55 protein-coding genes (2 of these 55 running past the window's edge) are annotated in these 56,821 nt (G+C 74.6%); 39 read left to right on the top strand and 16 right to left on the bottom strand.

The window, feature by feature from the left end:
• The 3 genes in view from CRP39_RS08685 to CRP39_RS08675 are tightly spaced (at most 2 nt apart) and all read left to right on the top strand, a layout consistent with a single transcriptional unit that may run on beyond the window.
• Positions 1 to 1,204, top strand: the 3' portion of a protein-coding gene (locus CRP39_RS08685) for a cysteine desulfurase (protein ID WP_097205981.1). It extends 137 nt beyond the left edge of the window; 1,204 of the gene's 1,341 nt are visible here — the last part of the coding sequence; its start codon lies beyond the left edge, outside the window; its stop codon occupies positions 1,202 to 1,204.
• Positions 1,205 to 1,206: 2 nt separating this feature from the next.
• Complete coding sequence (gene sufU / locus CRP39_RS08680) at positions 1,207 to 1,689, top strand: Fe-S cluster assembly sulfur transfer protein SufU (protein WP_097205980.1); 483 nt, start codon at positions 1,207 to 1,209, stop codon at positions 1,687 to 1,689.
• The gene (locus CRP39_RS08675; protein WP_097205979.1) at positions 1,686 to 2,090 is read left to right on the top strand and encodes a metal-sulfur cluster assembly factor; all 405 of its coding nucleotides are present in this window, start codon (positions 1,686 to 1,688) and stop codon (positions 2,088 to 2,090) included. The genes sufU and CRP39_RS08675 overlap by 4 nt, the downstream gene beginning before the upstream one ends.
• A 149-nt stretch (positions 2,091 to 2,239) precedes the next feature.
• Here the strand turns inward: CRP39_RS08675 and CRP39_RS08670 are convergent, their stop codons facing one another.
• Together CRP39_RS08670 and CRP39_RS08665 are read right to left on the bottom strand one after the other, a co-directional pair.
• A complete protein-coding gene (locus CRP39_RS08670; RefSeq protein WP_097205978.1) occupies positions 2,240 to 4,405 on the bottom strand; it encodes an SCO7613 C-terminal domain-containing membrane protein in 2,166 nt (721 codons plus the stop codon).
• Between the two features lie 69 nt (positions 4,406 to 4,474).
• Positions 4,475 to 6,646, bottom strand: a complete 2,172-nt coding sequence (locus CRP39_RS08665) for an SCO7613 C-terminal domain-containing membrane protein (RefSeq protein ID WP_097205977.1) — start codon at positions 6,644 to 6,646, stop codon at positions 4,475 to 4,477.
• A 125-nt stretch (positions 6,647 to 6,771) separates the two neighbouring features.
• On the opposite strand from CRP39_RS08665, the gene abc-f reads away from it, so the two are divergent.
• The 6 genes from abc-f to CRP39_RS08635 all read left to right on the top strand — a co-directional run bounded on the left by abc-f (position 6,772) and on the right by CRP39_RS08635 (position 13,284).
• A complete protein-coding gene (gene abc-f / locus CRP39_RS08660; protein WP_097205976.1) occupies positions 6,772 to 8,373 on the top strand; it encodes a ribosomal protection-like ABC-F family protein in 1,602 nt (533 codons plus the stop codon).
• A 528-nt stretch (positions 8,374 to 8,901) separates the two neighbouring features.
• Entirely contained in the window at positions 8,902 to 9,129 is a 228-nt protein-coding gene (locus tag CRP39_RS08655) for a helix-turn-helix domain-containing protein (protein ID WP_097205975.1), read from the top strand.
• Positions 9,126 to 9,902, top strand: a complete 777-nt coding sequence (locus CRP39_RS08650; RefSeq protein WP_245853708.1) for an enoyl-CoA hydratase/isomerase family protein — start codon at positions 9,126 to 9,128, stop codon at positions 9,900 to 9,902. The genes CRP39_RS08655 and CRP39_RS08650 overlap by 4 nt, the downstream gene beginning before the upstream one ends.
• A 69-nt stretch (positions 9,903 to 9,971) precedes the next feature.
• Positions 9,972 to 11,864 (top strand): ABC transporter ATP-binding protein, encoded by a 1,893-nt coding sequence (locus CRP39_RS08645; protein WP_245853707.1) that lies wholly within the window; start codon positions 9,972 to 9,974, stop codon positions 11,862 to 11,864.
• Positions 11,865 to 11,974: 110 nt separating this feature from the next.
• Positions 11,975 to 12,439: an SgcJ/EcaC family oxidoreductase gene (locus CRP39_RS08640; RefSeq protein ID WP_097205973.1), complete on the top strand. Its 465-nt coding sequence runs from the start codon at positions 11,975 to 11,977 to the stop codon at positions 12,437 to 12,439.
• Positions 12,436 to 13,284: a sulfurtransferase gene (locus CRP39_RS08635; RefSeq protein ID WP_097205972.1), complete on the top strand. Its 849-nt coding sequence runs from the start codon at positions 12,436 to 12,438 to the stop codon at positions 13,282 to 13,284. The genes CRP39_RS08640 and CRP39_RS08635 overlap by 4 nt, the downstream gene beginning before the upstream one ends.
• Positions 13,285 to 13,312: 28 nt before the next feature.
• On the opposite strand, the gene CRP39_RS26730 is transcribed toward CRP39_RS08635, so the two are convergent.
• Positions 13,313 to 13,468: a hypothetical protein gene (locus CRP39_RS26730; RefSeq protein ID WP_172442348.1), complete on the bottom strand. Its 156-nt coding sequence runs from the start codon at positions 13,466 to 13,468 to the stop codon at positions 13,313 to 13,315.
• A 36-nt stretch (positions 13,469 to 13,504) separates the two neighbouring features.
• Here CRP39_RS26730 and CRP39_RS08630 point away from each other — a divergent pair, with 36 nt between their 5' ends.
• Positions 13,505 to 13,747 carry a hypothetical protein gene (locus CRP39_RS08630; protein ID WP_097205971.1) on the top strand — a complete coding sequence of 81 codons (243 nt, stop codon included), beginning with the start codon at positions 13,505 to 13,507 and terminating at the stop codon, positions 13,745 to 13,747.
• On the opposite strand, the gene CRP39_RS08625 is transcribed toward CRP39_RS08630, so the two are convergent.
• From CRP39_RS08625 to CRP39_RS08615, 3 genes are read right to left on the bottom strand one after another with little or no spacing between them, the layout of a single operon-like run.
• Positions 13,720 to 14,433, bottom strand: coding sequence for a sirohydrochlorin chelatase (locus tag CRP39_RS08625; protein ID WP_245853706.1), 714 nt, complete (start codon positions 14,431 to 14,433; stop codon positions 13,720 to 13,722). The genes CRP39_RS08630 and CRP39_RS08625 overlap by 28 nt on opposite strands.
• Entirely contained in the window at positions 14,430 to 15,191 is a 762-nt protein-coding gene (locus tag CRP39_RS08620) for an SDR family oxidoreductase (protein ID WP_097205970.1), read from the bottom strand. The genes CRP39_RS08625 and CRP39_RS08620 overlap by 4 nt, the downstream gene beginning before the upstream one ends.
• A 13-nt stretch (positions 15,192 to 15,204) precedes the next feature.
• On the bottom strand, positions 15,205 to 18,042 hold the full coding sequence (locus CRP39_RS08615; protein ID WP_216359664.1) for an aconitate hydratase: 2,838 nt from the start codon (positions 18,040 to 18,042) through the stop codon (positions 15,205 to 15,207).
• Between the two features lie 329 nt (positions 18,043 to 18,371).
• Here CRP39_RS08615 and CRP39_RS08610 point away from each other — a divergent pair, with 329 nt between their 5' ends.
• The 6 genes from CRP39_RS08610 (at position 18,372) to CRP39_RS08585 (ending at position 25,914) form a co-directional block, all read left to right on the top strand.
• Positions 18,372 to 19,130, top strand: a complete 759-nt coding sequence (locus CRP39_RS08610) for an SIR2 family NAD-dependent protein deacylase (RefSeq protein ID WP_216359663.1) — start codon at positions 18,372 to 18,374, stop codon at positions 19,128 to 19,130.
• A 114-nt stretch (positions 19,131 to 19,244) separates the two neighbouring features.
• The gene (locus CRP39_RS08605) at positions 19,245 to 20,780 is read left to right on the top strand and encodes a long-chain-fatty-acid--CoA ligase (protein ID WP_097205968.1); all 1,536 of its coding nucleotides are present in this window, start codon (positions 19,245 to 19,247) and stop codon (positions 20,778 to 20,780) included.
• Positions 20,781 to 20,992: 212 nt separating this feature from the next.
• A complete protein-coding gene (locus CRP39_RS08600; RefSeq protein WP_245853705.1) occupies positions 20,993 to 22,243 on the top strand; it encodes a C40 family peptidase in 1,251 nt (416 codons plus the stop codon).
• Positions 22,244 to 22,527: 284 nt separating this feature from the next.
• A complete protein-coding gene (locus tag CRP39_RS27980) occupies positions 22,528 to 23,886 on the top strand; it encodes an AAA family ATPase (RefSeq protein ID WP_097205967.1) in 1,359 nt (452 codons plus the stop codon).
• Positions 23,883 to 24,911 (top strand): DUF58 domain-containing protein, encoded by a 1,029-nt coding sequence (locus CRP39_RS08590; protein WP_097205966.1) that lies wholly within the window; start codon positions 23,883 to 23,885, stop codon positions 24,909 to 24,911. The genes CRP39_RS27980 and CRP39_RS08590 overlap by 4 nt, the downstream gene beginning before the upstream one ends.
• Positions 24,912 to 24,957: 46 nt before the next feature.
• Entirely contained in the window at positions 24,958 to 25,914 is a 957-nt protein-coding gene (locus CRP39_RS08585; protein ID WP_097205965.1) for a VWA domain-containing protein, read from the top strand.
• A 64-nt stretch (positions 25,915 to 25,978) separates the two neighbouring features.
• On the opposite strand, the gene CRP39_RS08580 is transcribed toward CRP39_RS08585, so the two are convergent.
• On the bottom strand, positions 25,979 to 26,950 hold the full coding sequence (locus CRP39_RS08580; RefSeq protein WP_097205964.1) for a quinone oxidoreductase family protein: 972 nt from the start codon (positions 26,948 to 26,950) through the stop codon (positions 25,979 to 25,981).
• A 376-nt stretch (positions 26,951 to 27,326) separates the two neighbouring features.
• Between CRP39_RS08580 and CRP39_RS08575 the strand changes: the two genes are divergently transcribed.
• Entirely contained in the window at positions 27,327 to 27,725 is a 399-nt protein-coding gene (locus CRP39_RS08575; protein WP_097205963.1) for a cupredoxin domain-containing protein, read from the top strand.
• A 52-nt stretch (positions 27,726 to 27,777) separates the two neighbouring features.
• Here the strand turns inward: CRP39_RS08575 and CRP39_RS08570 are convergent, their stop codons facing one another.
• Entirely contained in the window at positions 27,778 to 28,386 is a 609-nt protein-coding gene (locus tag CRP39_RS08570) for a TetR/AcrR family transcriptional regulator (protein ID WP_097205962.1), read from the bottom strand.
• A 75-nt stretch (positions 28,387 to 28,461) separates the two neighbouring features.
• On the opposite strand from CRP39_RS08570, the gene CRP39_RS08565 reads away from it, so the two are divergent.
• The gene (locus tag CRP39_RS08565) at positions 28,462 to 29,586 is read left to right on the top strand and encodes an MFS transporter (RefSeq protein ID WP_245853703.1); all 1,125 of its coding nucleotides are present in this window, start codon (positions 28,462 to 28,464) and stop codon (positions 29,584 to 29,586) included.
• Between the two features lie 56 nt (positions 29,587 to 29,642).
• The gene (locus CRP39_RS08560; protein ID WP_245853702.1) at positions 29,643 to 30,935 is read left to right on the top strand and encodes a 3-deoxy-7-phosphoheptulonate synthase; all 1,293 of its coding nucleotides are present in this window, start codon (positions 29,643 to 29,645) and stop codon (positions 30,933 to 30,935) included.
• A 10-nt stretch (positions 30,936 to 30,945) separates the two neighbouring features.
• On the opposite strand, the gene CRP39_RS08555 is transcribed toward CRP39_RS08560, so the two are convergent.
• A complete protein-coding gene (locus CRP39_RS08555) occupies positions 30,946 to 31,851 on the bottom strand; it encodes a universal stress protein (RefSeq protein WP_097205960.1) in 906 nt (301 codons plus the stop codon).
• Between the two features lie 127 nt (positions 31,852 to 31,978).
• On the opposite strand from CRP39_RS08555, the gene fabG reads away from it, so the two are divergent.
• The 3 genes from fabG (at position 31,979) to CRP39_RS08540 (ending at position 34,652) form a co-directional block, all read left to right on the top strand.
• Complete coding sequence (fabG, locus tag CRP39_RS08550) at positions 31,979 to 32,683, top strand: beta-ketoacyl-ACP reductase (RefSeq protein ID WP_097205959.1); 705 nt, start codon at positions 31,979 to 31,981, stop codon at positions 32,681 to 32,683.
• Positions 32,683 to 33,453: an enoyl-ACP reductase FabI gene (gene fabI, locus CRP39_RS08545; protein WP_097205958.1), complete on the top strand. Its 771-nt coding sequence runs from the start codon at positions 32,683 to 32,685 to the stop codon at positions 33,451 to 33,453. Before fabG ends, fabI begins: the two co-directional genes overlap by 1 nt.
• 68 nt (positions 33,454 to 33,521) lie before the next feature.
• Positions 33,522 to 34,652, top strand: a complete 1,131-nt coding sequence (locus CRP39_RS08540) for a ferrochelatase (protein ID WP_097205957.1) — start codon at positions 33,522 to 33,524, stop codon at positions 34,650 to 34,652.
• Between the two features lie 72 nt (positions 34,653 to 34,724).
• Here CRP39_RS08540 and CRP39_RS08535 read toward each other — a convergent pair whose 3' ends face one another.
• Entirely contained in the window at positions 34,725 to 35,462 is a 738-nt protein-coding gene (locus tag CRP39_RS08535; protein ID WP_097205956.1) for a hypothetical protein, read from the bottom strand.
• A gap of 85 nt (positions 35,463 to 35,547) precedes the next feature.
• On the opposite strand from CRP39_RS08535, the gene CRP39_RS08530 reads away from it, so the two are divergent.
• Together CRP39_RS08530 and CRP39_RS08525 are read left to right on the top strand one after the other, a co-directional pair.
• Complete coding sequence (locus tag CRP39_RS08530) at positions 35,548 to 35,991, top strand: NfeD family protein (protein WP_097205955.1); 444 nt, start codon at positions 35,548 to 35,550, stop codon at positions 35,989 to 35,991.
• 45 nt (positions 35,992 to 36,036) lie between these two features.
• The gene (locus tag CRP39_RS08525; RefSeq protein WP_097205954.1) at positions 36,037 to 37,254 is read left to right on the top strand and encodes an SPFH domain-containing protein; all 1,218 of its coding nucleotides are present in this window, start codon (positions 36,037 to 36,039) and stop codon (positions 37,252 to 37,254) included.
• A 147-nt stretch (positions 37,255 to 37,401) separates the two neighbouring features.
• On the opposite strand, the gene CRP39_RS08520 is transcribed toward CRP39_RS08525, so the two are convergent.
• Together CRP39_RS08520 and CRP39_RS08515 are read right to left on the bottom strand one after the other, a co-directional pair.
• Positions 37,402 to 38,307, bottom strand: a complete 906-nt coding sequence (locus CRP39_RS08520; RefSeq protein ID WP_245853700.1) for an RNA polymerase sigma factor SigF — start codon at positions 38,305 to 38,307, stop codon at positions 37,402 to 37,404.
• Between the two features lie 119 nt (positions 38,308 to 38,426).
• The gene (locus tag CRP39_RS08515; RefSeq protein WP_097205952.1) at positions 38,427 to 38,924 is read right to left on the bottom strand and encodes an ATP-binding protein; all 498 of its coding nucleotides are present in this window, start codon (positions 38,922 to 38,924) and stop codon (positions 38,427 to 38,429) included.
• 225 nt (positions 38,925 to 39,149) lie between these two features.
• On the opposite strand from CRP39_RS08515, the gene CRP39_RS08510 reads away from it, so the two are divergent.
• Both CRP39_RS08510 and CRP39_RS08505 read left to right on the top strand, forming a co-directional pair.
• Positions 39,150 to 41,006, top strand: a complete 1,857-nt coding sequence (locus CRP39_RS08510; RefSeq protein ID WP_097205951.1) for a SpoIIE family protein phosphatase — start codon at positions 39,150 to 39,152, stop codon at positions 41,004 to 41,006.
• Between the two features lie 42 nt (positions 41,007 to 41,048).
• Positions 41,049 to 42,089 (top strand): DNA topoisomerase IB, encoded by a 1,041-nt coding sequence (locus tag CRP39_RS08505; RefSeq protein ID WP_245853698.1) that lies wholly within the window; start codon positions 41,049 to 41,051, stop codon positions 42,087 to 42,089.
• A 105-nt stretch (positions 42,090 to 42,194) separates the two neighbouring features.
• On the opposite strand, the gene CRP39_RS08500 is transcribed toward CRP39_RS08505, so the two are convergent.
• Both CRP39_RS08500 and CRP39_RS08495 read right to left on the bottom strand, forming a co-directional pair.
• Positions 42,195 to 42,593, bottom strand: coding sequence for an STAS domain-containing protein (locus CRP39_RS08500; protein ID WP_097205950.1), 399 nt, complete (start codon positions 42,591 to 42,593; stop codon positions 42,195 to 42,197).
• A gap of 308 nt (positions 42,594 to 42,901) precedes the next feature.
• Positions 42,902 to 43,312 carry a hypothetical protein gene (locus CRP39_RS08495; RefSeq protein ID WP_097205949.1) on the bottom strand — a complete coding sequence of 137 codons (411 nt, stop codon included), beginning with the start codon at positions 43,310 to 43,312 and terminating at the stop codon, positions 42,902 to 42,904.
• Positions 43,313 to 43,484: 172 nt separating this feature from the next.
• Between CRP39_RS08495 and CRP39_RS08490 the strand changes: the two genes are divergently transcribed.
• The 7 genes from CRP39_RS08490 (at position 43,485) to CRP39_RS08460 (ending at position 50,498) form a co-directional block, all read left to right on the top strand.
• A complete protein-coding gene (locus tag CRP39_RS08490; RefSeq protein ID WP_097205948.1) occupies positions 43,485 to 44,048 on the top strand; it encodes a DUF1360 domain-containing protein in 564 nt (187 codons plus the stop codon).
• 131 nt (positions 44,049 to 44,179) lie between these two features.
• Positions 44,180 to 45,286, top strand: coding sequence for a non-homologous end joining protein Ku (gene ku / locus CRP39_RS08485; RefSeq protein ID WP_097205947.1), 1,107 nt, complete (start codon positions 44,180 to 44,182; stop codon positions 45,284 to 45,286).
• Between the two features lies 1 nt (position 45,287).
• Positions 45,288 to 46,256 carry a non-homologous end-joining DNA ligase gene (gene ligD / locus CRP39_RS08480; RefSeq protein WP_245853696.1) on the top strand — a complete coding sequence of 323 codons (969 nt, stop codon included), beginning with the start codon at positions 45,288 to 45,290 and terminating at the stop codon, positions 46,254 to 46,256.
• Positions 46,257 to 46,293: 37 nt separating this feature from the next.
• A complete protein-coding gene (gene ligD, locus CRP39_RS08475; RefSeq protein WP_097205946.1) occupies positions 46,294 to 47,214 on the top strand; it encodes a non-homologous end-joining DNA ligase in 921 nt (306 codons plus the stop codon).
• Positions 47,215 to 47,316: 102 nt separating this feature from the next.
• The gene (purU, locus tag CRP39_RS08470; RefSeq protein ID WP_097205945.1) at positions 47,317 to 48,198 is read left to right on the top strand and encodes a formyltetrahydrofolate deformylase; all 882 of its coding nucleotides are present in this window, start codon (positions 47,317 to 47,319) and stop codon (positions 48,196 to 48,198) included.
• 162 nt (positions 48,199 to 48,360) lie between these two features.
• Positions 48,361 to 48,834, top strand: coding sequence for a Fur family transcriptional regulator (locus CRP39_RS08465; protein ID WP_097205944.1), 474 nt, complete (start codon positions 48,361 to 48,363; stop codon positions 48,832 to 48,834).
• On the top strand, positions 48,831 to 50,498 hold the full coding sequence (locus CRP39_RS08460) for a catalase (protein ID WP_097205943.1): 1,668 nt from the start codon (positions 48,831 to 48,833) through the stop codon (positions 50,496 to 50,498). The genes CRP39_RS08465 and CRP39_RS08460 overlap by 4 nt, the downstream gene beginning before the upstream one ends.
• Positions 50,499 to 50,650: 152 nt before the next feature.
• Here CRP39_RS08460 and CRP39_RS08455 read toward each other — a convergent pair whose 3' ends face one another.
• Positions 50,651 to 51,601: a proteasome assembly chaperone family protein gene (locus CRP39_RS08455; RefSeq protein WP_097205942.1), complete on the bottom strand. Its 951-nt coding sequence runs from the start codon at positions 51,599 to 51,601 to the stop codon at positions 50,651 to 50,653.
• Between the two features lie 71 nt (positions 51,602 to 51,672).
• Positions 51,673 to 52,977, bottom strand: a complete 1,305-nt coding sequence (locus tag CRP39_RS08450) for an AI-2E family transporter (RefSeq protein WP_097205941.1) — start codon at positions 52,975 to 52,977, stop codon at positions 51,673 to 51,675.
• Positions 52,978 to 53,052: 75 nt separating this feature from the next.
• Here CRP39_RS08450 and CRP39_RS08445 point away from each other — a divergent pair, with 75 nt between their 5' ends.
• The 6 genes from CRP39_RS08445 to CRP39_RS08420 all read left to right on the top strand — a co-directional run.
• A complete protein-coding gene (locus tag CRP39_RS08445) occupies positions 53,053 to 53,520 on the top strand; it encodes a PPOX class F420-dependent oxidoreductase (RefSeq protein ID WP_097205940.1) in 468 nt (155 codons plus the stop codon).
• Between the two features lie 39 nt (positions 53,521 to 53,559).
• The gene (locus tag CRP39_RS08440; RefSeq protein WP_097205939.1) at positions 53,560 to 54,126 is read left to right on the top strand and encodes a hypothetical protein; all 567 of its coding nucleotides are present in this window, start codon (positions 53,560 to 53,562) and stop codon (positions 54,124 to 54,126) included.
• A 93-nt stretch (positions 54,127 to 54,219) separates the two neighbouring features.
• Positions 54,220 to 54,765: a hypothetical protein gene (locus CRP39_RS08435; RefSeq protein ID WP_097206286.1), complete on the top strand. Its 546-nt coding sequence runs from the start codon at positions 54,220 to 54,222 to the stop codon at positions 54,763 to 54,765.
• Positions 54,766 to 54,813: 48 nt separating this feature from the next.
• Positions 54,814 to 55,560, top strand: a complete 747-nt coding sequence (locus tag CRP39_RS08430; protein ID WP_097205938.1) for a dienelactone hydrolase family protein — start codon at positions 54,814 to 54,816, stop codon at positions 55,558 to 55,560.
• A 90-nt stretch (positions 55,561 to 55,650) separates the two neighbouring features.
• Positions 55,651 to 56,061: an ankyrin repeat domain-containing protein gene (locus CRP39_RS08425; RefSeq protein ID WP_216359662.1), complete on the top strand. Its 411-nt coding sequence runs from the start codon at positions 55,651 to 55,653 to the stop codon at positions 56,059 to 56,061.
• Between the two features lie 149 nt (positions 56,062 to 56,210).
• Positions 56,211 to 56,821 carry the 5' end (the start) of an AI-2E family transporter gene (locus tag CRP39_RS08420; RefSeq protein WP_097205937.1) on the top strand. The gene runs 724 nt beyond the window's last position, so the window shows 611 of its 1,335 coding nt (coding positions 1–611); it begins with the start codon at positions 56,211 to 56,213; the stop codon falls past the right edge of the window.

Here is a 56,821-nt window from a genome sequence, read left to right as displayed (position 1 = left end):
CGGGGCCACCTCGCAGAAGCCCCGCAGCGTCCTGGACGCCGAGCGGGACTTCTACGAGACCTGCAACGCCGCCCCGCACCGGGGCGCGCACCAGCTGGCCGAGGAGGCCACCGGTCGCTACGAGGCGGCGCGCGCCACGATCGGGGCCTTCATCGGCGCCCCGGCCGAGGAGATCGTCTTCACCCGCAACAGCACCGAGGCGATCAACCTCGTGGCCTACGCGCTCTCCAACGCGGTCACCGCCAAGGAGGAGCAGTTCCGCCGGTACGCCGTCGGGCAGGGCGACGAGATCGTGGTCACCGAGATGGAGCACCACGCCAACCTGGTGCCCTGGCAGCAGCTGTGCGAGCGCACCGGGGCCACGCTGCGCTGGCTGGGACTCACCGACGACGGCCGGCTGGACCTCTCCGACCTCGCCACCGTGGTCACCGAGCGGACCAAGCTGGTCGCGGTCACCCAGCAGTCGAACATCCTCGGCACGATCAACCCGCTCGGGGACATCGTCGCCCGCGCCCACGAGGTCGGCGCGCTGGTCCTGGTCGACGGCGCCCAGTCGGTGCCGCACCAGCCGGTCGACGTCACCGAGCTCGGCGCGGACTTCCTCGTGTTCTCCGGGCACAAGATGCTCGGGCCCACCGGGGTCGGCGTCCTGTGGGGCCGCTACGAGGTCCTCGACGCGCTGCCGCCCTTCCTCACCGGCGGCTCGATGATCGAGGTCGTCCGCATGGAGGGCAGCACCTTCATGCCCCCGCCGCAGCGGTTCGAGGCCGGCGTCCCCATGACCGCGCAGGTCATCGGGCTGGCCGCGGCCGTCGAGTACCTGCTGGCGCTGGGCATGGACAGGGTGGAGCAGCACGAGAAGGCGCTCACCGCCTACGCCCTGGCGAAGCTGGCGGAGATCCCCGGCGTCACCGTCATCGGCCCGCCGGACACCGTGGCCCGGGGCGGCGCGATCTCCTTCACCGTCGACGGCGTCCACCCGCACGACGTCGGGCAGGTCCTCGACGACCTCGGCGTCGAGGTCCGCGTGGGCCACCACTGCGCCTGGCCGGTGGTGCGGCGATACGGCGTCCCCGCCACGACCCGGGCGACGTTCTACGTGCACACCGGGTACGACGACATCGACGCCCTGGCCGACGCCGTCCGGAAGGCGCAGGAGTTCTTCGGCGTTGCCACACCTGTGACGACGCGTGAGGCGGGCTGAGGATGCAGCTGGAGTCGATGTACCAGGAGATCATCCTGGACCACTACCGGAACCCGCACGGCCGCGGTCTGCGCGAGCCGTTCGAGGCCGAGGTGCACCACGTCAACCCCACCTGCGGCGACGAGGTGACCCTCCGGGTGCACCTGGACGGCGACCGGCTCGCCGACGTCTCCTACGAGGGGATGGGCTGCTCGATCAGCCAGGCGTCGGTCTCGGCGATGTACGACCTCGTCATCGGCAAGAGCGTCCCGGAGGCGCTGGAGGCCGGTGAGCACTTCATGACGCTGATGCAGAGCAAGGGCGACGCCTCGGTGGCCGAGAAGCTCGAGGACGAGCTGGAGGACGCCGTCGCGTTCGCCGGGGTGTCTAAGTACCCCGCACGCATCAAGTGCGCCCTGATGAGCTGGATGGCCCTCAAGGACGCCGGCGCCCGGGCCCTGTCGGTCGCCCACCCGACCACCTCGACTGGAGGGCAGAACGCATGAGCGAGACGACCGAGAACGCCGTGACCACCGAGACCGCCACCCCCGACGCGACTCAGGCGGAGCTGCCGCCGTACAAGTCGGCCCTCATCGAGGACGTCGAGGAGGCCATGCGTGACGTCGTCGACCCCGAGCTGGGGGTCAACGTCGTCGACCTGGGGCTGGTCTACGGCATCGACGTGGACGAGTCGAACGTGGCCGTCATCGACATGACGCTGACGTCGGCGGCCTGCCCGCTGACCGACGTCATCGAGGACCAGGCTCGCGAGGCGCTGACCGGCGGCCCCGGCCCCGGACTGGTCGACGACATCCGGATCAACTGGGTCTGGATGCCGCCGTGGGGTCCGGACAAGATCACCGACGACGGCCGCGAGCAGCTGCGGGCCCTGGGCTTCCGCGTGTAGTCCGGGCAGACGCCCACGACCGTGGCGCCGTGAGCCTGCCCTCCGGGTGGTGGCCGCGGCGCCACGGTCGTCTCCGGCCCTCGGCTCCCCGGTCATCCGGCCCCGCTGCGGGGTCCCGCGCCGAGCGCGCGGGGGGCAGGGGGCCTTCCTCAGCGCATCTCCGCCACGCGGCGGCGGAACCCGTCGGCGCGGTCGGCCGGTGTGAGCCCGCCGCCGGGCTCCAGCTCACTCCGGCGCCTGCGCAGCACCACCTCCCGCCACGCGCCGACGGCCAGCAGGCTGACGCCGACGACGAGCCCGCTGCCGACCGCCAGGGGGAGTTGCACGGCGAGCAGTCCGAGGGCCAGGGTCACGGCCGTGGCCGCGCCCGCGACCACCGGGGCGCGGACCGACCGCCACGCGCCCAGGGCCATGACGACGGCGGCCACGACGAACACCAGCAGCGGTCGGGTGCTGCCCGGTGCCGCCACCGCCCAGACGACCGACGGCGCTGCGGCGACCCACAGGCCCGGGCCCCAGGCCGGCGCGGACCGCCCCTCCGCCAGTCGTGGCCCGGCTGCCATCAGCAGGCCCAGTGCCGCCGGGAGCGTCCAGCTCTCGGGGACGACCCCCCCGGTGAGAGCCGCCACGATCCAGGCCGCCAGGACCAGCTGAGCCGCGCCGGCCCGCCAGGCAGGCGACGCCTCGGGGGCTGCCTCCTCGTCCGGGTCGTCCGGATCGTCCGGGTCCTCCGGGCGCCGCTGCGCGGCTGGTGTGCGGGCGGCCACCCGCGCGTCGGTGGAGCGGTGGCGGGTCGGCGACGGCGCGGGCGGCACCCCGATCGCGGCCTGCGCGGCCCGCCGGACGGCCCGCACGCCGTCGCGGACGGCTCGCAGCCCGGCACGGACGGCGCGCGCTCCCGCTCCGGCGGCGCGGACGCCGGGGCGCAGCGCAGCCCGCAGCCGGTCCGCCCAGCGCGGCCCCGCGTCCGCGTCCGGCCGCCCGGCGCGCCCCATCCGGGCCGGCACGCGGCCACTGCGTGTCCTCCGCCACAGCAGCCACGCCCACGCGTAGGTGCACGCCCCCTGGACGGCGAGGTGGGCGGCCAGCTGGTCACGGGTCCGGAGGGCCACCAGCAGCGCGGTGGCGGCCGCCGCGCAGGTCGCGCCGGCGGTCACGGTGGGCCGCCGGGTCCGCATCGCCATGAGCAGCCCTCCGGCGAGGGCGAGGACGTACAGGCCGGTGAGGGCCACCGCGGCGCCTCGCGGACCGCCCAGGCCGCCGGCCGGCACCGCGCACAGCGCCGCGAGCCCGCCGCACGCGACAGCCGCCGGGAACGCCCGCGGTCGCTCGTCCACCCGCAGCACGGCGGTGAGCAGGCCGGCCGCGGCGGTCACCGCCAGCAGCCACGACAGCGCCGTCCAGCGGGCGTCGGTGAGCAGCTGGACGAGACACAGGGCGACGAGCGTCGCGCCCGCCGCCACCGCCGCGGGCAGCAGGACCCGGCGCGCGGCACCGGGGAGCAGGGCCGCGGCGGCCGAGGTGAGGGCGACCCCCAGGTAGCCGGCCAGCGGGACGGCCACCGGCCCGGGGCTGTGCAGCGCGGCTCCGACGGCGGCTCCGACGGCGATCCCGGCCAGGGCGGCCACCGATGAGCGCGGCCGCAGCAGGGTGCGCAGCTCCCGCCGTTCGGTCGCGGCCAGCAGGCCCAGCGCGGCCACGACGGTGAGGAGCACCGGCAGCCACCGCGCCGGACCGGCCCCGCTCCAGGCGGTGGCCACGGCGCTGCCCACCCCGGCGACCCACCAGGGCAGCGCGGCCACCAGCGCGATCCGGGCGACGAGCGGCCGCGCCGCGCCGGCGGTTCCCAGGCCGGCGACCGCCGCGCCGATGGTTAGTGAGACGTCGGGCAGGCCCGACGCCGCACCGTCGACCGCGCGCAGCGCCGTCACCTGGACAGCGGCCCACACGGCCAGTGGCCAGGCGGCCGGTCGGGGGAGGAGGAACGCCAGGACGGCGAACACGGCACCGGTGGCGACCGGGGGGCCCAGCCCGCCGGACAGCAGCGAGCCCCCCGGGTCGGCGCCGAGGGCGGTGAGCACGACCGCCGCGGCGGCGAGCGCCTCCTCCGACCGGGGGAGCGTGGCCACCGCGCCGGCCCAGGACGCGATCGCCGCCGCGACGGCGAGGCCGAGGAGCAGGACGCGGGCCCAGTCGCCGCCGAACAGGGCGGTCATGCCGGCGCCGGCGGTGGCGATGAGCACCACCCCGACCGCGAGCAGCCACTCCAGCCCGCGCGCCCGGTAGGGGAGCGGAGGCGCCTGCGCAGGGTCCACGACCGCACTCCTCCCTGCCGCCGTCCGGTCCACGGTAGGGCCCGGGGCGCCGGAGCCACCCGCCGGCGGTCAGCGCATCTGCGCCACCCAGGCCACCGCCTCCCGGGCCTGCTGCCGCCGACGCTCGTAGGTGGCGCCGAGGACCAGGAGGATCAGGCCCGCGGCGGCCAGCACCAGCCAGCGGGGAGCCAGCGGGGCGTAGGGCGTCAACCGGCCGAGGACGACCGTGGCCAGCGCCGCCGCGCCGACGACGAAGGGCGCCTGCCGCCGGGTGAGGGTGCCGGCCACGGCGAACGCCGTCGCGCCCGCCACCACGAGCACCAGTCGCAGGGCGGACGGCTCCGCGACCGCCATCAGCGCCGACGGTGCCAGCGCGGTCACCACCGCCGGCCCCTCGGCCGCCCACGACCGGGCGCCGTCCCGCAGCTGCGGGACGGCGAGCAGCAGGAGGCCGCCGGCGGCCGGCAGCGTGTACGCCTCGGGGGTGGCCACGCCCGCACCGCCGACCGCCGTCCAGGCCGCCGCGACGAGGGCGGCGACCGCACCGACGGCGACGTCACGGCGGTGCGCGGCCAGCGCGTAGGCCCCGGCCGCGGCGCCGGTCACCGCGAGCACGAGGGCCGCCTGCCCCCACGCCTGCACCCCGGCGGTCGTCGCGAGCGCGCACAGCCCGGCCAGCAGACCGGTGCCGGCGGTGACCCGTTCCTCCGTCGACGGCGTCCACAGCGCGGCCAGGCCGAAGCCGGCCGCGCCGACGAGGGCGAGCAGCAGGCCGGTGGCCGCCAGGCCGAGCCACCCCGCCTCCTGCGCGAGGAGGGCGGCCGCAGCCGGGCACGCCAGGCTCGCGGCGAGCGCCCGCGGCCGCAGTGCCGGCAGCCGGGCGGCGGACAACGCGGCCGGGACGGTGGCCCCGAGGACGACCACGGCCAGCGCACCCGGACGCTCGGTGACCAGCAGCGTGGCCGAACCGGTCACCGCCAGGGCGGTCCCCGCCGCGGTCGACGCGGCCGCCACGGCATGCAGGTGTGCGGTCAGGACACCGGCGCCGAGCAACGCGACCCCCAGGGCCGCGGCGGCGACCGGCCCCGGCCCGCCGGCCCGCGCCATGGCCCCGGAGAGGGCCAGCGCGGCGACGCCCGCCCCTGCGCCGGCCAGCACCCAGGCGCGCGGCAGGGTGGCCGCCAGCCGGGGCTCCCGCAGTAGCAGCAGCGTCAGGGCGCCGGCCGCAGCGATCAGGACCGCCGCCGACCACGAGTCGACCGGCGGACGGCTCCAGGCCGCGGCGACGCCCAGGCCGGCCCCGGCGAACGTCCAGAGCAGCGCCAGCACGCGCGCGACCGGTTGCAGGGCGGGCCGCAGCGCCAGGGGGAGCAGGACGTCGAGCAGGGCGACGGCGAGCGCGACCGCAGCTCCCGCCGTCCCGCCGACCGCACCCGGCGGCAGCAGCAGGAGCGCCACCGGCTGTGCCGCCAGCACCGCCACCAGCGGCCACGTGACGGTGCTGCGGCGCAGCCGGGCCAGCCCGGCCGCCACGCCCACGACGACCGCGCAGGACAGCGCCGTCCAGATCCGGAGCGGGACAGCGTCGGCCCCGGCGAGCCCCAGCGCGTGGGCCGCACCCAGGTCGACCGCCAGCAACGCGGCCCCCGCGGCGGCGAGGGCCTCCTCGGTGGCGCGCAACCCCTTGCGCCCCGTCCAGGCGGACAGCCCGCAGGCGGACGCGGTGACCGCCAGCATCACGGTCGCCTGGAAGGCCAGGCCCAGCCGCGTCCACGCCACCGCGACGAACGCGATGGCCGCGGCGACGACCAGCAGGGCGCCCAGGCCGAGCAACACCTGTTGGGGGCTGACCCGGCGGCGGGCCGCCGGGTGCCCTGCGGCGCCCGCCCCGGGCGCCGGGGCCCCCGGCGGCAACCGCGGCGGCCGAGACCACGGGGGAGGCGGCACCGCGGCGGGCGGGAGGGGTGCCGCCGGGACCGGTGGCAGGTCGCCGGACCACGGCACCGAGCGCGGCCCGGCCGGTCCCGGCGGAGAGCCGGCCACCGATCGCAGGGTGGCGAGCAACCGGTCCCGGTCCCGCGCCAGCTGGTCGATCGTGGCGCCGATCCGGGCCACGACGAGCGCCGCCTCACCGACGGCGGGCAGCCCGCACGACGGACACGGCGCCGGTCCGGGCCCGGCACTCGGGCGGCCACAGACCGGGCAGGGCACACCCCAGGGCGTCCCGTTCGGCGAGGTCATGCCCGGATCCTGGCGTGACCGACGTCCCGCTGGGGCGACCGTTCCCCGTCTGTGGACGGCGATGCCGCCGACGTCACCCCGGAACTCGGCGGACCGGAGCCCGCCGAGCGCCTACCCTGGGATCAGTGATCACGACCACCGGCCTGGAGTTGCGCGCCGGCGCCCGCATCCTCATCAGCGAGGCGACCCTCCGCGTGCAGCCCGGTGACCGCATCGGGCTGGTCGGCCGCAACGGGGCCGGCAAGACCACCACCCTCACCACCCTCGCCGGCGAGCGGCTGCCGCACGCCGGCAAGGTCGAGGTGACGGGGGAGATCGGATACCTGCCGCAGGACCCGCGCAGCGGCGACCTCGACATCACCGCCAGCGACCGCGTCCTGTCCGGCCGCGGCCTCGACGTGCTGCGCGCGCAGATGACCAAGGCCCAGGTGGCGATGGCCGAGCCGGCCGACGACGCCGAGCGCGACCGCGCGGTGCGCCGTTACGGCCGCCTGGAGGACCAGTTCGCCGCACTCGGCGGGTACGCCGCGGAGAGCGAGGCCGCCCGCATCTGCACCGCGCTGGGCCTGCCCGACCGCGTGCTGGCCCAGCCCCTGCGCACCCTCTCCGGCGGGCAGCGTCGCCGCGTCGAGCTCGCCCGCATCCTCTTCTCCGATGCCGAGACACTGCTGCTCGACGAGCCGACCAACCACCTCGACGCCGACTCGATCACCTGGCTCAAGGGGTTCCTGGCCTCACACAAGGGCGGGCTCATCGTCATCAGCCACGACGTCGAGCTGCTCGACGCCGTCGTCAACAAGGTGTGGCACCTCGACGCCAACCGGGCCACCGTCGACGTCTACAACCTCGGCTGGAAGCCCTACCTCGCCCAGCGGGAGACCGACGAGCGCCGGCGCAAGCAGGAGCGGGCCAACACCGAGCGCAAGATCGACGCGCTGTCCGCGCAGGCGGACAAGATGCGCGCCAAGGCGACCAAGGCCAAGGCGGCACAGAGCATGGACAAGCGCGCCCAGCGGCTGGCCGCCGGGCTGGAGGCCGTGCGCGTCCAGGACCGCGTCGCCAAGCTGCGGTTCCCCACGCCCACGCCGTGCGGGAAGACCCCGCTCACCGCGGAGGGCCTGTCCAAGAGCTACGGCTCGCTGGAGGTCTTCACCGACGTCGACCTCGCCGTCGACCGCGGCACTCGGGTCGTCGTCCTCGGGCTCAACGGCGCCGGGAAGACGACGCTGTTGCGCATGCTCGCTGGCACCGAGATGCCCGACACCGGCGAGGTCAAGGCCGGCCACGGCCTGCGGGTCGGCTACTACGCGCAGGAGCACGAGACCATCGACCTCGACCGCTCGCTGCTCGAGGTGATGCGGTCGGCGGCCCCGGACAGCACCGACACCGAACTGCGGCGCATCCTCGGCGCCTTCCTCTTCTCCGGCGACACGGTCGACCAGCGGGCCGGCACGCTCTCCGGCGGCGAGAAGACCCGGCTGGCCATGGCCACGCTGGTCGTCTCGGGCGCCAACGTGCTACTGCTCGACGAGCCCACCAACAACCTCGATCCCGCCAGCCGCGAGCAGGTCCTCGAGGCGCTGCGCACGTACACCGGCGCCATCGTGCTCGTCACCCACGACGAGGGCGCCGTCCGGGCGCTGGACCCGGACAAGGTCATCCTGCTGCCCGACGGCACCGAGGACGCCTGGAGCGAGGACCTCGCCGATCTGGTCGAACTGGCGTAGCACTTCGTCGGCCTACCGGCCGACACCGCGGCCACGTGCCGTCCCGGCCGCCGTGGAGCCCCACCCGTGTCCCGCTCGGGAGGCCCTGCGGGCCTCCGCGACCGGTCCACCCTGTCGGGTGCCGTCCCCGGCTGCCGTCGACACTGCCGTCAGGTGCCGTCCCGGCCGCCGTGGAGCCCCACCCGTGTCCCGCTCGGGAGGCCCTGCGGGCCTCCGCGACCGGTCCACCCTGTCGGGTGCCGTCCCCGGCTGCCGTCGACACTGCCGTCAGGTGCCGTCCCGGCCGCCGTGGAGCCCCACCCGTGTCCCGCTCGGGAGGCCCTGCGGGCCTCCGCGACCGGTCCACCCTGTCGGGTGCCGTCCCCGGCCCCGCCCCCGTAGGCGGACGGTTCTCGCTCGCGTGGCCGAGTGCGCGGGGCTGGGTGATCATGGGTCGCGGGATGCCGAGGTCAGTGGGGCCCGGCGCCAAGGGGACGAGCTGCCGGAGCGGGCCAGGACGGCCCGCACGGTCGCTGACGGAGGGGAGTCATGGCCGACTCGAGCACTGCGGACCTCGGCAAGGGCAAGCGCATCACCGGAGGTGACCGGTCGTCGCTGGCCGACGAGCTGCGCCAGCGGTACGACGGTGGGGAGAGCATCCGGTCCCTGGCCACGTCGACCAACCGCTCGTACGGCTTCGTCCACCGTCTGCTGTCGGAGTCGGGTGCCACCCTCCGCAGCCGCGGAGGAGCCAACCGGAACAGCAAGAAGGCGTGACGCCGGACGACGACGCCGGGTGGGTGCGGACGGCGCGGGACGGCGCCGTCCTCACCGTCACGCTGGACCGCCCCGACCAGCTCAACGCGCAGACCCCCGCCACCTGGACCGCGCTGGCCGCCGTCGGGGAGTCGCTCGACGACGCCGTGCGCGTGGTGGTGCTGCGCGGCGCCGGCCGGTCCTTCTCCGCTGGACTGGACCGCAGTCTGTTCAGCCCCGACCCCGGCACCGCCGGTGGGCTCGGCGAGCTGGCGCGGCTGCCGACCGAGGAGACCCAGGAGCGGATCCGCCGCTACCAGTCCGGGTTCCGGTGGCTACGCGCGCCCGGCATCGTCTCCGTGGCCGCCGTCCAGGGGCATGCGATCGGCGCAGGTGCCCAGCTGGCCCTCGCCTGCGACCTGCGGGTCCTCACCGAGGACGCCGTGCTGCGGCTGCCCGAGGCCACGCTCGGCCTGGTCCCCGACCTCACCGGGACCAGCACCCTGGTCGAGCTCGTCGGCTACTCCCGGGCGCTGGAGATGTGCCTGACCGGCCGCGGGGTCGGGGCGGCCGAGGCGCACGCCGTCGGGCTGGCCAACGCCGTCGTCCCGGCCGACCGCCTCGACGCCGCCGTCACCGAACTGGTCACCGCGATCACCGCGGCGCCGGTCGGGGCCAGCCGGGAGACCGCCGCCCTGGTGCGCTCCGCCGTCCGCAACGACCCCGCGACCCAGGACGCCGCCGAGCGCGCGGCCCAGACCCGCCGGCTGGCCGAACTCGTCGGAGGGGCCTGACACCCTGCGGACGGAATCCGCCGTCGCGCGGTGGTGTTGGCCGGACGACGGGAAGGCGGTGGTGAGGACGTGAGCAGTCCCATGACCTCGATGGCGGCGATGCGGTCGTTCCGCCGCGACCCGTCCGTCGCCGCGCGGGAGCTGCCGAAGGGCACGGTCCGGCGGATCCTCGGCGTGGCCCGGCCCTACCGGCGGGACCTGACGTTCTTCGTGCTGCTGGTGGTCGGCTCCTCGGTCATCGGGGTGCTGACCCCGCTGCTGGCCGGTCGGATCATCAACCGGATCGCCGGCCTGGAGGGCACGGCCGCGGACATCGTGCGCATCGCGCTGCTGATCGCCGCGCTCGCGGTGGTCGACGCCGGCATCTCCCTGGTCACCCGCTGGTTCTCCGCGCGGATCGGCGAGGGCGTCATCTACGACCTGCGCAGCCGGGTGTTCGAGCACGTGCAGCGGATGCCGGTCGCGTTCTTCACCCGCACCCAGACCGGCGCACTGGTCAGCCGGCTGAACAACGACGTCATCGGCGCCCAGCAGGCGTTCACCTCGACGCTGTCGGGGGTGCTGTCCAACGCCATCGGTCTGGTGCTGACCGCCGGGGTGATGTTCAGCCTCTCCTGGCAGATCACCACGCTGTCGCTGGTGCTGGTGCCGGTGTTCGTCCTGCCCGCGCGGCGCATCGGCCGGCGGCTGCAGGAGATCACCCGGGAGTCCTACGGGCTCAACGCGTCGATGAACGCGACGATGACCGAGCGGTTCAACGTCGCCGGCGCGCTGCTGGTCAAGCTCTTCGGGCGCCCAGGGGTGGAGGCCGACGGGTTCCGCGGCCGGGCGGCCCGGGTGCGCGACATCGGCGTCCTGTCGGCCATGTACGGGCGCACCTTCTTCACCGCGCTGACGCTGGTCGCCGCGCTGGCCACCGCGCTGGTCTACGGCCTCGGTGGCTGGCTGGCGTTCACCGGCTCCCTCAGCCCCGGGGACGTCGTCGCCCTGGCGTTGCTGCTGTCGCGCCTGTACGGGCCGCTGACGGCGCTGTCCAACGTCCGCGTCGACGTCATGAGCGCGATGGTCAGCTTCGACCGGGTCTTCGAGGTGCTCGACCTGGAGCCGATGATCCGCGAGGAACCCGACGCCGTCCCGGTCCCGGCCGGCGACCGGTCCATCGAGTTCGAGCACGTCTCGTTCAGCTACCCGTCGGCCGCGGAGGTCTCGCTGCCGTCGCTGGAGGACGTGTCCCTCCCCGAGCACGGCGGGCCGACGGCCGTGCTGCACGACGTCTCCTTCCGCGTCGCCCCGGGTCGGTTGGTGGCCCTGGTCGGGCACTCCGGAGCCGGGAAGTCGACGATCGCCAACCTGGTGTCGCGGCTGTACGACGTGACCAGCGGCACGGTCCGCGTCGGCGGCGTCGACGTCCGGCACGTCACGCTGGACTCGCTCCGCGACGCGATCGGCGTGGTCAGCCAGGACGCCCACCTCTTCCACGACACCATCCGCGCCAACCTGGTCTACGCCCGGCCGGAGGCGACCGAGGAGCAGCTGTGGGCGGCGCTGGCCGGCGCCCGGATCGCCGGGCTGGTGCGCTCGCTGCCCGACGGTCTGGACACCGTCGTCGGCGACCGCGGGTACCGGCTCTCCGGGGGCGAGAAGCAGCGGCTGGCGATCGCCCGGGTCCTGCTGAAGGCGCCGGGCATCGTCATCCTCGACGAGGCGACCGCACACCTGGACAGCGAGTCCGAGGTCGCGGTGCAGCACGCCCTCGACACCGCGCTGACCGGCCGCACGTCGCTGGTCATCGCCCACCGGCTGTCGACGATCCGCAGCGCGGACCAGATCCTCGTCGTCGATGACGGTCGCATCGCGGAGTCGGGCACGCACGCTGAGTTGCTGGCGCTCGGAGGGCGGTACGCCGACCTGTACCGCACGCAGTTCGCTGTCGGCGAGGGGCGAACGGTGGGCGCGGCCTGACCACTACCGTCACTCCTGTCCCAGCACACACCCGGGACGACGTGACCGGGCTGGCGCGGTCACGCGGGAAGACTGCACCGCCGGTCGGCGGCGCCAGCGAGGAGGAGTCTGTGACCGCAGCGCACCCGTACGACGCCCAGATCCGTGCGCTCTACACGTCGTTCCTCGACGGCTGGAACCGGCGCAGCGGTGCGGCGGTCGCAGCCGGCTTCGCCGACGACGGCGACATCATCGGCTTCGACGGTTCCCACCACCGCGGCCGGCTGTCCATCGCCGCGGACCTCAGGCAGGTCTTCGGCAGTCACCAGACGCCGACCTACGTCGGGATCGTGCGGTCGGTCCGGCCGCTGGCACCCGGGGTAGCGCTGCTGCTCGCGCACGCCGGGATGATCCCGCCGGGCGGGGAGGACCTCGACCCCGCGCTGCACACGGTGCACACGGTCGTCGCCGTCGACGAGGGCGGCGGCCGCTGGCGGATCTCCCTGCTCCAGGCGACCCCGGCCGCGTGGCACGGCCGCGGTGACGCCCGGAACGCCCTCACGCAGGAGTTGCACGGCCTGCTCGCCGTCCGGTGAACTCACGCGGGGGCACCGCCGTGCTCGTGGCCGCCGAGGACCTGTGGGCCGGTCAGGAGCAACTGGTGCTGCTCGACGTCCGGTGGTCGCTGGCCGATCCCCGTGGGCGCGAGCTGTACCGCTCCGGTCACCTGCCGGGCGCGGTCTTCGTCGACCTCGACGGCGAGCTGAGCGAGCCGCCCTCCGCCGCGGAGGGACGGCACCCCCTGCCGTCGTTACAGCGACTGCAATCGGCCGCCCGGCGATGGGGCATCCACGAGGGTGACCGGGTGGCTGTCTACGACGACGCCGGGGGCCTGGCGGCCGCCCGGGCCTGGTGGCTGCTGCGCTGGGGTGGCCTCCCCGACGTCCGCCTGCTCGACGGCGGCCTCGCGGCGTGGAGCCGGGCGGGCGGCCCACTGGAGACCGGCGACGTCGTCCCGGAGCCGGGGGACGTGACCCTTCGAGGAGGCGGCATGCCGGTGCTCACCATCGACGACGCGGCCGGGCTCCCGGGTGCCGGCGGCGTCCTGCTCGACGCGCGCGCCGCCGAGCGCTACCGCGGCGACGTCGAGCCGATCGACCCCCGGGCGGGACACGTGCCCGGCGCCGTCAGCGCGCCGACGACGGAGAACCTGGGCGGCGACGGACGCTTCCTTCCAGCGGCTGTACTCACCGCGCGCTTCGCCGAACTGGGCATCGGCCCCGGCCGGCCGGTCGCCGCGTACTGCGGTTCGGGGGTCGCCGCCGCCCACGAGGTCGCCGCCCTGGCCGTGGCCGGCATCGAGGCCGCGCTGTGGCCGGGCTCCTGGTCACAGTGGTCGAACGACCCCGACCGCCCGGTGGCGACCGGCCCTCGGCCCTGACGCCCGGACGGGGCGTCCGCCGGCAGGGTCAGGCCGCGGCGCCGACGGCGCTGGCGGCTGCAGGCTCGTCCGGCCGCCGACGGCGGGCCGTCGCCCCGGCGGCCAGCAGCACCAGCCCGGCCACGGCCCACCCGGTGAGGACGAGGACGGGTGTCGCGGCACCGGCGCCGCCGAACCAGGACACCGACCGCAGCAGCGACCCTGTCGCCGCGACCAGATCGTGGACGCCGCGATCGTGCGGTTCGCCGCGAACGGCTGTCGGGCCCAGGCGGCCGGGCGGTTGCGGCGAGAAGCCGATCCGCAGCAGGTGGGGGCCACGATGTTCTCGCTGGTCCTCGGGTTCCTGCTCCAGCGGCTGCTGCTCGGCGACGTGCCCGCCGCCGCGTACGGCGACGCCGTCCGCGCGCTGGTGGCCGGGGGGACGCGCCCGGACGGTCAGGCCGGGGCCACCGCCGCGTCGTAGCGGTCGAGCAGCACCGCGGCGATCCGCTCGTCGGGCAGCAGGGGGGCGGTGACGGCGTCGGCGCCCGCGCCGGCGAGCTTGTCGTGGAAGTGTCCGGGCGCGAGCAGGTAGGCCGCCACGACGACCCGCTCGGCACCCGCCCGGCGGGCGGCGGCGACCGCCGTGGCCACGGGCGGCTGTGCGGCCGACCCGTAGCCCGTGGTCACCGGGCCGGCCCAGGTGCGCTGCAGGAGCCCGGCGGTGTCCTGCACGTCGGCGACCGAGCGCGGGTCGCTGGAGCCCGCCGCGGCCAGCACCACCGCGGTGTGCGGGTCGCGCGGATCGGCCCGGGTGGTCCGCAGCCGGTCGGCGAGGACCTCGACCAGTCGCGGGTCCGGGCCGAGCGGCCGGGCGGCCACCGCACCCGCGGCGCCCTCGACGGCCCGCGCGATGTCCACGTGCACGTGGTAGCCGCCCGACAGCAGCAGCGGGACGACGACGGCGGGCCGCCCGTCGGCGCGCAGCCCGGCCACGACGTCGGCCACGGTGGGGGGTTGCACGTCCACGAACGCCGCCGTCGTCGTCAGGCCGGGGCGCAGGGCGCGGGCGGCGAGGGCCAGTTCGGCGATGAGCCGGCGTCCGGTGGGGTTGCGGGTGCCGTGGGCGCAGGCGACCAGCACGGGCAGGGGGTCGACCGGCCCGGTCACGGACTGCGCAGCCGGCCGCCGTCGACGGCGACCATGGTCCCGGTGACGTAGGAGGCCGCGGGGGAGAGGAGGAACGCGGCCACGCGCCCGAACTCCTCCGGGCGCCCGTAGCGGCGTAGCGGGATCGACGCCTCGGTCGCGCGGCGGGCGGCGTCGGGGTCCGGCTTCTGCGAGTCGATCTCGAGGATGCGGTCGGTGGCGGTGGCCCCCGGCAGCAGCCCCACGACCCGGATCCCGCGCGGGCCCAGTTCGTCCGACAGGCCCTTGGCGGTCATGGCGAGGCCGGGCCGCAACCCGTTGGAGACCGCCAGACCCTCCAGGGGCTGCCGCACGGACGTGGAGAGCACGAAGGCGATCGCGGCGCCCTCGCACAGGTGCGGGACGAGCGCCTTCACCAGGCGCAGCGGCCCGAGCAGCAGGCTCTCGACGCCGTCGCGCCAGTGCTCCTCGGCGGTGTCGAGCACCGTGCCGGGAGCGGGCCCGCCGACCGAGATCAGCGAGCCGTGCAGCTCGCCCAGCCGCTCCAGCGCCGTCTCGACCAGCCGCTGGGCGGCCCCGGGGTCGCCGAGGTCCGCGGCCTCGCCGTGAGCGGCCGGTGCGCCGCCGAGCTCCTCGGCGGCGCTGCCGACGGCGTCGGCGGAGCGGGAGCTGACCAGCACCCGGGCGCCGTCGTCGACCAGGGCCTGGGCGGTCGCGAACCCCAGCCCCCGGCTCGCGCCGGTGAGCAGGAATCCGCGACCGCCCAGGCCCAGGTCCATCAGCGGGCAGCCATCAGTTGGCAGAGCCCCGCAGGGAGCGCAGGACGTACTGCATGATCCCGCCGTTGCGGTAGTAGTTCGCCTCACCGGGGGTGTCGATCCGGACGACGGCGTCGAACTCGGTGTCGCCGGCCTGCACCTTCACCGTGCGCGGCGTCTCGCCGTCGTTGAGCGCGGTGATCCCGGTGATCGTGAACTCCTCGTCGCCGGTCAGGCCCAGCGACTCGCGGTTCTGGCCCTCGGGGAACTGCAGCGGCAGCACGCCCATGCCGATGAGGTTCGAGCGGTGGATGCGCTCGTAGCTCTCGGCGATGACCGCCTTGACACCCAGCAGAGCCGTGCCCTTGGCCGCCCAGTCACGGGAGGAGCCCGAGCCGTACTCCTTGCCGGCCAGCACGACCAGCGGGATGCCGGCCTCCTGGTAGGCCTGCGAGGCGTCGTAGATCGACGTCGTCTCGCCGGTGAGGTGGTTCTTGGTGACGCCACCCTCGGTGCCCGGCGCCAGCTGGTTGCGCAGCCGGATGTTGGCGAAGGTGCCGCGGATCATGACCTCGTGGTTGCCGCGGCGGGAGCCGTAGGAGTTGAAGTCGCGCCGCTCGACGCCGTGCTCGCGCAGGTACTCCCCGGCGGGGGAGTCGGCCTTGATGGACCCGGCCGGCGAGATGTGGTCGGTGGTCACCGAGTCGCCGAGCACCGCCAGCGTGCGGGCGCCGGTGATGTCGCCGACCGGGGCCGGCTCGGCCGGCATGCCGTCGAAGTACGGGGGACGGCGGACGTAGGTGCTCTGCGGGTCCCAGTCGAAGGTGTCACCGGTCGGCGTGGGCAGGTTCTGCCACTGCTCGGTGCCGGCGAAGACGTCCTCGTAGCTGCGGCCGAACTGCTCCGCCGAGACGGCGTGGTCGATGACCCGCTGGACCTCCTGCGGGGACGGCCAGATGTCGTGCAGGTACACGTCGTTGCCGTCGGCGTCCTGGCCCAGCGGGTCGTTGTTCAGGTCGACGTCCATCGAGCCGGCCAGCGCGTAGGCGATCACCAGCGGCGGGCTGGCCAGGTAGTTCATCTTGACATCGGGGTTGATCCGGCCCTCGAAGTTGCGGTTGCCCGACAGCACCGAGACGACGGCGAGGTCGGCCTCGTTGACCGCCGCGGACACCGGCTCCGGCAGTGGGCCGGAGTTGCCGATGCAGGTGGTGCAGCCGTAGCCGACCAGGTAGAAGCCCAGCTTCTCCAGGTACGGGGTGAGCTCGGCCTTCTCGTAGTAGTCCATGACGACCTTGGACCCGGGGGCCAGCGTCGTCTTCACCCACGGCTTGCTGGTCAGGCCGCGCTCCACGGCGTTCTTGGCCAGCAGCGCCGCGCCGATCATCACCTGCGGGTTGGAGGTGTTGGTGCACGAGGTGATCGCGGCGATCACGACGTGGCCGTGGTCGACGAAGGTCTCGGTGCCGTCCTCCATGACCACCCGCGTGGGCTTGGACGCGCGGTCGCCGTCCACCGGGCCGTGGGAGGCGCCGTGCGGCTTGCCGGAGGCGCCGTTGCCGTGCGCGAAGGGGCTGGCCGGGTCGGAGGCCGGGAAGGTCTCCTCGACCGCCTCGTCAACACTGGAGCCGGCGTCGCGCGGGGCGTCGTCGTCGTCCTTCTGCATCTCGTCGATCGGCGCATAGGTCGGCAGCGCCTCCCGGAACGAGGCCTTGGCGTCGGTGATGGCGACGCGGTCCTGCGGGCGCTTTGGGCCGGCGATCGACGGGACGACGGTGGAGAGGTCCAGCTCCAGGTACTCGGAGAAGGCCGGCTCGCGGGAGGCGTCGTGCCAGAGACCCTGCTCCTTGGCGTAGGCCTCGACCAGCGCGACCTGCTCGGCGCTGCGGCCGGTGAGCCGCAGGTAGGTGATGGTCTCCTCGTCGATGGGGAACATCGCCGCGGTGGAGCCGAACTCCGGGCTCATGTTGCCGATCGTGGCCCGGTTGGCCAGCGGGACGGCGGAGACGCCGGCGCCGTAGAACTCGACGAACTTCCCGACCACGCCGTGCTGGCGGAGCATCTCGGTGATGGTCAGGACGAGGTCGGTGGCGGTGGCGCCGTCGGGCAGCTCACCGGTCAGCTTGAAGCCGACGACCCGCGGGATGAGCATCGAGACCGGCTGGCCGAGCATCGCGGCCTCGGCCTCGATGCCGCCGACGCCCCAGCCCAGCACGCCCAGGCCGTTGACCATCGTGGTGTGCGAGTCGGTGCCGACGCAGGTGTCGGGGTAGGCGACGACGCGGTCCCCCTCCTGCCGCGGGAAGACCACGCGGGCCAGGTGCTCGATGTTGACCTGGTGCACGATGCCGGTGCCCGGCGGTACGACCTTGAAGTCGCTGAAGGCCCCCTGGCCCCAGCGGAGGAACTGGTAGCGCTCGCCGTTGCGCTCGTACTCGATCTCGACGTTGCGCTCGAAGGACTCCGGGGTCCCGAAGACGTCGGCGATGACGGAGTGGTCGATGACGAGCTCGGCCGGGGCGAGCGGGTTGATCTTCTGCGGGTCGCCGCCGATCTCGGCCATGGCCTCGCGCATGGTGGCGAGGTCGACGATGCAGGGAACGCCGGTGAAGTCCTGCATGACCACGCGGGCCGGGGTGAACTGGATCTCCTGGTTGGGCTCCGCGGTCGGGTCCCAGCTGGCGATCGCCCGGACGTGCTCGGCGGTGATGTCCGCGCCGTCCTCCGTGCGCAGCAGGTTCTCGAGGAGGACCTTCAGGCTGAAGGGCAGCTTCTCGGAGCCCTCCACCGCGTCGAGCCGGTAGATGTCGTAGTCGGTGCCGTCGACGGTGAGCGTCGACCGTGCCCCGAAGCTGTCCTTGCTGGCTGCCAATTCTCTGCGCCTACCCCTCGCTGGTCTGTCGCGCTGATTGCCACCCCCGATCATCCCAGCCGTCCGCCATCCCCGCGCAGGTGAGGCGACCCTTCCCTCCCAGGAGGGGGCGCCGCACGATCAGCCGGGCTGGTCGTGCGGTGTCCTGGCTCACCGCCGGCGGTGAGCCAGGAGGCGCTCCGGTGAGCCGGGCTGATCGTGCGGGGTGCCGGTGAGCCGGGCTGATCGTGCGGGGTGCCGGCGCGCCGGGCTGGTCGTGCGGGGTGCCGGCGCGCCGGGCTGGTCGTGCGGGGTGAGGGCGGGGCGGCGGCCCTCCTACCGTGGACGCCGTGACGACCGGCACCGTGCCCGACCCGCTGCCCGACTGGCTGACCTCCGCGGAGCGGGTCACCGTGCTCACCGGCGCGGGGATCTCCACTGACAGCGGCATCCCCGACTACCGCGGCCCGAACGGCGTCTGGACGAGGGACCCGGACGCCGAGAAGCTCGTGACGCTGTCCTACTACGTGGCCGACCCCGACATCCGGCGCCGGGCCTGGCTGATGCGCCGCGACCTGCAGGTCGGAGAGGTCCGCCCCAACGCCGGGCACCGGGCCCTCGTCGAGCTCGAGCGGCAGGGCCGGCTGCGCGGGCTGCTCACCCAGAACATCGACGGCCTGCACCAGGCCGCCGGGTCCTCGCCCGCGCTCGTGCTGGAGCTGCACGGCACCGTGCACGAGGTCGAGTGCCTGTCCTGCCGCGATCGGACGACGATGGCCGACGCGCTGGCCCGGGTCGATGCCGGCGAGGCCGACCCGGCGTGCCGGCGCTGCGGCGGCATCCTCAAGTCGGCGACGATCAGCTTCGGCCAGGTCCTGGACGCCGAGGTCATCGAGGCCGCCGCCGTGGCCGCCACCGACTGCGACGTGTTCCTGGCCGTCGGCACCTCCCTCACCGTCCACCCCGCGGCCGGTCTCACCGACCTGGCGGCGGGCGCCGGCGCACGGGTCGTCGTCGTCAACGCCGAGCCCACGCCCTACGACGCCCTCGCCGACCTCGTCGTCCGCGAGCCGATCGGCACCGCCCTGCCGCGCCTGGTCGCCCGCTGACCGCGGCGGGTTCCGAGACCTGCCCGATCCGCCCCGTGCCAGCTAGCGTGACAGGGACCACGTCCAGCGGCTGGCTCCCGGTCCGGGGGCGGCCACAGCACCCGGGAGCCGGACATGCGCGTGCCCTTGACCACCCGTGACTTCCTGGACCGTGCCGAGCTGGTCTACGGCGACCGCGTCGGCATCGTCGACGAGCCCAACCAGCCGGCGCCCTCGACCGGCGAGCTCACCTACCGCGAGGTGGCCCGGCGGGGACGCGCCCTGCAGGCCGGGCTCGACGCGCTCGGCGTGGGTGAGGGTGAGCGGGTGGCGATCGTCAGCCACAACGCCGGCCGGCTGCTGGAGTGCCTGCTCGCCGTCCCGTCGTCCGGCCGGGTCGCCGTCCCGGTCAACTTCCGGCTGCAACCGGAGGAGGTCAGCTACATCGTCGGCCACTGCGGCGCCCGGGTGCTGCTGGTCGACCCGGAGCTCGAGGCCTCCCTCAAGAGCGTGGAGGCCGAGCACAAGTTCAGCACCGGCGAGGAGTACGAGCAGCTGCTGCGGTTCGACACCGAGCCGCGGCCGTGGTCGGAGCCGGACGAGGACGCCATCGCCACCATCAACTACACCAGCGGGACGACGGCCCGGCCCAAGGGCGTGCAGATGACCCACCGCAACGAGTGGGTCAACGCCGTCACCTTCGCCATGCACATGCAGATCAGCGACCGCGACGTCTACATGCACACGCTGCCGATGTTCCACTGCAACGGCTGGGGCCTGCCGTACTCCACCGCCGGGCTGGGCGCCCGCCAGGTGGTGCTGCGCAAGGTCGACGGCCCGGAGATCCTGCGGCGGGTCGAGCAACACGGCGTGACGGTCATGGCCGGTGCGCCGGCGGTGTGGAACGCCGTGCTCGACGCCGCCGCCGACTGGGACGGCGAGATCCCCGGTCGCGACCGGGTGCGCATCATCGTCGCCGGCGCTCCGCCGCCCTCGCGCACCATCGCCCGGGTCGAGGCGGAGCTGGGTTGGGAGTTCAACCAGATCTACGGCCTCACCGAGACCGCGCCGCTGCTCACCATCAACCGCCCGCGGGAGGAGTACGACCACCTGGACGCCGAGGAGCGGGCCAAGCGGCTGTCCCGGGCGGGCGTGCCTGCGCTGGGCATCCGGCTGAGCACCAGCGAGTCGGGGGAGGTGCTGGCCCAGGGCAACACCGTCCTGGCTGGGTACTGGAACAACCCCGACGCCTCCGGCGAGGCGCTGGAGGGCGGCTGGTTCCACACCGGGGACGGCGGGACGATCGACGAGGGCGGCTACCTCACGATCTCCGACCGCAAGAAGGACGTGATCATCACCGGCGGCGAGAACGTCTCCTCCATCGAGGTGGAGGACGCCGTCTTCAGCCACCCCGCCGTCGCGGAGGTCGCCGTCATCGGGGTCCCCGACGACAAGTGGGGGGAGATGGTCACCGCGATCGTCGTCCTCGCCGAGGGGCAGACGGCGACGGCGGAGGAGATCATCGCCCACTGCCGCGAGCGGATCGCCACCTACAAGGCCCCGAAGCGGGTGGAGTTCACCAGCGAGATCGCCCGCACCGCCACCGGCAAGATCCAGAAGTTCAAACTGCGCGAGGCGTTCTGGTCCACGTCCGACCGTCAGGTCAACTGACCCGGCATCACCCCTCCGGGTGAGGGGGTGCTCAACCCCCTCACCGGACGGGTCGATCCCGCACCAGGAAGCGCTCCCCGGAGCGCGTCGGTGCAGGGTCGAGGAGGGGTCGGGTCGTGGACAGCGCAGGACGTACTGACCGGAGTCGCACGAGGGGCCGGGGTCCCCGGTGGCTCCGTGGCGTCGGGACGGCCGCCGTCACGCTCGTGATCGTGGGTCTGGCGCCCGGGACGGCGTCCGCCACCCCGGAGGACGACGCGGTCGCCGCCGCCCGGAGCGAACGGGATGCCGCCGCGGCGCAGGTCGGTGCCATCAGCGCGGAGCTGGCGCAGGCCGAGGCGTCGGCCGCGGCGGCGCATCAAGCCGCGCAGATCGCGCTGCAGGAGTACGAGGAGCGCCGCGCCGCCCAGCAGGAGGCGCAGGCTGCGGCCGACGCCGCCGCGGAGGCGGCCGTGCAGGCCGAGGCCGAGCTCGCGCGCGGCCGGGCGCAGGTCGTCGCCTTCGCGCGGTCCAGTTACATGCAGGGCAGCACCACCCCCGGCGCCGCGGCCCTGATGAGCGCCGAGGGCCCGGCCCAGCTGGTGGAGCGGGCGGCGCTGCTCGACGCCGCCGGTTCGCACCGCGTGGACGTCGTCACCCAGCTGACCGTCCTCGAGGCGCAGGCCACCGCGGCCGAGGATGCGGCCCGGGAGGCGGTGCAGGAGGCCACCGAGCTCGAGGCGCAGGCGGGGGAGCTCCTGGCCGCCGCCCAGCAGCAGGAGGTCTCCGCCCGCGCGCTGACCGCGGAGCTCAGCGTGCGGCGCCAGACGTGGGAGGCCGAGCTCGCCGAGGCGCAGGAGGTGCTCTACGGCGCCGAGGGCGCCCGGGACGCCGCGGCGGCTGCCGCGGCAGCGGAGCAGGCGGCGCAGTCCCGCCCGCCGGCGACCACGTCCGGGTCGGGCAGCTCGTCCTCGGGGGGCTCGTCGTCGGGGAGTTCGTCCTCGGGCGGCGCGTCGTCGGGTGGCGCATCGAAGCCCACCGGCAGCACGACGGCCGGGACCCCCACGGGGTCGGCCGTCCAGGTCGCGATCGCGGCGGCGAAGTCCCAGGGTGGGCTGCCCTACAGCTGGGGCGGCGGCAGCAGCCGGGGCCCGTCCTACGGCATCCCGCCGGACACCGGCATCTTCGGCTTCGACTGCTCGGGCCTGACCGAGTACGCCTACGCCGCGGTCGGCATCGCGATCGGCAGCACCAGCCGGGACCAGTACTGGCGGTTCCGCGACCGGACCGTGGCGGCCTCGGACCTGCAGCCCGGGGACCTGGTCTTCTGGGCCAACGGGAGCGTCTACACGTCGATCTACCACGTGGCCCTGTACATCGGGAACGGCCAGGTCATCCAGGCGCCGCAGAGCAACGACGTGGTCAGGATCTCGTCGATGTGGTTCGGCTCGGACTACTACGGCGCCGTCCGCCCCACTGGCTGAGGGAGGACCCCGTCCTCCCCATCCCTCGCCGCTCGTGGCGGGACCGGAGGCCGGGCATGAGGGCGTCGGGCAGCCACGGGGGGAGCTGCCCGACGCGGGATCGAGGCTAGCAGCCTGCGGGGTCCGCGGGCAGGGGTGCGCACACGCCACGCGGACGGTCGGCGCGCCGGTCTGGCGGTGATCGTGGCTCGCCCGGGGCGGGCGGACGACGCGCGTCCGGGAAGCGTCCAGGTCCGTGTAGGACACTTGTCCTCCACAGGGACGATCCCCAGCGAGGAGACCGCGTGACCAGCGCCGCCAGCACCCCCCTCGAGCAGCCCGCCGGCGCATCGGCCGCCGGTCAACCGGTGCCGCCGTCGGCCGACGCGGCCCGCCTGGAGCGGGTGCTGTTCGAGATCAAGCGGGTCATCGTGGGGCAGGACCGGCTGGTCGAGCGGATGCTCGTCGCGGTGCTCGCCCGCGGTCACGTGCTGCTGGAGGGTGTGCCCGGCGTCGCCAAGACCCTCGCGGTGGAGACGCTGGCCACCGTCGTCGGCGGCTCGTTCGCCCGCCTGCAGTTCACCCCCGACCTGGTGCCCGCCGACATCATCGGCACCCGCATCTACAAGGCCGGCCAGGATGCCTTCGACACCGAGCTCGGGCCGGTGTTCGCGAACTTCGTGCTGACCGACGAGATCAACCGCGCGCCGGCCAAGGTGCAGTCGGCGCTGCTGGAGGTCATGGCCGAGAAGCAGGTCTCCATCGGTGGTGTCACCCACCCGCTGCCCGACCCCTTCCTCGTGCTGGCCACCCAGAACCCGATCGAGTCCGAGGGCGTCTACCCGCTGCCCGAGGCCCAGCGCGACCGGTTCCTCATGAAGGTGCTCGTGGACTACCCGAGCCCGGAAGAGGAGCGCGAGATCATCTACCGGATGGGCGCGACGCCGCCGGTGGCCGACACCGTCCTCGGCCCCGTCGACCTCGTCCGGATGCAACACACCGCCTCGCAGGTGTTCGTGCACCACGCGCTGGTCGACTACGTCGTCCGCCTGGTGGTGGCCACCCGCGCGCCGCGCGAGCACGGCATGGACGACGTCGCCGCGTGGGTCTCCTACGGCGCCAGCCCCCGCGCCTCGCTCGGCCTGATCGCCGCCAGCCGGGCGCTGGCGCTGGTCCGTGGCCGGGACTACGTGCTGCCCCAGGACGTCCTCGACGTCACCGCCGACGTGCTGCGCCACCGGCTGGTGCTCTCCTACGACGCGCTGGCCGACGGCGTGCCCGCCGACCACGTGGTCAAGCGGATCCTGCAGACCGTGCCGCTGCCGCAGGTGACGCCTCGGCAGCGGGCCGGTGGCTTCGGCCCGAGCGCGCCCGGCGGGCCGGCCGTGCCCCAGTTCGGGCCGCTCCCGGGGCAGCCGCAGTTCGCTCCCGGCCAGCCGGGTCCGCAGTTCAGTCCGCCGCAGGGCCAGCCGCTGCCGCAGGGGCAGCCCGTGCCGCAGTTCGGCCCCGGCCCCGGCCAGTCCGGTCCGCAGGGCGCGGCGGGCGGTCAGGGCGCCGCGGGTCCCGAGGGTCAGCCGGCTCCCCAGGGCCAGCCGGGCGGGGCGCCGTACGGCGGATCCGGCCCCACCGGGAACGGCTTCGCACGCGGGTCCGCACCGGCGTGATCCTGCGTCGCCGCACGGCGGAGCCCGCGGAGCCGGAACCGGCCCGGCACGCGCCCACGCCCGGCTCCGGTATCGACCCGGGATCGGGGGACGGGGCGCCGCCGAACTTCGCCGAGGGCCCGGCCGACGTCCTGCTGCAGCGGCTGGAGCTCACCATCCGGCGCCGTCTCGACGGTCTGCTCCAGGGGGACCACCTGGGGCTGGTCCCGGGGTCCGGCAGCGAGGCCGGCGACTCGCGCACCTACCACCCCGGCGACGACGTCCGGCGGATGGACTGGCCGGTGACCGCGCGCACCCTGGTGCCGCACGTGCGCGAGACGGTCGCCGACCGCGAGCTGGAGACGTGGGCGGTCGTGGACCTCTCGGCCAGCCTCGACTTCGGCACCGCGCGCTGCCAGAAGCGCGATCTCGCCATCGCCGGCCTGGCGGCGGTCAGCCACCTGACCGTCCGGGGCGGCAACCGCCTCGGCGCGGTCGTTACCACCGGCGAGCGGGTCGACCGCTACCCCGCGGCGTCCGGCCGGCTGGCCGCCGACCGGCTGCTGCGCGCCGTCGTCGCCACACCCCGCGCGACCGGGGGCCGCCGCGGCGACCTCGCCGCCGCCCTGGAGTCCCTGCGCCGGCCGCAGCGCCGCCGCGGGCTGGTCGTCGTGGTCTCGGACTTCCTCGGTTCTGACGCGCGGGGCACCGCCGACTGGGAACGCCCCCTGCGCGGCCTGTCCGGGCGGCACGAGCTGCTCGCCATCGAGGTGGTGGACCCCCGGGAGCTGGAGCTGCCCGACGTCGGCCTGCTCACCGTCGTCGACCCCGAGAGCGGGCAGACGATGGAGGTGCCGACCGGGGACGCGGAGTTCCGCGCCCGCTTCGCCGCCGGTGCCGCGGCCCAGCGCGCGGAGGTCGCCGCGGCCCTGCGGAGGGCCGGCGCCGGGCACCTGCAGCTGCGCACCGACCGCGACTGGCTGATGGACGTCGTCCGCTTCGTCGCGGACCGGCGGCGCGCCGGCTCCGGGGGCGCGTCGCGATGACATCCTCGATCCCGACGTCCTGCCGCGACCGCGGAGGAGCCGCCCGATGACCTTCCAGGCCCCGTTGTGGCTGCTCGCCCTGCTCGCCGTCGTGGCGCTGGTCGCGCTGTACGTGGTGCTGCAGCTGCGCCGCAAGGCCTACGCGGCCCGGTTCACCAACGTCGCCCTGCTGGACACCCTGGTGCCCAAGCGGCCCGGGTGGCGGCGGCACCTGGCCTTCGGGCTGGTGGCGCTCGGGATGGCCGCGCTGCTCGTCTCGCTCGCCGTCCCCTCCACCGAGGTCCGCGTGCCGCGGGAACGGGCCACGGTGGTCATGGCCGTCGACGTCTCGCTGTCGATGCAGGCCACCGACATCGAGCCGAGCCGGTTCGAGGCGATGCAGACGGCGGCCAAGCAGTTCGTCGACGTCCTGCCGGCGCGGATCAACCTCGGCCTGGTGTCCTTCGCCGGGACGGCGACCACGCTGGTCACGCCGACCACCGACCGCGGGCAGGTGCGCGCGGCGATCGACAACCTGGACCTGGCCGAGTCGACCGCGATCGGCGAGGCGGTGTTCACGTCGCTGACCGCGGTGCAGAACTACCAGGCGACGCTGGACGCGCCCGAGGAGGACCTACCCCCGGCGCGGATCGTGCTGCTGTCCGACGGCTACAACACCGTGGGCCGCGACGACACCCAGGCGATCAGCGCCGCCGTCGACGCCGGCATCCCGGTCTCCACCATCGCGTTCGGCACCGACTACGGCACCCTCGACCTCGACGGTGAGCGGGTGCCCGTGCCGGTGGACCGCGAGACGCTGGAGCGGGTCGCCGACGAGACCGGCGGCAGCTACAGCGAGGCGGCCAGCGCCGCGGAGCTCGAGCAGGTCTACGAGGACCTCGGCAGCCAGATCGGCTACACGACCGAACCGCGCGACGTCAGCTACTGGTTCGTCCGCGCCGGCGTGCTCGTCGCGTTGGTGGGCCTCGTCCTCAGCCTGCTCTGGACCAACCGCCTCGTGTGAAGGCGGACCCGGTCCTCGCCACCCCTCGCAGGCTCGGGCCGGGACCCGGGACGGGGCCGCCGCGCTACCGCGCAGGGTCGAGGGTGAGCTTGCCGGTGGTGCGGCGGGCGAGCAGGTCCTGGTGGGCCTCCCGGACGGCGGTCAGTGGGTAGCGGCCCCCGGCGATCGGCCTGAGCGCACCCTCGGCCACCAGCGGCAGCAGCTCGGTCATCGCGTCGTCCATCATCTGCGGCCGCGTCATGCAGTGGGCCAGCCAGAAGCCGATGACGGCGCGGCTGCGCTGCATGAGCGCACCCGGCGGCACGGTCCGGGTCTCCTGGCGGGAGGCCATGCCGTAGGTGACCAGCCTTCCGAAGGGGGCCAGCGCGGACAGGGACCCGGCGAAGACGTTGCCGCCGGTCATCTCCAGGACGACGTCCACCGGCCGGCCGCCGTTGGCGTCGCGCAGCGCGGCGGTGAAGGCCTTCGGGTCGTCGTCGGCGAGGGCGGGGTCGACGCTGGCGTCGGCGCCCAGCTCCTCGGTCAGCGCCCGCTTCTCGGCGCTGGAGGCGGTGGCGATGACCCGCCCGGCGCCCCACCGCCTGGCCAGCTGGACCGCCAGGGAGCCGACCCCGCCGGCGCCGGCGATGACGACGACGGTCTCCCCGGCGGCCAGGTGCGCGCTGGTGCGCAGCAGGTGCCAGGCGGTCGCGCCCTGGAGGACGACGGCCAGTGCCTGCTCGTCGGTCACACCGTCGGGCACCGGCCACGTCAGGCGCGGGTGTGCGGCCACCTTCTCCGCGTAGCCGCCGCCGTCGAGCAGCCCGACCACCCGGGGCCCCCCACCTGCCGGGGTCCCGACGAACTCCGCGCCGGGCACCAGGGGCAGCTGTTGCGGGGCGAGGTAGCTGTTCTCGACCTGGTGGGTGTCGGCGAAGTTCACCCCGGCCGAGGAGACGTCGAACAGCTGCTGCCCCTCACCGGGGACCGGGTCGGGCAGGTCGACGACGTCGAGGACCTCGGGGCCGCCGAAGCGGGTGATCTGCACGGCTCGCACACCGGCAGACTACGAGGCAGCTCGTATCCCGCTGCGGCTGAGGATGCCGCCGGTCGGTGGCGCTCCAGGCCCCGTTCGGCCGCGGCCGTCTCTGTGTCCGACGCTGCGTCCGTTCCGCTGGACTGCACGGTGGGTGTTCAGCAGGGCGGCGGTGGAGCTTCTCGACCACGAGGGGGGAGGGGCTGGGTCGGCGCGACGCGGCGGCACGTGTTTCAGCCGGTGGACGATTTCGGCCGCCGTCGTGGAGGAAGGGGAGTAGACCCATCAGCAGCGACCTCCCCCGCCGGAAGTGGGAGGTCCACCGTCACAGCGGGCGTGACCCGACATCGAGCGAGCTCCGGCTCACCCGGACGGGCAGCGAGACCCGGGAGCTGAGATGAGACCTACGACCGGAGGGACTCTGGCAGTCCTCCTCCTGCTGGCCGCTGCGTGTAGCCAGGAGGACCCGAATCCCTCGGACACCTCGGTCGCCGGGGCGCCGACACTGCAGGCGACCGTCGGCACCGAAGAGTCCCCGGACGCCTTCGAGATCGACCTGGTCGACGAGAACGGCGATCCGGTGACGCAGCTGCCCGCCGGCGAGTACAACATCGAGGTGACGGACCGGACCGCCGACCACAACTTCCACCTCAGTGGTGGGGACGGGGCGGTCGACGAGAAGACCGGCCCCGGGGAGAAGGTGGAGACCCTCTGGGTGGTCACCTTCGAGCCGGGTGAGTACCGCTACATCTGCGATCCGCACCCCAGCATGAACGGTCACTTCACCGTCACCTGAGCGTGCCCCGTCGACCGACGCGGCAGGGGCCGGTGCGCCACGGGCGCCGGCCTCAGGTCCGCCGTCGGCCGGCGAGCTGCGCGTCGACCCACGTCGCGGCGAGTGCGCGGGCGCGGACCAGCGGGTCGTCGTCGGGGAGGCCGGGCGTCGTGGCGGCGCGGGCGAAGCGGTCCAGCGCGCCGTCGTAGAGCAACAGGAGCGTGGCTGCGGCGTCGTCCGGGTCCGGGACGCCGGCGGCGGACGCCAGGGTGCGCAGGCGCTCCACGAGCAGGTGGGTGTCCGCTTCCAGCCACCGGTGTCCCGGGTGGTCGGCCGGCAGCTCGGTGGCCGCCGCGAGGAAGGCGCAGCCCCGCCGGTTGCCCTCGTGCGACCGGTACCGGCCGACCGCGTCGAACAGCGACAGCAGCCGTTCGACCGGGTCCTCGCGCTCGGCCAGGACCGCGTCCCAGGTCCGCCGCCACACCTCGTGCCGTTGCTCGAGGTAGGCGGCCACCAGGGCGTCCTTCCCGGCGAAGTGGGCGTACATCGTCGCGGGGGACACGCCGGCGCGAGCCAGGACCGCGTCGACGCTGGTCGCGGCGATGCCGGACTCGTAGAAGAGCTCGCCCGCCGCAGCCAGCAGCCGCTCGCGCGCCGGTCGACTGGCCGCTGCCCTCGTCATCGCTCTAGCGTAACGATCGTTATGCCAAAACGATCGTTACGGTCCTCGACGGAGACCGCCCGCGGAGCGGCCCTGGTGGTCTCCGGCGCAGCCGTCATCGCCGTCACCTACGGCTTGGCCCGCTACGGCTACGGCCTCTACCTGCCGCAGTTCCGCGCCGCCTTCGGGCTCTCGCCCGGCGCTGCCGGCGCCATCGCGGCGGGCGGCTACGTCGGCTACTGCGGCGCGGCCGTGGTGGCGAGCCGCCTCGTCGGGGGAGGGCGGGCCCGCCGGGCCCTGTGGGCGGCCGGCGGCAGTGCGGCGCTCGGCTCGATCCTCGTGGCCGCCGCCTGGGACGGGGCCTCGCTGGCCACGGGCGCGTTGATCGCCGGGAGCGGCGCCGGCGCCGCCACCCCGGCCCTGGTCGCCGCCGTCGCCCACACGATCCCCCTCCCGGACCAGCCGCGGGCCCAGGGCCTGGTGAACGGCGGCACGGGCGCCGGCGTGGTCGGCGGCGGGCTGCTGGTGCTGTCGGTCCCCGAGGCCTGGCGCTGGTCGTGGGCGGGGTTCGCGGTCGTGTCGCTGCTGGTCACCGCGTGCGCCGACCGCCGCACCCGCTGGCGCTCGGTACCGGAGGGCCCGGCCGGTCGTGGTGGCACGGACCCGGACGAGCGGGCGCTGGCCCCACGGCTCGGCCGGCCGCTGGTCGCCGCGCTCCTGGCCGGCGCCGGTTGCGCCGGCGTGTGGACCTTCGCCCGGGACCTCATGACCGCCGACGGGGGGCTGCCCCCCGCGGTCACCGGTCTGTTGTGGTGCCTCCTCGGGGCGGCCGGCCTGCTCGGCGGGCTCAGCGGCGTGCTGGTCCGACGGGTCGGCCTGCGCGTCGCGTGGCGGACCACCGTGCTGGCCGCCGCCGCGGGCACGGTCCTGCTCGGTGCACTCCCGGGGGCCGTGGTCCCCGCCGCGATCGCCCTCGCGTGCTTCGGCAGCGCCTTCGTCGCGCTCAGCGGCGTGCTGCTCGCCTGGGGCGCGCAGCGGGTCCCCGCCGCCGCGGCGGGCGCGACGGCCGTCCTGTTCATCGGGCTCACCGTCGGTCAGGCCGTCGGCGCCGTCGCGCTCGGTGTGCTCAGCGAGGCCGCCGGGACGCTGACGGCCTTCCTGGCCGCGGGCACGCTCCTGGTCGTCTCCGCTGCCGCGGCCGAGCGTCGGCAGGGCCGGTGAGTCATCGCCCGGGAGCCTGACGGCACACTGGCCGTGGTCGGCGCCCGGTCGTGCGGGTGGCCGCGCGGGTCCGCGCCTCCTCGAGGTCGTGGACGTGGGGAACGACCGAGGAGGCTCCCATTCCGGCTGACCGGATCCTGGAGGACGCGACCCGGATCGCCGACCTCCTGCTCGATGTCCAGACCCGGGTGAACGCGCAGATCGACGCGGCGCTCACCGAACTGCTGCCGGGGGTCCAGCAGCGGCTGGGGGTCGAGCCCGCGGACCCCGTCGACCTCTCCGGGCTGGTGAACGCCCGCATCACCGGCCTGAGCGTCGTCGTCACGCCGGCCGCGGTGGCGGCCGTCGTCCCGCTGTCGCCCGGGTCCGTCGCGACGACGCGAACCGGGCGCCGGGCCGTGACCGCCGTCGTCGAGGGTGCCGACGACCGCCTGGCCGTCATCGCCGGCCCGTGCTCCATCCACGATCCGGCCGCCGCGCTGGAGTACGCCGCGTTCCTCGCCCGCATGCGGGAGCGGCACGGCCGGGACCTCGAGATCCTCATGCGGACCTACACGGAGAAGCCTCGGACCGAGGTCGACTGGAAGGGGTTCGCCTACGACCCGTTCCTCGACGGATCGAGCCGGATCAGCGTCGGCCTGGTCGCGACCCGGATGCTCATGTGCCGGATCACCGAGCTCGGCGTGCCGGTCGCGGCCGAACCGCTCAACGCGCTGACGCCGCAGTACGTCAACGGGCTGGTCACCTACAACGGCGTCGGCGCGCGCAACGTCACCGACCAGACGGCGCGGGAGCGGGTGTCCGGCTTCTCGTCCGTCGTCGGCTTCAAGAACTCCCCGGAGGGGAGCATCGACGCCGCGATCCAGGCCGTCGTGGCCGCGCGTGCGCCCCACGAGTTCCTGGGTGTCGACCACCACGGGGTGAGCGCTCAGCTCTCGACGACCGGCAACGACACCGCCCACGTCATCCTGCGGGGCGACAGGAGCGGCCCCAACCACTCCGCGGCCCACATCGCCGAGACCAGGCGGAAGCTGGCCGGGCGGGGCCTGCCGGAGGTGGTCGTGGTCGACGCCTCCCACGGCAACAGCCAGAAGGACCACCGGCGCCAGATCGAGGTCGTGCGGGACCTCGCCGGTCAGCTCGCCGGCGGGGAGCGGGCGATCCGCGGCGTGATGCTGGAGAGCAACCTCGTCGCCGGGAGGCAGGACCTCGACCGCCGCCACCCGGAGCGGCTCCAGTACGGCACCAGCGTCACCGACGCGTGCATCGACCTCGACACGACCGAGGTGGCGCTCGCCGAGCTCGCCGCGGCGACCCGTGCGCGGCGCGCGGTCGTCGGGCGGGGGTGAGCCGCCGACGTCACGGGGGCTCGATCGGTACCACGGCCACGGGGCCGGTGGCTCGGTGGAGGACGGCGCGCGTGGTCGACCGCATCGTCGCGATCGGCCCGCGCCGGCGGTGCCCGACGACGAGCAGCTCCGCCGTCAGCGCCGCGGCGAGCAGGCCGTGGGCAGTCCGGTCCCGGACGATCACCTCCCGGACCAGGACGTCGGGCCACCGCTGCTGCCAGCCGGCCAGCGCGGTGCTCAGCACGCGTTCCTCGTCGCTGCGGACGGCGGCCCAGTCGACCAGAGGGCCCTCCGACTCGTACTCCGTCGTCACGGGGAGGTCGCGCCAGGCGTGGACGGCGACGAGGTCCGTGCGCCGGATCGAGGCCTCCCGGAAGGCGAACCCGAGCACCTCCTCCGTGCCGCGGTCCTCCTCGGCGTCCTCGCCGCGGCGTCCCTCGACGCCGACGACCACCGAACGGCGGCCGCGGACGACGATCGACGTCGTGGTGTCGGGCACGACCACGACCGGGCAACGGGCGGAGGCGGCGACACCCTTCGCCGTCGACCCGATGGACGGACCGCCGACCCGGCCGGCGCGCCGGCCGCCGCCCAGGACCAGCAACTGGGCCGCCGCGGAGACGGCGCGGAGGACGTCCGCCGGGTCGCCCTGCTCCATCGACCAGCTCACCTCGACGTCCCTGTCGGTCCCGGCGAGGGAGTCCGCGACCTTACGCAGGACGGCATCGGCCCGGGTGCCCAGGAGATCGGTGACGCCGAGCGAGGCGTGCAGCAGGTGCAGCGGCGCCGCGCGCCGGCGAGCTGCTGCTGCCGCGAGCCGGGCGGCCCGGACGGAGACCTCGGACCCGTCGACCCCGGCGATCACCGGGCGCTGCGCCCGATTGGCTGTCATCGCGTCCCCCACCAGCTCGATCACGGCACCATGCCATGCCGTCGGCTCGGTCGCGCCTCCCGGCCGCCGACCTGCTCGCGCGGAGGTGTGACCTGCGCCGACCGACTAGGTTCGGTGCCCGACGGTGCGGTCGGCGCAGGGGAGTGACGCAGTGGGCAGATCGGTGCTCGTGACCGGGGGCAACCGGGGGATCGGGCTGGCCATCGCCCGCTCCTTCGCCGAGCAGGGCGACGCGGTGGCGGTCACCCACCGCGGCAGCGGCGTCCCCGACGGGCTGTTCGGTGTGCAGTGCGACGTCACCAGTGCCGACGACGTCGACCGGGCCTTCAGCGAGGTCGAGGAGCACCAGGGGCCGGTGGAGGTGCTGGTGAGCAACGCCGGCATCACGCGCGACGGCCTGCTCATGCGGATGAAGGAGGAGGACTTCACCGACGTCCTCGACGCCAACCTCACCGCCGCCTACCGGGTGTCCAAGCGGGCCGCGGCCAAGATGGTGCGGGCGCGGAAGGGCCGGATGGTCTTCATCTCCTCGGTCGTGGGCCTGCTGGGCTCGGCGGGGCAGACCAACTACGCGGCGAGCAAGGCCGGCCTGGTCGGCCTGGCCCGCTCGATCGCCCGGGAGCTCGGCAGCCGCGGCATCACCGCCAACGTGGTGGCACCCGGCTTCGTCGAGACGGACATGACCGCGCAGCTGCCGGAGAAGCGCCAGCAGGAGATCCTCGGGCAGGTGCCGCTGGGCCGGTACGCCTCGCCGGAGGAGATCGCCGGCGTCGTGCGCTTCCTGGCCGGCGACGCGGGCGGCTACATCACCGGGGCGGTCGTCCCGGTCGACGGCGGACTGGGAATGGGGCACTGATGGGCATCCTCGAGGGCAAGAAGATCCTGGTCACGGGGGTCCTCACCGAGGCGTCGATCGCGTACGCGACCGCCCGTATCGCGCAGGAGCAGGGCGCCACCGTGGTCCTGTCCAACTTCGGTCGCGCCCTGTCGCTGTGCCAGCGGATCGCCAAGCGGCTGCCGCAGGAGGCGCCGGTGGTCGAGCTCGACGTCACCGACACCGAGCACCTGTCGACCCTCGCCGACCGGCTGCGCGAGCACGTCGGCGACAGCCTCGACGGCGTCGTCCACTCGATCGGCTTCGCCCCGCAGGAGGCGATGGGGGAGGGCTTCCCCGAGGTCGCGTGGGAGCACGCGGCGACGGCGTTCCAGGTGTCGACCTGGTCGATGGCCTCGCTGACCAACGCCTGCCGCCCGCTGTTCGGCGACACCGCCTCGGTCGTGGGGCTCACCTTCGACGCGACCGTCGCCTGGCCGGTCTACGGCTGGATGGGCGCGGCCAAGGCTGCGCTGGAGTCGACCTCCCGCTACCTGGCCCGCGAGCTCGGACCGGAGGGCGTGCGGGTGAACCTGGTCGCGGCCGGGCCGCTGCGCAGCATGGCCATGAAGTCGATCCCGGGCAGCGCGCAGTTCGAGGAGGCGTGGGAGGGACGCGCCCCGCTGGGCTGGTCGGTCACCGACACCGAGCCCGCCGGCAAGGCCGTCGTCGCCCTGCTGTCGGACTGGTTCCCCGCCACCACCGGCGAGATCGTGCACGTGGACGGGGGGTTCCACGCCGTAGGCGTGTGAACGGTCACAGAGCCACGCCGTCGGCGTGTGAGCCGCATCCGTTCCCGCCCCCGGAGAGAAGAACACCCGTGCCCCGCGCCACCGACGTCGACCTCCACCCCGGCCAGCGCCCCGACGAGGACCCCTCGCTCGCCGTCCGCAACAACGGGGGCGTCCCGCCGTCGGACCGGCCGGCACCGCCCGGGCGGCGCGAGGCGCTGCTGGTGCTGTCCTTCGGCGGCCCCGAGGGGCCCGACGACGTCATGCCGTTCCTCGAGAACGTCACCCGCGGCCGCGGCATCCCGCGCGAGCGGCTCGAAGCGGTCGCCGAGCACTACCACCACTTCGGCGGCGTCAGCCCGATCAACGACCAGAACAAGGCGCTGATCGCCGCCGTCGAGGCCGACCTCGCCGCCGCCGGGGTGGACCTGCCGGTCTACTGGGGCAACCGCAACTGGGCGCCCTACGTCGAGGACGCCTGGGTGCAGATGGCCGACGACGGCATCGAGCACGTCTACGTCTTCGCCACCTCGGCCTACGCCTCGGCGTCGGGCTGCCGGCAGTACCACGAGGACGTCGCCCGGGCCCGCGCCGCGTCCGGGCCGGGGGCGCCGACGGCCGAGAAGCTCCCGCACTACTTCGACGCCCCCGGCTTCGTCCGGGCCAACGCCGACGCGCTGGCCGCCGCGCTGGCGTCGCTGCCCGACGACGTCCGCGACACCGCCCGGCTGGTGGCGACGGCACACAGCATCCCGGACACGATGGCCGCCGTCGCCGGCCCCGAGGGCCACGCCTACGAGGCCGAGCTCATGGCCGCCGCTCAGCAGGTCGTGGACGCCGCCGCGCCGGGCCGGTCGTTCGACCTGGTCTGGCAGAGCCGCAGCGGCCCGCCGTCGGTGCCGTGGCTGGAGCCCGACGTCAACGACCACCTGCGCGCGCTGGCCGCGGCGGGGGAGCGGGCGGTCGTCCTCTTCCCGGTCGGCTTCGTCAGCGACCACCTCGAGGTCATCTGGGACCTGGACAACGAGGCACGGGAGACCGCCGCCGAGCTGGGGCTCGCCTTCGCCCGCGCGGGGACGGCCGGCACGCACCCGGCCTTCGTCGCCACGGTGCGGGAGCTGGTGCGGGAGCGCCGCGCCGGCACCGTCCCGCGGCTGGGCACCAACTGCCCCGCAGCGTGCTGTTTCGTCGCGAGGCCCGCTCGCCCCACCCGCAGTTGATCATCGTCGGGTGGTCGGCCGGCTCGCCGATGGCCGCCGCCGGACGACGGTGATCGACTCCTGAGCGTCAACTCATCTCGGGACGGCGTTGAAGGCGGCGGTGACCGCCTCGCGGACGGCGTCGGCCAGCGGGCGCAGCGCGTCGTCCCGGGCGGCGGCCTGGGTGTGCGTCACCGCCCCGCCGGGGGCGTCGGTGAGCGCCAGGTCGAGGACCCGCGCCAGCCGCTGCGCGCGGGCCAGCACCGACAGCGCCACGGGGTCGGTGCCCGGCGGCATCCCCGGCACGTGCGCCGGCCGGGCCAGCCCGGCCAGCAGCGCGGGTACCTCCGGGTGCCAGCGGGCGAGGTCGAGGGCGACCAGCGCGCGGGCGGCGTCCCCCACGGCGAGGTCCAGTGTCCCGGACACCGCGCGCAGCGAACCCTCCACCGGCGGCGGCGCCGACGGGACGCCGTCCAGCGGGAACGCCGTCCACTGCACCGCCTCGGGGCCGAGGGGCTCGGGGACCAGGGTGAGGCGCTCCCCGACGGCCGCCTGCCCGGCCTCCAGCGCCAGCTCCTGGAGGCCCGGGGCGCGCGGGAGCCCGCGGACGTCGCCGGGCACGGGGAGGACCAGCCGGAACCGGCGCTCGCCCAGACCGCGCAGCGCGGTCAGCGCCCAGCCGAGGGGGACCGCCTCGTCGGTGCCGGGCAGCCCGGACACCCGGTGCGCGGTCTCGCCGAGCAGCGCGTCCAGTGCCTCGTCGTAGGAGGAACGGCCGGTGAGCCAGGCGGTCGCCCAGACCGCGAACCGGCCGGCGGGGAAGTCGTGCACCCAGCGAGGTTATGTCGGGGCCCGGAATGGTGACGATGGTGTTGAGATCGATCACTCTCCGGTTCCGGTCTGGGAGAGTGACGGTGTGGACGCCTGGCTGCTCTGGCTCATCGCATCGGGCCTGTTCGCCGCGGGGGAGATGGCGAGTCTCGACCTCGTGCTGCTCATGTTCGCCGGAGGCGCGCTGGGCGGGATGACGGTGGCCCTCCTCGGCGGGCCGGTGGTGTTGCAGCTGGTCGGGTTCATCGTCGTCTCGGCGCTGCTGCTGGTCCTCGTGCGTCCGCTCGCCAAGCGGCACCTGGTGGACCGGACGCCCGAGCAGCTCGACGGTGTGGCCGTCCTGATCGGCCGGACGGCGAAGGTCACCGAGGCCGTCGACGGGCACGGCGGGCGCATCCGGCTGGGCGCCGACGAGTGGACCGCGCGCAGCCAGTACGGCGGCGAGCACTTCCCGGTCGGCACCACCGTGCGGATCCTGCAGGTCGACGGTGCCACCGCCGTCGTGGGAGACGCCCTCGAGCTGGAGTGACCCGCCCCCGGACCCGTTCCACCCCCCTGACGAAGGGAACACCCCGTGACGCCCGCCCTGATCGCCCTCATCGTGATCGCCCTGCTGGCGATCGTCGTCATCGCCAAGAGCGTGACGATCGTGCCGCAGGCGCAGGCCAAGGTGGTCGAGCGGCTCGGCCGCTACAGCCGCACGCTCTCCCCGGGCCTGTCGATCCTCGTGCCGTTCATCGACCGCGTCCGCGCCACCATCGACCTGCGGGAGCAGGTCATCTCCTTCCCCCCGCAGCCGGTGATCACCGCCGACAACCTGCAGGTGGGCATCGACACCGTCGTCTATTTCCAGGTGACCGATCCCCGGCTGGCCGTCTACGGCATCGCGAACTACATCACCGGCATGGAGCAGCTGACCACGACGACGCTGCGCAACGTCGTCGGTGGGCTGAACCTGGAGGGCGCCCTGACCGGCCGCGACGGCATCAACAGCCAGTTGCGCTCGGTGCTCGACGGCACCACCGGCCCGTGGGGTCTGCGGGTGGCCCGCGTGGAGATCAAGGCGATCGACCCACCGCCCTCCATCCAGGACTCCATGGAGAAGCAGATGCGCGCCGACCGCGACAAGCGCGCCATCATCCTCACCGCCGAGGGCGCCCGGCAGTCGGCGATCACGACGGCCGAGGGTGAGAAGGCCGCGGCGATCCTGTCGGCCGAGGGCAAGAAGCAGGCGGCGATCCTCGAGGCGGAGGCCGAGCGGCAGAGCCGCATCCTGCGCGCCGAGGGTGAGCGCGCGGCGCTGTTCCTGCAGGCGCAGGGCCAGGCGAAGTCGATCGAGACGGTGTTCCAGGCCATCCACGACGGCAAGCCCGACCAGGGGCTGCTGGCCTACCAGTACCTGCAGACGCTGCCGCAGATCGCCCAGGGCGACGCCAACAAGATGTGGATCGTCCCCAGCGAGTTCAGCAAGGCCCTGGAGGGGCTGGCCACCCTCGGCGGCGCCGAGGGCGGGAAGTCGTGGATGGACGTCGGCCCGTCGGCCAACGGCGGGACCGGGCCCAAGGACGGCGGGCTGGACACCTCGAGCTGGTTCGAGTCGCAGCTGCCGCGGGCGGCCGACCAGCCGGAGGCGAGGATCGAGCTGTCCAGCATCTCCGACAGCACACCGGCCATCCCGACCCCGCCGCCGCTGTCCCAGGTCACCGAGGACGTCCGCCACAGCGGGGCGGCCGTGGACCCCGCGGTGCGGGAGCAGTTCGACGTCCCCGACGACCCGCAGCCCCGCGCGTAGACAGGCCCACCCCGGCCGGGAACGGCTCCCGAGCGGGGTGGACCGGTCGCGGGGCCCGGAGGGTTCCCGAGCGGGACACGGGCAGCGGCTCCAGCCCGGTCGGGAACGGCTCCGGGTACCCCGTCGACCGGTGGGTCGACGGGGTACTCAGTCCTTGAGCAGGCCCTCGCGGAGCTTGGCGAGGGTCTGGCTGAGCAGCCGCGAGACGTGCATCTGCGAGATGCCGATGTCGGCGGCGATCTGCGACTGGGTCATGTTGCCGAAGAACCGCAGGATCAGGATGCGGCGCTCACGGGCCGGGATCGTGGCCAGCAACGGCTGCAGCGACTCCCGGTACTCGACGCCCTCCAGCGCGGCGTCCTCCTCGCCGAGGGTGGCCGCGAGGGTGGGGGAGTCGTCCTCGCCGGAGAGCCGCTCGTCGAGCGAGCTGCTGCGGTAGGCGTTGGCGACGGCGAGGCCCTCGAGCACCTCCGCGCGCGGGATGCCCAGGTGCTCGGCGAGCTCCGACGGCGTCGGGGCGCGACCGTTCTTCTGGGCCAACTCACCCACGGCGGCGTTCAGCGACAGGTGCAGCTCCTGCAGCCGGCGCGGCACCCGCACCGACCAGCCCTGGTCGCGGAAGTGCCGCTTGATCTCACCGGTGATCGTCGGGACGGCGAAGGAGAGGAACTCCACGCCGCGGGTGGGGTCGAAGCGGTCGATCGCGGCGATCAGGCCGAGGGTGCCGACCTGCAGGAGGTCGTCGAAGGGCTCACCGCGGTTGCTGAACCGGCGGGCGAAGTGGCGGACGAGCGGCAGGTGCTCCTCGACGAGGATCTCCCGCAGCCGTTCCCGCCGGGGGTCGCCCTTCTCCAGCGTGGCCAGCTCCGCGAACAGGGGGGCGGTGCGCTCGGCGCGGCGGCGGTTGTCCGACACCGGGACGGCGTCGGGCTCGACCGCGACCTCGGGATCCACCTCGACCTCCGGGTCGGCCTCGGCGTGGGCATGGGCGGCAGCGTCCGGTTCCGCTGCGGCATCCGTCGGCGGTACCGCCTCGACGCGGGGGTCGGGCACCAATACCGGCTGCTCCTCGGACGCGACCCCTCCCGGTGTCCCTCGCGGGGCGGTCGGGGAATCTTCGTCGCGCAGGGTGTCCTCCTCGACGGTCTGGGACCTCGCGGTCGCCCCCCGGGTCACCGCGCGACCGAGACGTTCTGGCCCGCGCCACCGAGCAGCTGGTCCGGGTGCTGGCCCGGCAGGAACTTGTCCATCGAGATGAGCGCGACCGCGGCGGCGGAGCCGTCGCCGGCCGGCACGGTCGCCTGCGTGGCCGGCCCGGCCTCGACGTTGTCGACCAGGGTGTGCAGCACCGCCCAGCCGAAGCCGTCGCGGGGGACGTCGGTGCCCTCGACGGTGGGCACCCAGGCGTCGATGTGCAGGCCGGCCCGGGTCGTCTCGAACACGACGGTCAGCCGCCGGTCACCGGACACCACCGAGGCCAGCGTCGCGCACGCCTCGTCCACGGCCAGGCGGAGGTCCTCGACCGCGTCGAGGTCGTAGTCCATCCGCATCGCCAGGTCACCGGCCATGGCCCGCACCGCGGGCAGCTGGGTCGGGGTGGTGGGCACCCGCAGTTCCAGTCGCTCGGCGCGCCGCCCGTCGTGCGCGAGGGCACCCCTCGAGTCCACCATCCGTCGTCTGCTCCTCATCTCGTGCGTTCCGCGCCCGGCGCCGGGGCCCGGCGCCGGGCGGTTCGCAGACCATCCTGCCCGACGAATCGCCGGAACCGGCGCGCCGCCGACGGGCAACGCGCCCGAAGGGATGCTGTACCCAACTGCCGGGAGGCACCAAACCCCCGCCCCCACCAGGGGGAGCGCGGTTGCCGCCCCCCTGGCGCTGCTGTTTCCTGGCCGCAGATGAACACCAGCCAGGGGAGCTCGCCCAGCGGGTCCCGTCCCGTCCAGGAGGCGGGCGGAGCCGCGCTGGTCGCCGCGATGGAGGAGGCCCCGGCGGCGATCTACTGCCTCGCCGGGCCCGCGCTGGAACCGGTCTGGGCCAACGCCCGCGCCCGGGAGCTGGGCACGGCCCGCGCGGACCTCCCCTCCGTCGCCGGACGCCGCGTCGCCGACGTGGCCGACACCGTTGCCCGAACCGGCCGGACGGAGACGCTGCACGGCGTCCTCGGGTCGAACGGGCAGACCGCCAACGTCGTCCTGCAGCCCCTCACCGTCGGTGGCGAGCCGGGGGTGCTGCTCGTGTTCGAGGCCGAGCAACCGCACGACGGGTCGGAGGACGGTCCGGACGCCGAGGCCGCCGTGGTCGACCAGGTGCAGCACTCGCTGCTGCCGCCGACGCTGCCCCTGCTGCCCGACGTCCGGCTCTCGGGCAGTTACCACCGGGCCAGTTCGGTGCGCGCGGCGGGCGGTGACTGGTACGACGCCGTGCCGCTCGGGCGCGGCCGGCTGGCGCTGGTGATCGGGGACGCGGTCGGTCACGGTGTCCCGGCCGCCGGTGCGATGAGCCGGCTGCGCGGCGCCATGCGGTCGGTGGCGCTGCGTGACCCGTCGCCGGCCGCGGTCGTGGCCGCCCTCGACGCGTTCGCCGCCCAGATGGAGGACGTCGAGGGCGCCTCGGTGTTCTACGGCGTGCTGGAGGCCGCCACGGGCCGGCTGACCTACGCCGCCGCGGGGCACCCCCCGCCGCTGCTCGTGCGGGCCGACGGGACGACCTCCTACCTGCCGCTCACCGCCCGTCCACCGCTGGGCAGCCTCCCGGGGGCGCCGACGGTCGTCGCCACCGCGGAGCTGGAGCTGGGGGCCACGCTCGTCCTCTACTCCGACGGGGCGGTCACCGCCTGGGGGCCGCCGCCGGCCCACGGCCTGGACCGGCTGGCGCAGGTCGCCCGCGAGGCGCTGACCGGGTCCGGCGCCCTCGACGGCGAGGGGTCGGCCGGACTGGCCGCCGCCGTCGTCGAGCGGTTGCTGGACGCGCCGGAGCGGCCCGACGACATCGCCGTCCTCGTGGCACACCGCCGGGCGGAGGGGACGGCGAGCCTGGACCTCGACCTGTCCGCCGTCCCCGCGTCGCTGCCGGCGGTTCGCCGGCGGCTGGTGAACTGGCTGACGGCGCTGGGCATGGGCGAGCAGGACCGGGTGGGCGTCATGGTGGCGGTGGGGGAGGCCTGCGCGAACGCCGCCGAGCACGCCTACCGCGGCACCGAGCCGGGCCGCATGTATGTCACCGCGGCCGTCGACGTCGACGGGCTGCTGACCGTCACCGTCCGCGACGAGGGCCGCTGGCGGCCGCCGGACCGTGACCCCGGCGACCGCGGTCGCGGGCTGCTGATCATGCGGCAGCTGGTCGACGGCGTGGTGCTGCAGGGTGAGCACGGGACCACCGTCACGCTGAGCATGCAGCTTCGCCGCAGCCCGGACGAGATCGAGGAGCGGCACGCGGAGGCCAGCACCGCCGAGGTCGTCGTGGACCGCGCGAGCGAGCGGCCGGTGGTCCGGGTGTCCGGCGTGGTGGACCTCATCGGCGCCGAGCGGATGCGCATCCGGCTGCTGGAGGCCAGCCACGGCGGCACCGGTCGCGTGGAGCTGGACCTCACGGCGGTGACGCTGTTCAGCAGCGCGGCGGTGCGCGTCGTCCTGGCCATGGCGCGGATCGCCGGTGACGAGGGCTGGCGGCTGCTCGTGCACGCACCCGAGGGCGGCGTCACCCGGCACATCCTGGACATCAGCGGGCTGGCGGGCCTGGTCGAGCTGCGCTGAGGGGGTGACGTCGCCGGCGGCGCGGTTTGGGGAACGCCGACGGTGCGCATCTCCCGGGACGTGAGACTCCGCCGCAGCGACGTGCACGGCCCCGGGTGGCGACGCCGGCGCGCCGGTCGCGGTTTCGCCTACTACGACTCCGACGGCTCGTTGATCCGGGACGAGCGTCTGGACCGGGTCCGGGCCCTGGCCATCCCGCCGGCGTGGCAGGACGTCTGGATCTGCCCCTGGCCCAACGGGCACATCCAGGCCACCGGGGTGGATGCCGCGGGCCGGCGCCAGTACCGCTACCACGACGCGTGGCGCGCGCGCCGCGACGCCGAGAAGCACGAGCGGGTGCTGGAGATCGCCCACCAGCTGCCCGACGTCCGTGAGGCGGTGGTCGAGGCGGTCACCGGCAGCGGGCTCACCCGGGAGCGGGTGCTCGCCGCCGCCGTGCGCCTGCTGGACCTCGGCGCCTTCCGGGTCGGCAGCGAGCAGTACGCGGAGGACAACGGCACCTACGGCCTGGCCACGCTCCGCCGGGATCACGTGCGGGTGCGCGGCGAGCGGGTGTTCTTCTCCTACACCGCCAAGGGCGGCATCGAGCGGGAGGTCGAGCTCACCGACCGGCCGACGGCCGACGTCGTCCGGGAGCTGCTCAAGCGGCCGGAGGACACCGGCGAGGAGCTGCTCGGCTACTGGGTCGACGACCCGACCGGTCCCGGCCGGGCCTGGCACGACGTGACCAGTACCGAGGTCAACGGCTACCTCAAGGAGATCAGCGACGCGGAGATCACCGCGAAGGACTTCCGCACCTGGAACGCCACGGTGCTGATGGCCGCCTCGCTCGCCGAGACGCCGCAGCCGGCGACGAAGACCGCCCGCAAGCGGGTGGTCAAACAGGCCTACGAGCGGGTGTCGGAGACGCTGGGCAACACCCCGGCGGTCTGCAAGGCCAGCTACGTCGACCCGCGGGTCGTCGACCGCTTCGAGCACGGGGAGACGATCGCGCCCGCCCTGGGTGAGGCGGCGTCGGCCTCCGACGACCGGACGGCACAGAAGGTGCTGGAGCAGGCGGTCTGCCGGCTGCTCACCAGCTGAGTCCCGGGCACGACGAAGGCCCCGCCACCGGCGGGGCCTTCGTCCGCGGCCCCCTGCGGGCTCCCGCCGCGGGCTCGTGAGCGGTGGTGCGCAGGGGGTTCTCTCTCAGCGAGCGCTGCCGTCCACGATGGTGAAGAGGTCGATCAGGCCGGTGACCTCCAGCGGTCGCGTCACGGCACGGGTGGTCGCCACCAGGCGGAGGTCGACCTCGCGGGAGCGGGCCGACTTCTGGGTCTCGACGAGGACGGCCAGCCCGGCGGAGCCGAGGAACTGGACACCGGACAGGTCGATGACCAGGCTCGCCGGCTGCTGCTCGAGCTGGGTGTCCAGCGACGAGCGGAGGACGGGGGCGGTGAACGTGTCCACTTCGCCGACGACCGTCACCGTGACCGCGCCGTCGTCCCCGGTGGAGGTGGAGAGCGTGATCACGTCGTCGAAGGGCGCCTCGGTGCCTTCGGTCGACACGTCGGGCTGCCCCTCGGCAGGCAGGTCGGATGTGGTCACGGGCTGAGCTCCTCTCAACGGCAGTGCCCGACGGCACGACCGCCCGGTCAATCTACCGCTGCGCGGACCCCCGGTGTCGTGACCCCCGGACCCGCTCGTCGTCGAACGTGTCCTCGCCGGTGTGCGCCGGCCAGGCCGCGGCTGCCTGCTGAACCGCCGCACCAACGTAGACAACGGTCCTCCGACGCGCCAACCCGCCCACCCGCGCGCGGCCGCGCCGGCCGGTGCCGGGACGAGCCGGTCGGAGCGGGTCCCCACCACGGGCGGGGAGGCCCCACGGCGTCGGCCTGGGTGGGCCGACACCGCACTCAGTCGACCACGTGGACGGCGGCCTCCTCCGGGCCCTCGCCACCCACCGGCAGGTCCCCGGTCGCCTCGACGTCGCCGGCGGTGCGGTTGGCCCCGGAGTCCGACTCCGGGGTGGTGGAGGTGTCCTGCTCGAGCTGCAGGGAGGCCCGCTGCGGGTCCTCGGCGGCGCGGACGCCGGGCTGGACGTCGGGTACCTCACGGTCCAGCCGGCCGGTGAGCGACTCGCCCTCCGCCTGCTCGAACGAGGTGGTGCCGAAGTCGACGCTGGCGCCGGGCTCGTCGCCCGGGACGGGGGCGAACTGGGGGTCCTCGGCGCGCTCCTGGGTGGGCGAGTCGTCCTGGGAGACCTCGGGGATGCCCTCGTCCTCGGGGAACACGTCGCGGGCGGTCTGGCCCTCGGGCTGCGTCATTCGGTGCCTCCTCTGCGCGGGACGGCCCGCGCGCTCGGGGATGCGGCCGGGGAGCCGGCCGACGTCTGGGTCCGGCCTACCCGTCGCGTGCCCGGCCATGCGTGACCCTCGTCCTGCCGACGGGCGGTCCCGATCCGGCATGGGCCCAGGAACGGCGGGGTAGCTGGCGCCCATGGCGATCGCAGACGAGATGCAGCGGATCGGGGCCCCGGTCCGCCGCTGGGCCCGCATCCAGAGGCGCGAGTACTCACAGGGAGAACCGCGCCCGCTGAGCGGGGACCTCGGGGCGATGGGCGTGTACAGCGCCGTGGTGGCCGCCGGTGCGGTCGTCGTCCGGGCCTCGGGCCGGCCGCTGCCCCGGCGCATCCCGCTGGGGGACGCGGTGCTGCTGACCGTCGGCACCTTCCGGTTGGCCCGCCGGATCGCCAAGGACCCGGTGACCAGCCCCCTGCGCGCACCGTTCACCGCCTTCCAGGGCCCGTCGGGGCACGCCGAGGTGGCCGAGGAGGTGCGCGAGCACGGCGGCGTCAAGCACGCCGTCGGAGAGCTGCTCACCTGCCCGTTCTGCCTGGCCCAGTGGGTCGGCACGGCGTTCGTGTTCGCCTACGTGGCCGCTCCGAACGCGACCCGGCTGGCCGCGCTGACGATGACCGCGGTCGCCGGCTCCGACGTCCTGCAGTTCGCCTACGACGCCATCCAGAACGGTGCCCTCGAGCCCGGGGACGAGGAGGGCTGAAGTCCTCCGTACGGGCGAGACGCGGGGGGTTCGACCTGCCGCTCGCCGGGGAACGGACCTATCCTGCGATCTTGACCGCGCAAGGCCTTCCCCGCCCGCGGTCTGGGACGGGCCTTCCGGAGGAGAGCGGCATGCGGTCGATCTGGCGCGGCGCGGTGTCCTTCGGCCTGGTGAGCATCGGCGTGAAGCTGTACACCGCGACCGAGGACCACGACATCCGGTTCAACCAGGTGCATGCCACCGACGGCGGCCGGATCAAGTACAAGCGGGTCTGCTCGATCGACGGCGAGGAGGTCGAGTACTCCGAGATCGCCAAGGGCTACGAGCTGCCCGACGGTCAGCTGGTGATCCTCACCGACGAGGACTTCGAGGACCTCCCGCTGGCCTCGCGCCGCGAGATCGAGGTCCTGGAGTTCGTCGAGCAGGACGAGATCGACCCGATCCACTTCGAGAAGACCTACTACCTGGAGCCCGACGCCTCGGCGACCCGCCCCTACGTGCTGCTGCGCGACGCCCTGGAGAACGCCGGTCAGGTCGCCATCACCAAGATCGCGATCCGCTCGCGGGAGTCGCTGGCGGCGCTGCGCGTCCGCGACGGCGTCATGGTGCTGCACACCATGCGCTGGCCCGACGAGATCCGGCGTCCGGACTTCGCCTTCCTCGACGAGGACATCGCCGTCCGGCCCCAGGAACTGCAGATGGCCGAGGCGCTGATCACCTCCATGACCGGCGAGTTCGACCCCGCGGCCTTCACCGACGACTACCGCGAGGCGATGTCCGCGCTCCTGGAGGCCAAGCAGAGCGGCGGCGAGGTGCAGCCGCTGCCGGAGACCGCCGACTCCGGAGCGGCCGTCGTCGACCTGATGAGCGCCCTGCGCCGCAGTGTCGAGACGGCCCGGGGCGGCGCCCCGGCGGAGGACGACGGCCCCGCCCGGCGTGCCCCGGCGAAGAAGGCGACCGCCGCGAAGCGGGCCTCCGCCCGCGCGGACGACGAGGTCGAGGAGCGGCCGGCGCGGAAGACCACCGCCCGGAAGACGACGGCCCGGAAGGCGACGGCCCGCACGGCGACGGCCCGGAAGGCGACGGCCCGCACGGCGATGGCTGCCGAGGAGTCCGCGGCCAGGACCCCCGCGAAGAAGGCGACGGCCGCGAAGAAGGCGACGGCCACCAAGCGGACCCCGGCCGCGGGGAAGGCGACCGCGGACCAGCCGGCCAAGCGCGCCCGCCGCACCGCCTGAGGTGGCTGCGCCGGTCGCGGTGCCCACCCCGATGCTGGCCACCGCCGCGCCGCTCCCGGCGCCCGAGCAGGACGCGCAGTGGGGCTACGAGTTCAAGTGGGACGGCGTCCGGGCGGTCGCCGTCGTGCGGGCCGGCACGCTCGGGCTCTGGGCGCGCAGCGGCACCGACATCACGGTGCGCTATCCGGAGCTCGCCCGGCTGCCGGCGCAGCTGGCCGGCCACGACGCCGTCCTCGACGGCGAGGTGGTCGCCCTCGACGCCCAGGGGCGCCCGGACTTCGGTGCGCTGCAGGGCCGGATGCACCGCACCGGCCCGGAGGTGGCGCGAATGGCCGCCGCCGCGCCCGTCACCTACCTCGTCTTCGACCTGCTGGCTCTCGACGGGGAGGACCTCACCGGCCTGCCCTACGAGCGCCGGCGCGAGCGGCTGGACGCCCTCGGCGTCGGCGGGCAGCGCTGGACGGGCACGCCCTGGTTCCGGGGCGGTGGCGAGGCGGTGCTGGCGGCCAGCCGGGAGAACGGCCTGGAGGGGGTGGTCGCCAAGCGGCTGGACTCCCCGTACCGCCCCGGCCTGCGCGGCCCGGACTGGCGCAAGGTCAAGAACGTCCGCACCCAGTCCGTCGTCGTCGGCGGCTGGCGGCCGGGGCAGGGCCGGCGCGCCGGGGGAGTCGGGTCGCTGCTGGTCGGCGTGCACGACGACGGCGGCCGCTTCGTCTACGCCGGGCACGTCGGCACCGGCTTCACGGCGCAGGCGCTGCGCGACCTCGAGGAGCTGTTCACCCCGCGCCGGACCAGCCCGTTCGTGGGCGCGCTGCCGCGGGAGGTGATCCGCGACGCGCGCTGGGTGGAGCCGGACCTGGTCGGCGAGGTGGCCTTCGCCGTCTGGACGGCGGACGGCCGGCTGCGGCACCCCTCGTGGCGGGGGCTGCGCGACGACATCGCGCCCGAGGACGTCGTGGAGGAGTGGTGATGCGTTCCCGGCCGCCGTCCGGGGCACGGGAGGGGGCGTGAGCCGGCAGCTGGTGCGGGTGGACGGTCGGCAGCTGACCGTGTCCAACCTGGAGAAGGTGCTCTTCCCGGAGGTCTCGTTCACCAAGGCGCAGGTGATCGACTACTACGTGCGGATCGCGCCGGTGCTGCTGCCGCACCTGTCCGGCCGGCCGGTCACCTTCACCCGCTGGCCCGACGGCGTGGAGGGGCAGGCGTTCTTCGAGAAGAACAGCGCCCGGCACGCCCCGGACTGGGTGCGGCGGGTGACGGTGCCGAGTCCGGGCAGCTCCCGCGGTCGGGAGACCCTGGACATGGTCGTCCTCGAGACGGTCGCCGACCTCGCCTGGGCGGCCAACCTCGCCGCGCTGGAGTTGCACGTGCCGCAGTGGCAGGTCGGCAGCAAGCTGCAGCCGGCGCTGCCCGACCTGCTCGTGCTCGACCTGGACCCGGGGCCGGAGACCGGCATCCTCGAGTGCTGCGAGGTGGCCGAGCGGTTGCGCGAGCGGCTCGTGCAGGACGGCCTGGACCCGGTGGTGAAGACGTCGGGGTCGAAGGGGATGCAGGTGTACGCGCCGATCCGGGTGACCGACCGCGAGCACCCCAGCCGGTACGCCAAGCAGCTCGCGCAGGAGTTGTCGGCGGAGACCCCCGACGAGGTCGTCTGGCGTATGGAGAAGGTGCTGCGGCCGGGCAAGGTGCTCATCGACTGGAGCCAGAACAACCCGGCGAAGACCACCGTGGCGCCGTACTCGCTGCGCGCCCGCCCCGACGCGACGGTCTCCACCCCGATCGGCTGGGACGAGGTCGAGGCGGTGGTCGACGGCGCCGACCCCGGCCTGCTGCGCTTCCGCACCGAGGAGGTGCTGGCCCGGGTGGAGGAGTACGGCGACCTGTTCGACGTCGGGCAGCGCCGCCCGGCCCGGCTGCCCGCCGGGTGAGCCCCGCTGCGAGGTGAGCAGGTCGTCCGCCGGGAGGGTGACGCCGGGGCGGCCGGCACCCCCGGCCGGGACGGTCCGTCGCGTTCTGCGACGATCCCGATCATGTCCGTCGCTGGCCTGCACGAGCCCCGCCCCGCCGACGCCGGCCGCCTGGTCGTCCGCTGCCCCGACCGCCCCGGCATCGTCGCCGTGCTCTCCCGGCTGCTCGCCGACGTCGGGGCCAACATCACCGACTCGCAGCAGCACTCCTCGGACCCCACCGGAGGCACCTTCACCCTGCGCCTGGAGTTCATGCTCGCCGACCTGGCGGCCCGGCGCTCGCAGCTGGAGGGGGCGCTGGACCTGCTGGCGCGGCAGTGGCAGATGACCTGGCGGCTGACCGAGGCCGCGCACCGGCCGAGCATCGCGGTGTTCGTCAGCAGGACCGACCACGTCCTGCAGGAGCTCATCTACCGGGTGCGGGCGGGCGACCTGCAGGCCGAGATCACCGCCGTCGTCTCCAACCACCCCGACCTGGAGCCGGTCGCCCACGCCGCGGGCATCCCGTTCCACCACGTGCCGGTGACGCCGGAGACCAAGGAGGCGGCGGAGGCGCGCGCACTGGAGCTCGTCGGCGACGTGGACCTGGTGGTGCTGGCCCGCTACATGCAGATCGTCTCGGCGGACTTCTGCAGCCGGTTCCCCGAGCGGCTGATCAACATCCACCACAGCTTCCTGCCGGCGTTCGTCGGCGCGAACCCCTACCGGGCGGCGTACGACCGCGGCGTCAAGCTGATCGGGGCGACCGCGCACTACGTGACGCCGGAGCTGGACGCCGGGCCGATCATCGAGCAGGAGGTCGCCCGGGTCGACCACCGCGCGTCGGTGGAGGACATGCGGCGCATCGGCCGCTACGTGGAGCGCCAGGTGCTGGCCCAGGCGGTGACCTGGCACGTGGAGGACCGCGTGATCGTCGACGGCGAGAAGACCATCGTCTTCGCCTGAGCGCGGACGCCGTGAGCTCGCCGTGGAGGGGCTCCGCCCTCCCCACCCCCCTGGGCTCAGGGCGCCATCCGGGACGGAACTTCGGGAGGGGGGCCGGATGGGGCCGTCCCGGGGGAGTCCTTGATTTGACTGAATCAAGAAAACGGGGTTGGGTGGACCCCGATGGAGACGACGTGGGCAGACCGGCTCCGGGCGGCCGGGCTGCGGGTCACTCGCCCCCGGCTGTCGGTGCTGGACGTGCTCGCCGAGCACCCCCACGCCGACGCCGACGCCATCGTCACCGGTGCCCGTGAACTGCACCCGTCGCTGTCGCCCCAGGCGGTGTACGGGGTGCTCAAGGCGCTCGTCGCGACCGGGCTCGCCCGGCGGATCGAGCCCGCGGGCGCGCCCGCGCTCTTCGAGCTGCGGGTCGGCGACAACCACCACCACCTGGTCTGCCGCTCCTGCGGCGCGGTCGCGGACGTCGACTGCGCCGTCGGTGCGGTTGCGTGCCTGACGCCCTCGGACACGGCGGGTTTCGTCGTGGACGAGGCGGAGGTCGTCTTCTGGGGTCTCTGCCGGGATTGCCGGGCAGTGGCGCCGGCGGAGGCAGCGCAGGTCCCCGAGCAGGACAATCGAGGAGGAGTACGAGCATGACCGACGTCGCATCGCAGGGCCCGGCGGCCAGCGAGGCCGACCGCGCGGTCCTGACCAACCGTCAGGGTCACCCGGTCTACGACAACCAGAACCAGCGGACGGTGGGCGCGCGTGGCCCGGCGACCCTGGAGAACTACCAGTTCCTCGAGAAGATCAGCCACTTCGACCGGGAGCGCATCCCGGAGCGCGTGGTGCACGCCCGGGGCGTCACCGCCTTCGGCTCCTTCGAGGCCGACGGCACCGTCGGTGACGAGCCGATCAGCAGGTACACCCGCGCCAAGCTCTTCCAGGAGAAGGGCAAGAAGACCGACGTGGCGATCCGCTTCTCCACCGTCGCCGGTGGCCGGGACTCCTCGGAGATGGCCCGCGACCCGCGCGGCTTCGCGGTGAAGTTCTACACCGAGGACGGCAACTGGGACCTCGTCGGCAACAACCTGGGGGTCTTCTTCATCCGGGACGCCATCAAGTTCCCCGACTTCATCCACTCGCAGAAGCCGGACCCGGTGACGTTCGAGGCCAACGTCGCCGAGCGCGCCTTCGACTTCTTCAGCCAGACCCCCGAGGCCATGCACATGGTCTCCCTGGTCTTCAGCCCCCGCGGCCTGCCGGCGTCCTACCGGCACATGCAGGGCTTCGGCGTGAACACCTACAAGTGGGTCAACGCCCGGGGCGAGACCGTGCTGGTCAAGTACCACTGGCTGCCCAAGCAGGGCGTGAAGTCCTTCACGGCCGCTGACGGGGCCGCCATCCAGGCGAACACCCTCGGTCACCACACCAAGGACCTCTACGACGCCATCGAGCGCGGCGACTTCCCCCAGTGGGAGCTGCACGTGCAGCTGATGAGCGACGACGAGCACCCCGAGCTGGACTTCGACCCGCTCGACGACACCAAGGTGTGGCCGGAAGAGGTCTTCCCGCTGCGCAAGGTCGGGACGATGACCCTCGACCGGATGCCGGAGAACTTCTTCACCGAGAACGAGCAGATCGCCTTCGGCACCGGCGTCCTGGTCGACGGCCTGGACTTCTCCGACGACAAGATGCTGGTCGGCCGGACGTTCTCCTACTCCGACACCCAGCGTTACCGGGTGGGCCCGAACTACCTGCAGCTGCCGGTGAACCAGGCCAAGAACGCCACGGTCCACACCAACCAGCGCGACGGGCAGATGGCCTACGGCGTGGACATCGCCCCCGGCCAGAACCCGCACGTGAACTACGAGCCGTCGATCACCGGTGGCCTGCGTGAGGCCGAGTACCCGGCCCACGACGAGCAGGGTCCGGTCATCACCGGCCGGCTGACCCGCAAGCGGATCCCGCGGACCAACGACTACGAGCAGGCCGGCGAGCGCTACCTGCTGTCGGAGCAGTGGGAGAAGGACGACCTGGTGACGAACCTGGTCGGCGCCCTCTCGCAGTGCCGCCGCGAGATCCAGGAGCGGATGGTCTGGCACTTCTTCATGTGCGAGGACGAGCTGGGCCAGCGCGTCGGTGAGGGTCTCGGCATCACCGCGGACGACGTCCGTGGCCTGCCGCCCCTGCAGACGCAGACCCTGACCGAGGAGGAGCAGCAGCGCGCCGCCAACCTCGGCAAGAACGGCCCCCGCAACGTCGCGGGCCTGGTCATGACGCACTGCGTGCCCAACGAGCACGTGGTCGTCGCCGGCTGACCTCAGCCGACCGCACCACAGGCGGGCCGCGACCGGGACCCCCGGTCGCGGCCCGTCCCGCGTTCCCGCCCCGACCGCCGCGCTGACCATCGTCGGCGTCGAGCCGATCGGCTGGCGGTGGATGTCCGTGATCGGTGCCCTGCCGGGCAGGGTCACTCCCCGCGGCGGCGCTCCTGCTCGGCCAGGAACCGCTCGAGCTCCGCGCCGATCTCCTCGCCGCTGGGCACCTCGCCGATCTCGCTGAGCAGCTCGCTGCCCTCGCGGGCGGTGGTGAACTGGTCGTACTGCTGCTCCAGCGCCGCGACGACCGCGGTGTTCTCGCTGCTGCGGCCGATCTGCTCGTCGACCTCGGTGCGGTGCACCTCGGCGGCCTCGCGCAGCGAGTCGGTCGGCACGTGCAGCCCGGTCAGCCGGGACAGGTGCTCGAGCAGGGTGAGCGACGCCGCGGGGAAGGTCGCCTGCGCCAGGTAGTGCGGCACGTGCGCGGCCACGCCGAACGCGTCGACACCGGCCTCGCCCAGCCGCAGCTCCAGCAGCGCCGCGACGCTGCCCGGGATGCGCATCTCGCCCCAGTACACGGGGTACTCCGCGATGAGCGGACGACGGGACGCGTGCGCCGTCACCGTCACCGGACGCGTGTGCGGCACCGGCATCGGGATGGCCTGCAGCGCCACGACCGACGTCACGCCCAGCCGCTCCACCAGTCCGGCCACCGCGGCGACGAACCGCTCCCAGGCGAAGTCCGGCTCGGCGCCGTGCAACAGCAGGAACGGCTCGCCCGCGTCGTCCTCGAGGGCGTGGAGCAGCAGCTCGGGGGCGGCGAAGGACTCGTAGTGGTCGCCGTTGAACGTCATCCGCGGCCGGTGGGCGCGGTAGTCGACCAGGCTGTCGACGTCGAACCGTGCGATGACCTCGTTCGGCAGGCTGGCCAGCAGGTGCGCGCCGGCCAGGGCGCCGGCGTGCGCGGCGTCGAACTCGCCGGCCAGGTCGTGGACCAGGACGAGACCGCGGCGGTCGCCGGCGCCGGCCACCCGCGCCTCGCGGGTCAGGAAGGGCTCCGCCCCGGCGAGGAGCTCGACGAGGTCCTCGGGTCGCTGCGCCACGGTGGGGTGCCTCCTCAGGATCCGGTGTTACGGCATGTGCAGCCCGCTGCGGGCCGCGGACATTCCCGGGCTCACCCGCGGGGGTGCTCGGGTCCGCCGTCGGCCGGGGCCGGTTCCCGTGTCAGCGCCGCGCCCTGCTCGTCCCCGGTGACCTGCGGTCGGGTGCCGTCGTCGGCGACCTCGGGGGAGCGGCCGTCGAGCTCGTCGCGCACGTACCGGTAGATGACCGCGATCAGCGCGGCGACCGGGACGCCGAGGAACGCGCCGGTGATGCCGGCGAGGCTGCCGCCCGCGGTGACCGCCAGGATCACCACGGCGGCGTGCAGGTTGAACCCGCGGCCCTGGATGATCGGCTGCAGCACGTTGCCCTCGAGCTGCTGCACCACCAGCACGATGGCCAGGACGATCAGCGCCGTCGTCCAGCCGTTGCTCACCAGCGCGATGAGCACGGCGAAGGCGCCGGCGACGAACGCACCGATGATCGGGATGAAGGCGCCGAAGAAGGTCAGCACCGACAGGGGCAGCACCAGCGGGACGTCGAGGATCCACAGGCCGAGGCCGATGAAGAAGGCGTCGACGAAGCCGACGAGGGCCTGCTGGCGGATGAAGTCCGACAGGGTGGACCAGGTCTTGTGGGACAGCGCGGCCACGTGCGGCGCGGCGCGGGAGCCGGTCTGCGCCGACAGCCACGGCACCCAGCGCGGGCCGTCCTTGACGAAGAAGAAGGCCAGCAGCAGCGCCAGCACGAGGTTGATCAGGCCGTTGCCGATCGCCGAGGCGCCGGTCAGGGCGTAGCCGGCGATGTTCTGGGCGTTGCTCTGGATCGAGTTGATGGCCTGGTCGACGGCCTGGCCGATCTGGTCCTCGCCGAGGTTGAACGGTGGCCCGGTCAGCCACCCCTGCAGCTCCTGCAGCCCGCCGCTGGCCTGGTCGGCCAGCTCGCCCACCTGGTCGGCCACCGAGGGGGCGATCGCGGCGATGATGCCGCCGAACAAGGCGAGGGCGCCGACGGTGACGAGCGCCGCGGCCAGCGCCGGCGGCCAGCCGTGCTGGCGGAGGAAGCGGGTGGGCGGCCACAGCACCGTGGCGAACAACAGCCCCAGCACGATCGGCAGCAGGATCACCCAGAGCCGGCCGAGCACGTACCCGACGACGACCAGGGCCGCGACGATGAGCAGCAGTTGCGCGGAGAAGACCGCCAGCGCGCGCAGGGCGTGCTGCAGCCGGGGCCCGCGTCCCTCGACCGGTGCCGGGGCGCTGGTCACGGCCGCCGGCGTGCCGTCCCGGTCGGACCGGTCGGCCCGGTCGGACCGGTCCGACGAGGTGGCCCCCGCCTCGGGGTGCGCGGCGGGTCGGCCGAACGAGCGGAGCCTCATGGGTCGATCACAACACAGATGGATGCCACCAGCCGGGCGGAAACGATCATCGTTGCGGCGTCGTAGCGTCGCCCCATGCCGAAGACCGCGACAACGGACCGGGTCGACCGGGCCGCGCTCGAGGAGTTCCTGCGTTCCCGCCACAAGGCGGTGCTGGTGACCCGCCGCGGCAGCGGGGGAGTGCAGCTCTCCCCGGTGACCTGCGGGCTGGACGGTGAAGGCCGCATCGTCGTCTCCACCTATCCCCAGCGGGCCAAGGTGACCAACGCCCGGCGCGACCCCGCCGTCTCCCTGTGCGTGCTGTCCGACGACTTCGACGGACCGTGGGTGCAGGTGGACGGCCGCGCCGAGGTGCTGGACCTGCCCGAGGCCCTCGAGCCGCTGGTCGAGTACTTCCGGTCGATCAGCGGCGAGCACCCGGACTGGGACGAGTACCGCGCCGCGATGACCCGTCAGGGCAAGTCGCTGCTGCGGGTGACGATCGAGCGGTGGGGCCCGGTCGCGACCGGCGGCTTCCCGCCCGACGTCGCCGCGCGGGTGTAGGTCCTGGTCCGGCCCGGGGAAAGCTGACAGGCTTGCCCGGTGCCGTTCGTGGTGACCGCCGTCGCGTCCGGTGGGGGTGCACCCGAGCAGGTCGCGGCGGCCCTGCGCCACCTCGGGGAGCTCCCCGCCGTCCGGCCGTTCGCCCGGGCGGCGGACGGCGACCTGCAGGGGGTCCTGGCCGACCCGGCCGCCGCCGTCGACGTGGTCCTCGGTCTGGTGCGGACGCCGGGCTGGTACGTCGGGGTGGGCGCCGGGGCGCTGCCCGACGGCGCACGTCCCACCGGATCGGCCCTGCTGTCCGCCCGCCGTGCCTCCGACGCCGCCCGGCAGCGCGGCACCCGGCTGGCCGTCCGCGGCGCGGTCCCCACCGAGGCGGCCGACGCGCAGGCGGTGCTGACGGCCCTGGCCGTGGTCGTCCAGCGGCGCAGCCCGCAGGCGTGGGAGGCGGCCGAGCTGGTCGCCGGCGGGCGCACCCAGGCGCGGGCAGCCGCGGCGCTGGGCATCTCCCGCCAGGCCGTGGGCCAGCGGCTGGCGGCGGGCCTGTGGGAGCTGGAGCGGGAACTGCGCCCGACCGCCGCGCGGCTGCTCGCCCGCGCGGAGGGCTGACCCCGGGGCCGGCGCCGGACGTCGTCGTCGCGCGCGGTGATCACCGGGGAGCGAGAATGACGAGGTCACCGAGTCCGACCCCTGGGAGTGCCCGTGCCCGAGCCGTCCGCGTCAGGCGCGATCCGCAACGTCGAGCTGCTCGGCGTCTACACCAACGACCACCTCGCCGCGGCGACGGGCGGGATCGAGCTGGTGAGCCGGATGCTGGGCCGCCACCGCGGCAGCGGGTACGGGCCGCGGCTGGAGGAGCTGCTCGGCGAGCTGCGCGAGGAGCGCGCGGCGCTGGAGACGACGATGCAGTCGCTGGGCGTGCCCGTACGCCAGTACAAGCAGGTCGCCACGTGGATCGGGGAGAAGCTGTCCCGGGTCAAGCTCAACGGGCACCTGCTCTCCCGCTCGCCGCTGTCGGACCTCGTGGAGTTCGAGTTCATCGCCACCGCGGTGCTGGCCAAGCGGGCCGGCTTCGAGACGTTGCGGGAGGTCGCCGCCGTCGACGACCGCATCGACGCGGCGCTGTTCGAGCGGCTGATCGAGCAGGCCGACAAGCAGCACCACTGGCTCGCCGACGCCCGCCGCGAGGTGGCCGCGCGCGTCTTCGGCGGCTCGGCGGACGCGGCCGACGCCGCCGCCGACACCTGAGCCGGGGCCGGTGGGCGGCGCTCCCTCCGGCCCGGTAGAACACCCGTCATGTGCCACGACACCGACAGCCGCCCACCCGCGCCGCCACGCAGCGGCGACGTCGTCGAGCGCGGCACCCTGACCCTCACCGCGGCCGACGGCACCGAGTTCGCCGCCGCCTACGCGGCTCCCGGTGGGCCGGCCCGCGTGGGGGTTGTCGTCCTGCCCGACATCCGCGGGCTGCACCCCTACTATGTCGCCCTCGCGGCGCGCTTCGCCGAGGCCGGTCTCCCGGCGCTGGCCGTCGACTACTTCGGGCGGACGGCGGAGCTGCCGCCCACCGGCACCCGCGAGCAGGACTTCGACTGGCAGACGCACATCCCGCAGACGACGCCGGAGGGCGTGGACGCCGACGTCGCCGCGGCCGTCGCGTACCTGCGGGAGCGCACCCGGCCGGACCTGCCGGTGGTGACCGTCGGCTTCTGTTTCGGCGGCAGCCACTCGTGGCGGCTGGCCGGCGGCGACCTGGACCTCGCCGCCTGCATCGGCTTCTACGGCCGGCCGGCGATGGTCGGCGAGGTGACCGCCACCCGGCCCACGCTGATGGTCATCGCCGGTGCCGACAGCGCGACGCCGGTGGAGGACCAGCTGACGCTGGCGGAGCGGCTGCGGGCCGGTGGTGCGGAGGTGGAGACGGCGGTCTACGACGGCGCCCCGCACTCCTTCTTCGACCGGGCGTACGGCGACTGGGCCGGCGCCTGCGCCGACGTCTGGCAGCGGGTGCTGGCCCTCACCGACCGGGTCGCCACCGCCTGACAGTGAGGATGTAGCCGGACGAGGTCGCCCCGGCTGGTCTGACTCTCCGCCGGACCGGTCGCGACGCGGGGCACCTCCTAGGCTCGGGGTGTGAACGCGGACAGCGGCGGCGGCATCGACCCGGGCGTCATCGAACTGGCGGCGCGGGTCTTCGACCTCGCGCGGTTCGGCGCGACCGAGGAGCTGGCGGCCTACGTCGACGCGGGGGTGCCGGCCAACCTGACCAACGACAAGGGCGACACGCTGCTCATCCTCGCCGCGTACCAGGGCCACGCCGACACCGTGGCCGCGCTGCTGTCCCGCGGCGCAGACCCCGGCCGCGCCAACGACCGGGGCCAGACGGCGCTGGCCGCCGCGGTGTTCAAGCAGTCGGCGGACACCGTGCGCGTGCTGCTGGACGCCGGTGCCGACCCGGACGCCGGCGGGCCGACCGCCCGGGAGACCGCGGCGTTCTTCGACCTGCCGGGGATGACGGCGCTGCTGGACGGTGCGGGTACCTGAGCCCGACGGCCCGGCATGCCACGCTCGTGCCCGGGTACTGCGGCGCGGCACGGGGGGAGAGCGGAGTGCACATGGGCGGACAGGACGTCGAGGCGGCGGGCGGGCTGGTCCCCGCACGCGCCGCGGGCTGAGCCGGCGGGACGAGGACGATGGTCGCTCAGCAGCGGCTCCCGGGCACCGGTGCCGACGTGCCTCCCGCGGCGGGGGCCACGGCTCTCACCCCGGCCGACGCCGCCGGCGTGCAGGCAGCCGCCGTGGACGCCGCCACCTCGGGCGCCGCTGCCGCGGCCGACCCGGCGCCGGCCGCGGGGCCGGTGGCCGCAGCCCCCGAGCAGGTCGGCCCCTCGACCGCCGGGCTGCCGCGCTGGCTGGTGCTGCTCGTCGGCTGCGCCGCCGCCACGATCGCCATCGCCGGCGTCCGGTCGATCGCCTGGCTGGTCGGCCCGGTGCTGCTCGCGCTCGTGGTCGTCATCGCGCTCATGCCCGTGCAACGTTTCCTGCAGCGGCACGGCTGGCCGCGCTGGCTGAGCGCGGCGGTCCTGCTGGTGCTGGTGTGGAGCATCCTGCTGGCCTTCGTGGCACTGCTCGTCGTCTCCATCGCCCAGTTCGCCAACCTGCTCCCCGACTACGCCGGCTCCGCCGAGCGGCTGCTGGCCTCGGTGGTGGCCGACCTCAACGACCGCGGGATCGTCTCCGGGCAGCTGTCGGACCTCGTCGCCCAGTTCGACTACAGCCAGCTCGTCGGGGTGGCCACCGGCCT

Origin of the sequence: Geodermatophilus sabuli, assembly GCF_900215145.1 — a bacterium.
GTDB lineage: Bacteria > Actinomycetota > Actinomycetes > Mycobacteriales > Geodermatophilaceae > Geodermatophilus > Geodermatophilus sabuli.
The sequence above is the reverse complement of the archived record's forward strand: the minus strand, read 5'-3'. Positions and strand labels throughout refer to the sequence as shown.

Excerpts from the sequence above, each read along its gene's own strand:
- purU (WP_097205945.1), top strand. The coding sequence starts at position 47,317 with ATGTCCGTCGCTGGCCTGCACGAGCCCCGCCCCGCCGACGCCGGCCGC.
- CRP39_RS08510 (WP_097205951.1), top strand. The coding sequence starts at position 39,150 with ATGAACACCAGCCAGGGGAGCTCGCCCAGCGGGTCCCGTCCCGTCCAG.
- CRP39_RS08620 (WP_097205970.1), bottom strand. The coding sequence starts at position 15,191 with ATGGACCTGGGCCTGGGCGGTCGCGGATTCCTGCTCACCGGCGCGAGC.
- CRP39_RS08430 (WP_097205938.1), top strand. The coding sequence starts at position 54,814 with ATGTGCCACGACACCGACAGCCGCCCACCCGCGCCGCCACGCAGCGGC.
- CRP39_RS08665 (WP_097205977.1), bottom strand. The coding sequence starts at position 6,646 with ATGACCTCGCCGAACGGGACGCCCTGGGGTGTGCCCTGCCCGGTCTGT.
- CRP39_RS08495 (WP_097205949.1), bottom strand. The coding sequence starts at position 43,312 with ATGACGCAGCCCGAGGGCCAGACCGCCCGCGACGTGTTCCCCGAGGAC.
- CRP39_RS08605 (WP_097205968.1), top strand. The coding sequence starts at position 19,245 with ATGCGCGTGCCCTTGACCACCCGTGACTTCCTGGACCGTGCCGAGCTG.
- CRP39_RS08465 (WP_097205944.1), top strand. The coding sequence starts at position 48,361 with ATGGAGACGACGTGGGCAGACCGGCTCCGGGCGGCCGGGCTGCGGGTC.
- ku (WP_097205947.1), top strand. The coding sequence starts at position 44,180 with ATGCGGTCGATCTGGCGCGGCGCGGTGTCCTTCGGCCTGGTGAGCATC.
- fabI (WP_097205958.1), top strand. The coding sequence starts at position 32,683 with ATGGGCATCCTCGAGGGCAAGAAGATCCTGGTCACGGGGGTCCTCACC.
- CRP39_RS08655 (WP_097205975.1), top strand. The coding sequence starts at position 8,902 with ATGGCCGACTCGAGCACTGCGGACCTCGGCAAGGGCAAGCGCATCACC.
- CRP39_RS08445 (WP_097205940.1), top strand. The coding sequence starts at position 53,053 with ATGCCGAAGACCGCGACAACGGACCGGGTCGACCGGGCCGCGCTCGAG.
- CRP39_RS08675 (WP_097205979.1), top strand. The coding sequence starts at position 1,686 with ATGAGCGAGACGACCGAGAACGCCGTGACCACCGAGACCGCCACCCCC.
- CRP39_RS08515 (WP_097205952.1), bottom strand. The coding sequence starts at position 38,924 with ATGGTGGACTCGAGGGGTGCCCTCGCGCACGACGGGCGGCGCGCCGAG.
- CRP39_RS08490 (WP_097205948.1), top strand. The coding sequence starts at position 43,485 with ATGGCGATCGCAGACGAGATGCAGCGGATCGGGGCCCCGGTCCGCCGC.
- sufU (WP_097205980.1), top strand. The coding sequence starts at position 1,207 with ATGCAGCTGGAGTCGATGTACCAGGAGATCATCCTGGACCACTACCGG.
- CRP39_RS08450 (WP_097205941.1), bottom strand. The coding sequence starts at position 52,977 with ATGAGGCTCCGCTCGTTCGGCCGACCCGCCGCGCACCCCGAGGCGGGG.
- CRP39_RS08570 (WP_097205962.1), bottom strand. The coding sequence starts at position 28,386 with ATGACGAGGGCAGCGGCCAGTCGACCGGCGCGCGAGCGGCTGCTGGCT.
- CRP39_RS08460 (WP_097205943.1), top strand. The coding sequence starts at position 48,831 with ATGACCGACGTCGCATCGCAGGGCCCGGCGGCCAGCGAGGCCGACCGC.
- CRP39_RS08585 (WP_097205965.1), top strand. The coding sequence starts at position 24,958 with ATGACCTTCCAGGCCCCGTTGTGGCTGCTCGCCCTGCTCGCCGTCGTG.
- CRP39_RS08575 (WP_097205963.1), top strand. The coding sequence starts at position 27,327 with ATGAGACCTACGACCGGAGGGACTCTGGCAGTCCTCCTCCTGCTGGCC.